The organism is Fervidobacterium sp., assembly GCA_026419195.1.
Taxonomy (GTDB): domain Bacteria; phylum Thermotogota; class Thermotogae; order Thermotogales; family Fervidobacteriaceae; genus Fervidobacterium.
Genome location: JANZZV010000005.1, coordinates 1 through 57,671 on the forward strand (window position 1 = coordinate 1; position 57,671 = coordinate 57,671).

The following is a 57,671-nucleotide window of genomic DNA, read 5'->3' on the forward strand; positions in this document are numbered from 1 at the left end:
CTGAAGTCTTCGTGAAGAGAGATATCGGCAAGGTTGTTGAGAGTAGAGAAAACACCAGCTTTTGTGTATTTGGTTATACCTGTGAGAAAAACAAAGCGAAGGTATTTGTCAAGACTTTTGATTTTTGTGTACACTTGTCTGAGGATATCTCTCATTTGTTTGGCTTTATCTTTGTCTGATATGTGATCAAGTATTGGCTTTTCGTATTCGTCTATCAATAATACCACTTGTTTATTGTATTTGTAATACAAATCTTCGATTAACTCTGAAAATCTTCCATCATATGTATTTCTTTTCAAGTTGATATTATATTGCTGTGCAAGGAAACAAATTTCATCATCAAGCGATTGTTTGAATAAATCAGTATCTTCTGTGTTCAGTCTGTTCATATCCAACCTAACCACAGGAAAGCTTTCCCAATCCCATTTGTCATATATCCATGTGTCTATAAATAATCCTTTTTCTCCTTTAAACAAATACTCAAGCACACTCACAAGTAAACTCTTCCCAAATCTTCTTGGGCGAGATAGGAATATGTATTCACTATCTCTTATCATTTCGTACACATACTTTGTTTTGTCTACGTATATATAACCTTCTTCTATCATTTTTCGAAAGTCACTTATTCCAATAGGTAAATTTTTCATCTTACCACCTCTTTTGTATTTTCAAGCATATTATATCACAAAAAAACCGACCTTTCGGTCGGTTTTAAATTCTTATGCAAGCTGTATTTGTAGTCATTTAAGTACCGAATTTACTTTCTCAATTGCTCGCTCGATTACTTGGTCCATATTGTAATATTTGTACTCAGCAAGTCTTCCCACAAATATATACTCTCTTGTTTTTTCAAGTTCTTCCACTTGTTTTATATACTTTTCTCTTCTTTCCATGTTCTCTTTCGTCATCACTATGTAATATGGTTCACCTTTCGATAATGGATATTCGTAACACACCACCGTTTTCTCACTTTTTTCTCCTAAAAAGTGTTTGTATTCCGTTATTCTCGTCCAATCATATTCATTTGGATAATTCACCACCGCTACCGGCTGGTAGTATTCTTTCTCCACTTGCTCGAGTTCCAATCTTAGTGATCTGTACTCCAATTCACCGTACATATAATCGAAAAATCTGTCTAATTCCCCTGTGTACACTGTTAATTTTGCTTTGAACAAGTCTCGCACTTCAAAATAATCCACTCCCAGCATTAAGGATATGTTTTTATGCTCGAGCATTTTTTCTACCATCTTCGTATAACCTTGTTTTGGTATACCTTGGTACTTATCCGAAAAATACCTATCATCTCTGTTTGTTCTTATAGGTATTCTCTTTGCTACATCTGGCGCAAGCTCTTCTGGATCTTTCTCCCATTGTTTGATTGTGTAATTCTTGAAAAATAACTCATATAACCTTTCCCCCACTTGTGATACAACAACATCTCTGAAGTTTTTAGCTGGAGTGTTGAACTTCGACTTTTTGACTTCCTTTTCAAGAAACTCTTCAACTTCATAAGTTGCGATATTAATACCAAAAACTTGAGCAAGTGTATCACGGTTGATAGGAAAAGGCACAAGCTTCCCTTCAACATAGCTTAATACTTTGTGCTGGTAGTAATGAAACCTCGTGAATCGATTGACAAAATCCCAGACTTGCTTGCTATTAGTATGAAATATATGGGGGCCATAGGTATGGATGGTAATACCATTTTCGTCTTTGAAATCATGACAATGTCCGGCAATGTGCTTATGTTTTTCAATAACTAAAACCTTGTAACCCGCTTCTGCCAAGATACGTGCCGAAGTTGCTCCAGATAAACCTGCTCCAACTACTATTACGTCAAACAAACACCTCACCTCTTTCTTCAAAAATTCACACTTTGAAATTTGCTATCAAAATTATACCTTCTCTTAGCAATTGGATTTTCGTAGTGAGCACTTTGTTTTGTTCATGAACAAAATTACCTGCAAAGCACATACTACTACCTTCAACCCCACCTTAGTTACCACTTTTATCAAAGTATACGGTGTAAATCAACACTTGTGATCACTATTTATCACTTCCATACCTCTCATGGCATATTCAAAATTAGAAATTCTGAATGCACTTGTTGTTGTGAGAATCATAATAATCACATATATTTTGAAATTTTACCTTAACTTGATTGATAAAAATTACAGGATTATCAACGTCTTCTATAGTTTCTGGAAGAACTACATAATCCCATTTAACCTCCGAAAACGCTTCCGGTAAGTCATCAACTAAAACGTCCAGAGAATAAACATTATCAATATTGTACTTAGTTTTAACAAACTCAATAGCATCACAGTTAGTATCTTTCCAAAACATCTTTTAGCAACATTTATCAATTGCTTGTGTAAATATTGATCATTCTTAACTTTACTTTCTATTCTCTACAAATGATCTGCAAAACCAATATGAACCTCATTCTTTCCTGTGCAAATTCTCTCAAGAAACTCTACACGAGTCATATAAGGTTGGTCTGGAAAGCTTATATTTTTATATTTAGACCTTTTGAAAACACTTTATCTTCTTGCTATTGCTTCTATAATATTGTATGGATGACCTTCATGAATACTAGTTGATAGGACGTAATTTCTATATCCGAGAAAATCGTTTACATTCTTTACAAAACCATAAAACTTGATACTTTCTAAAAGTTTATTTTATTCGCAAAATAATCTAAATAATTAATCCATCTGACTCCTTCTCCTGCCTCCAATACTCAACCTGATATGTGGAGTTTGTATCTCTTGTCAACTTTCCTATTCAGGTATTCAAAAACTTGCAACTAAGCAACTGGACATTTTTTGTAACTAATGTTCGCAATAATTGCTATATCATAACCATTTCCCCTGTTTTTAAATCTAAACTTGCTCAAGTCAACTTCGCTTTGTACGGTTTGTATATCTTAATTTTAGAATAGACACTTTGATGGAAGGCAGTTAAGACAGTTAAAATATTCTGAATGTGTTTGCTAACCAATCCGATTGATTTCTAAAACCTCTTCGAACATATTCTTTGCCGAATCAAGATTGCCTTTGTAAAAATATACAATTCCAAGAGCGTTATATTTTTGTAAAGTATCAGAAAAGTGTTCAGTTAATTGTTTGGCTTTTGAAAAGTTCTTTCTAATGATTTCCTCGTTTATCACGCTTTCTATGTTCATTTCCGTATCTCCATTCAACTTTTAATTTTTCGAGTCCTGTCTGAAAATAGCCATTCTCAAGACATTCCTCCACTTTCCATCTTTAAAAACTTCTTCAATAAGTGTGCCTTCAATTACAAAACCTAACTTTTGGAATAATTTAACTGCTTTAACATTTTCTTCCATGGTATACAAGTATATTTTCCTTATAGGGAGATTTCGAAAAACATAATCAATTATAATCGAACCAGCCTTATAAGCTAAACCCATACCTCTGAAATTTTTATGTATGTGGATTCCGAATTCACATTTTTGATTTCTGTAATCTATATTTGTTATCCTCACACGGCCAACTCGTTGTCCTTTATATTCTATTATCATGTCGATGTCCTTTTCTTTTTTCTTTAACCAATCTATATGTTCAAAGTCGTATAAAGGGTAATCACTGAAGTAACTTAATGAATCGTCAAGATCGTTTCTAAGTTCAAGCACGAAATTCGTGTCTTCCAAACTCAGTGGTCTTAAGCAGATATTTTCATTGCAAATCAACATTCTCCCTCCCATTACTTAATACCATAGTGTTATTTAAACTTTGTACTTCTCTAGCGTTCTTGCTATGTAGGCTATATCTTCATAATCTAATTTACTGTGCATGGGTAACGCAAGTCCTCTGTCCGCTGATACTATGGAATTTTGGTAATTATAATCTTGTAAGTCGTACTTTCTTTTGTAGTAAGGTTCTCGATGAACAGCATATGCTCCGTAGTTTGATTCGATTCCATTTGCTCTCAGGTATTCTATCAAAGAATTTCTATTAATTCTTTCGTCAAGTAAGACATGATACGTTTGCCATATGTGGGTTCCATAAAGTGGTTCATACGGTAATTTTATCCAAGGTATTTCCTTCAAAAAATTGGTGTAGATTTCAGCTAACAGTCTCCGTTTTTGTATTATCGACTCAAGTTTTTTCATTTGAACGATACCGATAGCTCCTTGAATATTTGTTAGCCTATAATTCAACCCGGCAATTTCGAAAGTAACTTTTCCATCCCTAATTTTAATACCGTGGTTTCTCAACAAACTTACTTTTTCAGCAACCTTTTCATCGTTTGTTGCAACAAGTCCTCCTTCGCCTGTAGTTATATTTTTTCTTGGGTGCAAACTAAAACATCCTACATGACCGATAGTACCAACCTTTTTACCGTTAAAATCACTACCGAGCGCGCAAGCAGCGTCTTCTATAACTTTTAAATTGTACTTGTCTGCAATATCCATGATTTTATCCATCCTAGCCGGGCATCCAAATTCATGAACAACAATAATAGCTTTTGTTTTTTCTGTTATTTTGTTCGTTATTTTTTCAGGATCAATGTTAAACGTTGAGATATCCACATCGACAAATTGACACTTAGCGCCAATCATTTCTACAACATTCGCAGTTGCTGGAAAGGTGAAATCCGGAACTATAACTTCATCTCCTTGAGATATACCAAGTGCCAAAAGGGCAAGGTGTAATGCAGCTGTGCCATTGCTTACAGCTAGCACATGCTTCACATTCAGATATCTTTTGACCATATTTTCAAACTCATATACTTTATCGCCTTGAATAAGCCAACCACTCTCTAAAACTTTTTTAATTTCCGCAAGTTCCTCTTCACCAACGTCTGGAGCGCTTAGTTTAATCATCCCAACATCTTCTCCCTATACCAATCTATTGTTTTCTTGAGCCCTTCTTCAAGATCGATTTTCGGTTCAAAACCAAGCAAATTTTTAGCTTTTTCAATGCTTGGTATTCGCAACTCTACATCAACATACGTTTTTGGAACATGTACAATATCTGATCTTGAGCCAGAGATTTCTTTTATTAATCTTGCAAGCATTCTCACAGTAACTGTACCCCTTGGATTCCCTATGTTAAAAGCTTGTCCAACCGCTTGCTCTTTTTCCAAACTTAGGAGAACTCCATCTACGAAATCATCAATATAACACCAAGATCTAATCTGGTCACCATCACCATGGATTTCTAAGGTTTCATTTCTAAGCGCTCGACAAACGAACTTATGAATTGCCCCTTCACCAACCTGACCAGGACCGTATACGTTGAATGGTCTAATTATGACCACAGGTATTTTGTATTCTTTATAATACGCATAACACAAATGCTCGCTGGCGAGTTTAGAAACAGAATAAGTCCATCTTGCTTCTCCAACAGTTGATAAACTGCTTTGTGCATCATCCCCTACCTTGTAAGCGTAAGAACCAAAGACTTCTGAAGTTGAGAAATTTAAAAATCTGTGCAGTTGAAGTTCTTTTACTGCTTCAAGTACGTTATATGTACCAACAATATTAATCTGCATCGTTTTGACTGGATATTTTATCACCGTATCTACACCTGCAATGGCAGCTAAGTGAATAATTACATTTGGTTTGAAATCGTCTATCACAGATTTTAAAAAACCAAAATTAACCACATCGCCTTGTACGAGTTTCACATTTGGAGAATCAGTAATAAACGAATCTTTCATAGAATTTCTCCACAAATTATCATACAAAACGATCTCGTTCTTTTCATACAATCTTTCCGCAATTTTGGTACCTATGAATCCAGCACCACCGGTTATGAAAATTTTCTTACCCTCTATCAAACTTTCCATCCTCCTTCATAATATTGTAGTACAAATGCACTAAATCATACTTTATTTTTTCAATGTCATGATACCTTTCAACGTAGAGTCTTGCTCTCTTACCAATTTCGGTAAACTCGTTTTTCCTTTTTATCAAATCTTCTAAAACCTCTAAAAGATTATCTGGATTTGCTCTTATTACAGGCAAGTCTGGAGGATACTTTTCAACAAAATAATCTGGTACAGAAACAACCACAGGCTTGCCTAATGCCATACACTCAATTGCAAGCAATCCATATCCTTCGGAATGTAATTGATCAATTACCAAATCGGCTTTCATATATATTTTTTTAGCTTCACTATGTGGTATTCCTTTAATCAAAATGAATTCTATAGGGTACTTTTCTTTCAATTTTTCAACAACAGAAGTTATTGTTTCCGTACCTTTTATCTCTGGACTTGTAGGTGCATGCGCAATGATTATTTTCTCCCCAGGTTCTTTCAAACTATAAGGATATATACTCAGATTAATAGCCTGAGGTAGAAAATGTGTGCGTTTAAAATAACCTTTTACATATTCTGAAAGTGTAAATTCAACAATGCAATGATCAATATACTTTGACACAAAGTCCAATCTTTTTAAAACTAACTCATCCCGTTCTTTTACCCTTGCGTAAGGATTGAATTCCAAAGCCTTAGACAAAGTTCTGACATCTGAACCCCAATACTGCATTAAAGAAGTTTTACCTATGGACTTAAGAAAAGGTAAATCAGCGTTTTGAGGGTGAAGGCTTGAACCAAAATGAAAATGAAAGATATCAAAAGAATTTATAAATTGATTTATGATGTCGTTATCAACCTTACCGATTTCAATATTATAATCACTCTTGTATCCTAAATAAGTTGGAAAATAGTTCAACGATCTTGCAAATATTCCCATACTTTTTAATCCAGAAACGTAAGTATACATCTGGTTGGCTATTTCTATTGTTCCATGCAAGATTCTAAGTTTGTGTGTTTTCAAATCCTCAATAAAACTTTTTGCTTTCAAAACTTCCGGATATTTTTTCGAAAACGCAGTAACAATTGCATCCCTTAAGGATAGTTTTTTAGATAAAAAGATGGTTCGCACGAAAGATTCATTTGCCTTTTCTTGTTCGCCACTTAAATCCTGTACAATGCCTTTTAATAACACATAAGGTAGAAAGTATTCATTTTCCTGCAATTTTTCAAACTTTTCTTTTGCTCTTTGAAAGCTACCCTTTCTCAAATCAATAGATATATCAAGAATATCATGCCTGTAATTGTTAAGATCAATATTATTGCAAATAAAGCTCTTTATATCTTCGTCTGAAGAAAGCTCGCAAACCTTCTGAAAGTTCGTCAGGAGTTGTGAATGATTACTCACTATATCTCACCTCATCCGATAAATGTGATGAACATGTTTTTGTTAAAACATATAAAATCATCTCCGAGAACAACTCATCTTCATCTATTTGCTCAATTAAATTTATAATACTTTCAATCTCTCTTTCAAGTGGATAATTTTCTTCGACGAATTCTCTCAAAATAACCGGATTCAAGTCTTTCAAAATTATTTTTGAAACAACTTCTTCAATCGAGCCAAAAACACATTCTTTCGGAAGGTTCTGACCTATAATCTCATTGGCTTCGTATACAAATGTTGGTAGTCCCATTGCCATAGACAAGAGGATAAAGTAACTAATTTCTTCCGAAAAGGTATAAAAAATCGCGACATCCTTGTCGATTAAAAAATCATAGAAACTTTCACTAACAGGTGATAAGAAAAACGTGTTGTCAAGATTGTATTTCTTCAGCCAAATTTTCATAGCTTTTATAACTTCAACGGGAGAGTTTTCCGGCACCTTTAGGTAGAACTCAAATTCACCTTTTTCAGAAAGTTTCTTAGCAATTTCAAGCAAACTAAGCAGCCCGAGGTAACTCATATCACATATAAGCGCGATCTTTTTATTTGACCTTTTCGAAAACACTATCTCAGATAAGTTAACGCATTTTTCTATAGTAACTCTCGGAATAGAAAGCACTTCCTCATATCTTTCTTCATAAAATTTTCTAACAACATTACTTGAAAAAATTATTCTATCAATAAAATACCAGTTAATATCATTGACCACAGATCCTCCAACAAGATCGTAAATTCTTACTATAACTTTACGTTCATTTTTTGGTAACTTTTTCGACACCTCGGCTAATATGTTGTTTACACCTTCAAACCAAATTATATCAGCTTGATTAAAAGATTTCAAAACTTCATCAGCGTTTTTTGGCAATACGACTTCTACATTGTAGACACCTGATAGCACATTCGATAACTGATAAGAAAAATATCGTTCGTTTGGACTTGCAAAAATTACCATACTCTGTTTTTTGCTTAGCTGGCTTAAAAGTTTGTTGTATTTTTCGAGAACATTTTCAGCTGCTCCGTATTTGATAGCTTTAGTGTAATAATATGTAGCCATATGTAAATTTCCTAAGGCCTTTGTTGCATCGGCGGCAAGTTCGTAAACACCGGCAAACTTGTGCTGTGCCCTTAAGGAGAATCTCCAAGCTGATCTGTAATCACCTCTTTGGTAGGCAAGCTTTGCGAAATTATAAGATGCTGCCGGATGGAAAGGATCCAATTCAAGCACCTTCAGAAAACTTTCGTAAGACTTCTCAAGATTGCCCGTGTAGTAAAAGATAATACCTAAAGCATTTAACTGGTCAGTTTGAGAGGGTAACGTTTGAGCAAGGTTAATTGCTTTTTCAAATTCTTGGTTGTTCAAGAGTTGCGAAATTTCGTCAAAGATGTTCATGTCCGCCTCACCTACCTTTTAATTAGATAAAAAGGCAATTTGTTAAACTATGAAAAGACATTTTAATTATTATATCACATGATCTGCACATTTTGTTGGAAGATAAATTTCTAAAGTTTGATATACAAGTTCCGATAATAAAAATGGTAGCAAAGCTACCAAGGGCGCCCTTGAAAAAGCTAAAAAATTTAAGGAAAAAACTCTCACATGGAGGTGAACAGTTATGAGGATTAACCACAACATCAACGCGCTCAACAGCTGGCGCAACATCACTATGGTTAACATGGATATGAGTAAGACTCTTGAGAGACTTTCTTCTGGTTTAAGAATCAACAGAGCAGGTGATGATGCAGCAGGTCTTGCAATCAGTGAAAAGATGCGTGGACAGATTCGCGGACTTGACATGGCAATCAAAAACTCACAAGATGCTATTTCACTGATTCAAACAGCTGAAGGTGCGTTAACTGAAGTACATTCAATATTGCAAAGGATGAGAGAACTTGCAGTCCAAGCGGCAACTGATACCAACACAAACGTCGATAGGGATCAAATCCAAGCTGAACTCAATCAGTTAAGAGAAGAAATCGATAGAATTGCAAGAACAACGGAATTCAACACTAAAAAGTTGCTCGATGGAAAGCTTGAAGGTTTCAGATTTAGAGCAGACGTAAAGGTTGTTACGGGAGGTAACATCGATCTCAAGGCACAAGAAATAAGCTATAACAATCAAAATGTAAAATCATTAGCAGGATGGACATCAGCTAATGTTACAGGTTCACTTGGTACTCTCTACTTGGATGTAGGTGATCAGAGCTTCAACATAGTTTACAGAAAGCTCACAACATCCAATGGAATCGATCTATGGATTGGATTTCAAAGTGTAGGCAACAATACTGTGAGAGTAACTGTTTATAAGGATAGCCCGAATGGTACACTTCTTGGTTCCAGAACTCTAACAGCAGATGGACATGTATATTTGAACAATATAGTTGAAAGCAACAGAATTACTTTCCTTGGTGCACTCAGTATTGATTTTGCAGCTACTCTTAACACAGTTTACAGTGTAACCTTAATCAACTCAAAGCAATTTGTATCCACAAACGGTTTCTTAGCAGAGAATATAACAACAAGCATGACAGGCACACCAACAGTACCAGTTCTTAACCTTGGAGGAGGTGCAGCATCCGCTCATGTAGGAATTTTGATTCATGGTGTAGCAGTTACATTGACACTTGTCAGTGTTGGATCATCGCAAAACAGTATTAGAGTGATAGTTAGAAGAAATAACACAATAGTTGGTTCACAAACATATACCAGACCTACTGCGGTAACAACATTGAACCTTAATTTTATAAGAGATATATCTTCAGGAAATACGTTGCTTAATTTAGGTACTCTTGCCCTCAGTTTATCAACAGGTGCTGAAAAATTACGCAGTTTCCAATTCAGTGGATCAGCATATTTCGACACTCGTCGATCACAGGTTGTTGCAAGCAGAAACAACGTCACAACAAACAATGCGAATTTGGCCTTTACAACACTCAACATAGGTGGAGGAGCAGCAATCGCTGTAGGATTCCAGTCGGTAGGTGCAAATCAGGTAAGGTATGTAGTAAGAAGTTACAGTGGAATGACGATAACAAGTGGTACGATAAAAGCACAAGATCTGAATGCGATAGGTTTGAAAACTGTAAGTCTTGGTGATGATTTAACGTTGAACATTCAATTCGAAGAGTTCCAAAGCGAAAACGTAAGACTTAACCAAGCAGATATTTACTTGACTTCTAAAAATTATCAAGCTAACGAAGGTTCGTATGTAGTTGAAGTTGGTCAGTTCATAGGTGGTGTTAGTTCGCAACTTGACTTCAGGGTAGTTAAGAGTGATGGTACTGGCGTAAACATCTCCAATCAAGGAGCTCTCAGAAAAGGATTTGCTGTCACAGATGGCACAATCTTTACCTGGAGACCGAATGAGCATACTATCGGAGAGTTCGGAGACGCGCTGCCAAATGAAGAAATAATTGATTCTGCTGTTGCAAGGATAGAAGGTAAATATACACAAGACACACAACTCATCTTCCAGATTGGTTCAAACGAAGGTCATAACATGTTTGTTGGTATAGATGATATGAGTGCTGGTGCACTTGGTATCACAACGTCTTCGTTAAAGGTGACGGATCAAAACAGCGCTGAAAGAGCAATCATGGTTGTCGATGCAGCTATACATAAAGTTAGCAGTGCTCGTGCGGCGCTCGGTGCTGTTCAGAACAGGCTCGAGCATACTATAGCAAACCTCGGTGTGGCAGCAGAAAACTTAACAGCAGCCGAAAGCCGTATAAGAGACGCAGATATGGCAAAGGAAATGATGGCGTTTACAAGACAGCAGATACTCTTGCAATCAAGTATGTCAATGCTTGCACAAGCCAATGCCCAACCACAAAATGTTTTGCAATTGTTAAGATAATAGCACTTTCAAAAAAACCAAGCAGCCATACAAGGCTGCTTGGTTTTTTTATATTTGCCTAACTTAGGAGTTGTTTTAAATTATGTTGAATTATAATTTGGTGATTTTGCATTCTGATTGTTACCGGAGGTGCAGTAATGAAAAACAACAAACCTTTTTTATCTGTCGCGATGATAGTCAAGGACGAAGAGAATAACTTGCCAAGGTGTTTGGAGAGTCTAAAAGACTTTGTCGACGAGATTGTTATAGTAGACACAGGTTCAGTAGATAGAACCGTGGAAATAGCAAAAAAATACACCGATAAGGTATATTTTTACCTATGGAACAACGATTTCTCAGCAGCGAGAAATTATTCTTTACAGTTTCCAACTGGTGAGTGGGTATTTATTGTGGATGCCGATGAAGAAGCTACTCCAGAAATGAAGGAAGGATTAAGAAATTATCTTGAAGGTTTACCAAGTGACGTGAATACGGTCTATTTACCAACTATCAGCTATCTTGATTGGAATTTTGAAATGAAAGAAGTTGCTTCTTCAGCACGTGTATTTAGGAACGGTACTGTTAAGTTTGAAAATATCGTACACAACCAAGCGATTTATAAACCGAAAGTTTCTTATGCCCCGTTTTCGTTGATACACTATGGATACATCTGGACAAGAAAATTGAAACAAAAAAAATACGCAAGAACTGCGAACTTGATAAGAGAACATTTGAAGCAAGCTGAAAATATCGGTGAGAAGATTTATTACCTCGTACAGTTGTACAAGACTGAAACTGTTAGTCCACATTTTTGGTCACATGTTAGGGTGGGGTGGGAAGTTGCTAATTTGCTTACAAAAACTCAAAACATACCTACAATTGCTCTTGAATTTATGTATATATTCGGTATGGAATTAATCTCCAATCAAATTAAAGAAGGCGAAAAGTTGCTTGATGCATGTTTAAGACTCTCACCAGAGTATCCTGATCCATACTGTGGGTTTGCAATAAAATATTTCAACGATAGAAATTATGAAAAGGCTTTTGAGTTCGCAAAAGATTATTTTAAAGTTCTCGATGCTGTTATGGCTGAAAAGGAGAAATTCACTTGGACAATTAATAGTTTGAAAGAGAGAGATAAGTTAGCTGGAATTATGGTTACCACCGCTCTTGAGATGGATGAAAAGGAATATGTTGACAAGTATCTCGACGAGTTTTTTGCGATAAAAGACCTGAATCTTAAGGCTACCTTTTTCGGCGCTATCATAAGTGTTTTTTCCAAAAAAACAAAAGAATTTTTTGCAAAGTATAACTATGTGTTTGAAAAGGTGCTGGAGGAAGCATTAAGTAACAGAATTATCTTCCCTATGGGTGAGCTACTTATGAATTTGCTTAAAAATACAGTTGAGCTTTCTGAAAGAGCGGTTTTGCTTTTGAAAGGTTTCCCAGTGGCCAATAAATTAGAATTTTGGCTGAGAGAAAAGATTGCGAAACCTGATAATGACTTTATTTACTCGTATTTTTTAAGCGATACGCCAGAAGATAAGTTTCTTGACGAGCATGGTATTCCAGGGCTTATTTTCTTGTATTATCTGAAGAAAGATTACTACGAACCAGAAAAAATTATTAAGTGGTTACATGATCTCACTAAGAAGACGGAAAATGCTTTATTTAAAGGCCTTATAGAAGCATTGATAGGTGATACTTACCTGAGACTGAAAAATGTAAAAAACGCTTTGAATTACTACAAAAAAGCTGCAACGAACAATCCGCTTATATCAAAGTTTATTAAACCTATCATCGAAGATTTAAAAACAAGTCTTTTGGATCTGGATATTGAAGGTGTGGCGGATGATTTGTGGAAGTATTACGTATCAAACAATGATTTCATAATCTCACTTAACAGTTATCCGAAAAGCGAACTTGAGAATGTTTATTTGCTTTCGAATCATGATTTTGCAAGGTATGTATCAGCGATAAATAGTAGTGATAACGATAAGAAGATAGATTTGTTGATGCAGGTAAGCAGACCAAATTTGTTTAAGAATTATTATTATCACCTTGCTAAGGCATTTGAGAAAAAAGATCTTGAGACTGCTTACGTTTATCACATAAAGGCAATAGAAGAAAATGAGGTTTTAGCGGATATTAAGGAGAAAAACTACAGGTATACCGAGTTGTATCCCGCGCACTTGCCAAGTTATTACAGAGCCGATGATTTAAAGGTATGGGTTGGGAATCTTTCGGAAAGGTTTTCGTGTAGAGGTATCATACAGCCAGTAAGAACATGGAAAATTTCAAAAGAAGGTTTTTATTACTCAATTCCTCTACCAACAGAGGATGCCATAAGTATTTTCTTGAAGCGCGAATTCGATGCTTTAGGAAAAAATAATATGCTTGTTAGTGGTGAGTTTCTGCAGTCAATGGTTTCAAAGTTAGAATTTGATGATGTTCGATTAATCTACGATGTTGATAAAGCGAATTTTGATCTTAGTGTGTTTTCAAGGTTAGGTATTAAGATAAGTGAAAAAAGTCAGAATTTTGTTATTCTGTCGGGATTTGAGCGAAGTTATGACGTAGGTAATTTGCTCTCTAACGCAAAATCCGCCTTAATATTTACTGCTTTACCAAATGTTGAAAACCGAGATGATGATGTGTGGTATTACCCAGGTTTCACCATATTGAGAGATTATAAACAAATCAGTAATTTAATGAATAAATTGAGGTTTAAGATTATATACAAAGAAATACAAAATAATTTCGTAGGAATCTTAGTGGAAAAGGTAGAAAAAACTAAATGAAATATTGAATTACGCTTCTGTTATCTTTTTATATACATTAGGAGGTGAGGTTATGCGGATTAATCATAACTTATCTGCACTTAACGCATGGAGGCAGATAACTCTTACTGATTCAGACATGAAGAAGTCCCTTGAAAGGCTTTCTTCCGGTTTGAGAATTAACAGAGCAAGTGATGATGCAGCGGGACTTGCGATAAGCGAAAAGATGAGAGGGCAGATCCGTGGGCTTGAAATGGCTATGAAGAATGCTCAGGATGGTATTTCTCTTATTCAAACAGCTGAAGGAGCGTTGAATGAAGTACATGCTATTTTGCAACGTATGAGAGAGTTGGCGGTTCAGGCAGCAACGGATACAAATACGAACGTCGATCGAGATCAGTTACAAGCAGAGTTAAACCAGTTAAGGGAAGAGATTGATAGGATTGCTCGTGCTACGGAGTTTAATACTAAGAAGCTCCTTGATGGAAAGCTCGAGGGCTTCAGATTCAGAGCGGATGTAAAGGTTGTTACAGGTGGTAATATAGACTTGAAAGCAGAAGAGATTAACATATCAAAACTCAATACAAAAGCTGTTGCTACGTGGACTTCCCAGGTTGTAAATGGTAGTATTAAGAACGTTTATTTGGACGTAGGAAATAGCACTTACGATTTTGTTTACAGAAAACTTTCAACTAACATTGGCACAGATTTGTGGGTTGGATTCAAAAGTGTTGGAAACAACCAAGTTAGAGTTGTCGTGTTTAGGGATGCACCTGGTACTATGACTATTGGTTCAAATACACTAAGTGGTGATGGTAAAGTCTATCTGCATGATTTTAGAATGGGTAATAATTTTGTTTTTATGGGTGCTTTGAGTGTCGATCTTGCAGATGGTGCAAATTCTAGTTTGAATACAGTTTATTCGGCAAAGCTTGTGGATTCAAAGATGTTCGTATCTGCGAATGGTTTTCTGACAGAATCCATCAGAACGAATATTGAAGGAACTAACTCAATCCCTGTTATCAATCTTGGAGGTGGCAATTATACCTCGTTTGTCCAAGTGTTTGTGCATGGTGTAGCAATTACATTGGCTTTTAAATCCGTTAGCAATAATTCTCTACTTGTCACCGCTATCAGGAATGGAACAGTTTTGGGTTCGTATAGATACGACCAACCAACTACTAGTACTACTGTCTCATTTAAATTAATTAAGGATGTACGCACAGCTAATACTTTGCTTAATATTTCGAATATTAGTATCCGTATAACTGCTGGTGGCGAGAGGATAGCTTTAATTCAGTTTAACGGTACTGCGTATTTTGATACGGTGAATCGTGATGTTGTTGCGAAGGTGAATAATGTTCTTACAAATGCTTCAAGTTTGACATTTACTTCCTTACTTATAGGTACAAATGCGAAGGTTTTTGTGGGATTCCAGTCTGTTGGTACTAATCAAGTCAGATATGTTGTTAAAAGTTTCAGTGGGATGACGATTACAACTGGGACAATAAAGGCTTCAGATCTAAATTCAATAGGTTTGAAAACTGTAAATCTCGGTGATGATTTGGTGTTGAATATCCAATTTGAAAATTTCCAAAGTGAGATGAACCGTTTGAATCAGGCAGATTTGTATGTAACTTCGCGAGTCTCCAAAGGAGAAGAGGGGTCTTATGTCTTAGAAATTGGTCAATTGAAAGGATATGTAAGTTCACCTATTGATTTTAGGCTTGTCAAGAGTTCGTCAACGGGGATTAGTATTTCAACTGTAGGTGAGTTGAGACGCGGATTTTTGGTTAAGAACGGTATAGTGATGTCCTGGATGCCAGATATTTGGAGAATAGATATGTATGGCTCTTTACCCAATGAAGAAGTTATAGATACAGCTGTGTTCAGAGTTGACGAACAGAGAATGGAGGATAATTCGTTGATATTCCAAATAGGTTCCAATGAGGGAGTTAATATGATGCTTGGTATCGATGATATGCGTTCTGAAGCCTTGGGACTCACAAAGGAATCGGTGGATGTAACAACACAAAATGCAGCGGAACGTACGATTATGATTGTTGATGCCGCAATTTTGAAGGTTGGTATGGTGAGGTCAAGGTTGGGTGCGGTACAGAATCGTCTTGAGCATACAATAGCAAACCTTGGTGTAGCAGCAGAAAATTTAACAGCTGCAGAAAGCCGTATAAGAGATGCGGATATGGCGAAAGAGATGATGGCCTTCACAAAGCAACAGATTTTGATGCAGTCAGGTATGGCTATGCTTGCACAAGCAAATGGTCTACCACAAAATGTACTCCAGTTGCTAAGAGGATAAGAATTTGCAAAATCCCCCGATTGTCGGGGGATTTTTTATTTCGCTATCTTCTTGATCTCGCTGTGTTTTATGTATTGTGATATGTTTTGCCATGGTATGAAAAACATTGGCATTCCTGATGAGTATGGAGCTATTTCATAATATGGGTATATGAAGGTTATGTATTTTGGTTCGATGATAAAGCTTCGAGTGAATAGGTTGTCTTTTAGTATATAATCTGTTGCTTCGGGGAAAAAGTTCTGTTGGTTTAATTTTATTTGGTTTACGATTTGCTGTTTGATTATTTTCTCTGCCTCTTTTTCGATAATATTGTTTAGATTCAGTAATTTTGAGCTTTTTAAATCGATGTTGTAGGTTTCAAATGTTGTTATTCCATGGGCTCCACCTGTATATTGATAATAATAGATTATAAAGCAAGCTAAATTTTCGTCTTGGTAATGGATGTTTGTACTGATATTTGCTTCATAAGGTTGAGTGGGGATACCTTCTTTTTTGTTTTGATCGGCAATTTCTTTTACTTGCTTGATGAATTGTTTAATTCTGCTTTCAATGATTGTGTTGAGTTCTTCTTGAAATCTGATATTATCCAAATTTTTCAATTTCGGCATTGAGATGGTTATTTGGATTGTATTATTTTTTGTTGAGCTTTGTATTAATTCTATTTTTTGTGATTTGATAGTGTACATGTAAGCAAAAATTGCTATGAGAAGTATTATGGCAAGTATATAAAATCTTTTTTGTGGATTGTTGTTGTTTGGCATATTCATCCTCCTTCTTTTTAATTTATTTTACCATTGTTGTGGTATAATTTTCAAGAAGTGTCTTAATTTTATGGGGTGATTTGATGGGATTGCTTGAAGTTGCAGGTCCAGTCATGATAGGTCCATCGAGCTCGCATACTCTTGGTGCGTTGAAAATTGCAAGGTTTGTCTACAAGCTTATGGGGACACCAGAACGTGTGGTTTTTGTGTTACATGGTTCTTTCGCGTTTACATACCGTGGACACGGTACTGATCGGGCGTTACTTGCAGGCGTGTTGGGATTAAAACCTGACGATAATAATGTGAAGAATGCTTACGATATTGCGAACGCTCATAATATAGACTATTCTTTTGAGATGGCAGATCTTGGTGATGTGCATCCGAACACGGTGCTTATTAAGGCTTGGAAAGGAAGTGTTTACAACGAAGTAGAAGGTTCATCGATTGGTGGTGGTGCGATTCGTATAACGAAGATCAACGGTGTTGAATGTTCTTTGACGGGCGACTATCCTACTTTGGTGATTGTTAATAAAGATAAGCCAGGGGCTTTGAAGGATATTTTGGATTGTATAAAGACAAATATAGCTAATGTTTATTTACGACGAGTTAATGCGTTGCAAGGTATAGCGTTGAGTATAATTGAACTTGATGAAAATATTGAAGATCCCATTTTAATGTGCCTTGAGAAACTTAGTTGTGTTGTTGAACTTTACAATGTAAAACTTGAAGAAGGTGAGCTTTTGTGAGATTTTCAGAACTTCTAAAAGTGTGGGAAGGTACAAAGCTTGAGTTTAGCGAGATAATTTTGGCACAGGAAATGATAGAGACAGGCAGAGATCCTGAAATTGTTAGAATGAATTTGAAAAGATTAATGTTAGTTATGCTTGAGGAAGCTGAAAAGAATTTCGGAAAGAAGTTTTCGACTTTAACAGGATTAACGGGTGAGAATGGTTATAAGTTTGCAAATTACAGACCTTTTATGATAGGTGAATTTAACCATGTGGCAACAGTTGCAGCTTTATCAATGAGTGAATCAAATGCCTCAATGGGTCGTATTGTGGCTTGTCCTACAGCTGGTTCGTGTGGTGTCGTACCTGGAGCTCTTTACGCTTTGAAAAAGCTCACAAACGCTTCAGAAGATAAATTACTGAGGTCCTTTATTGTTGGTTCTGGAATTGGAAATATTGTTGCCAAGAAGGCAACTTTGTCAGGTGCAGCCGCCGGGTGTCAAGCTGAGATTGGTACTGCTACAGCCATGGCGTCAGCTATGTTGACTTATTACTTTTCTGAAGATCCAAGATATGTTGGACATGCTGCTGCTTTGGCTTTTAAATCTTTGATGGGACTCGTATGCGACCCTATTGGCGGGTTTGTTGAGGTACCTTGTGTCAAACGTAACGGTTCAGCAGTTAATGTAGCAATTGTTTGTAGTGAAATGGCGTTAGCTGGTATAGAGAGTGTTATACCGTTCGATGAGGTTGTTGAGGCAATGTACAATGTTGGGAAAGCTTTGCCAGAAAGTTTAAGAGAGACAGGTTTAGGTGGAATTGCAGCAACTAAAACTGCTGAGTCTATAGTGGAAAATATCAAGAAAAGCTGGAAATGTTAAAAAAGGCTTCAGATCTTGTCTGAAGCCTTTTCGTTAGTTTATAATCCGAGGTACGCTTTCTTAACTTGTTCGTTTTTGAGTAATTCTTTTGATTCACCTTCTAATGTTATGTTACCAACCTCTAATACGTAACCATAGTGCGATATGTTAAGCGCACCAACTGCGTTTTGTTCAACTAACAATATTGTTATGCCTTCGGAATTGAGTTTTTTGATTATTTCAAAGACTTCTTCAACAAGAATCGGTGCAAGTCCAAGTGATGGTTCATCCATCATAAGCAATTTTGGTTTATTCATTAACGCTCGAGAAATGGCAAGCATTTGTTGCTCTCCACCAGAGAGTGTACCACCAAGTTGATTTTTTCTTTCCGCAAGTCTTGGAAAAAGTGAAAAAACCCATTCAAGATCCTGTTTAATTCCGTCTTTATCTTTTCTATTGTAAGCACCCATCATCAAGTTTTCCATTACGGTTAGATTCGGGAATATACGTCTTCCCTCTGGAACGAGTGAGATTCCAAGTCTATTTATGTTATGAGGTGCAAGGTTTTGGATTTCTTTACCTTGAAATATGATTCTACCTCTTTTTGCTTTTACTAGTCCTGCAATTGTGGAAAGTGTGGTTGTTTTCCCCGCACCATTTGCACCTATAAGTGTTATTACTTTTCCCTGGTCTACTTTGAAAGATATGCCTTTGATAGCGTGTATGGAGCCGTAGAATACATGTAGCCCTTCAACTTCAAGCACCGGCATGTTCCCACTCCTTACCAAGGTAAGCTTCTATAACTCTTGGATTTCGGCTTATTTCTTGTGGTGTTCCTTCAGCGATTATTTTCCCAGAATCCATTACTATTATTCTTTCACACACTCCCATGACAACTTTCATGTCGTGCTCAATTAGTATTACCGTTAGTTTGAACTCATCTCTTATGTATCGGATAAATTCCATGAGTTCCTCTGATTCTTTCGGATTCATACCAGCCGCAGGTTCGTCTAGCAAAAGTAGTTTCGGTTCTGTGGCAAGTGCCCTTGCTATTTCGAGTTTTCTTTGTTGACCATACGGTAATGACGATGCCAATTCGTATGCCAAATGTTCTAATCCAACTTTTCTGAGTAATTCCATAGCCTTGAATCTCATTTCTTTTTCCTTGTTCAAATAGCTTATTTTGAGTACAGCTCTCCAAAACCATAGTCTTCCGTGTATTTTCTTTGCCTTACCATGTCTTAAAAGTATATCATCTGCATCCTTAGTTGATAATAAGTGATGTTGTGCGACAAGTACGTTGTCAAGTACCGACAAGCTACCAAATAGTCTTATGTTTTGGAATGTTCTTGCTATACCAAGATGAGTTATTTGATGTGGTTTATACGGAGTTATATCTATATCATCGAATATGATTCTCCCTTTTGTGGGGTAATATATACCTGTGATAACGTTGAAAGCGGTGGTCTTACCAGCCCCGTTTGGACCTATAATTCCAAGTATTTCGCCTTCGTATGCGACGTTATCGAAGTCATCTACAGCAACAAGACCTCCGAACTGCATGGTAACATGTTCCATTTTTAAAATCGTTTTTCTTTCTTGGTTGTTCATTCTTTACCACCTCTCAGAGGTAGCCTTTTTAGAAATTTAATAATACCATCCCATGTCAATTCCGCTCTACCGAATATACCTCTTTTCCAAACGATCATAGTGATAACGAACAAAACAGATAATACCAACATTCTCATACCTTGAATAGCCGGAAATTGTTTACCAAACAATGTGAACGGTTGTTCAAACATTCTAAGCCATTCCATAAGAAATGCAAAAGTTATAGCACCGATAATGGAGCCGCTTATGCTGCCCAATCCACCCAGAACGACCATGATCAGTACATAATAGGTTAATATTGGACCAAATGTCGTGATTCGAGGATCTATTGTTGTTAACCAATGTGCGTACAATGCACCACTTACACCAGCGAAAAATGCACTGATAACAAATGACAAAAGTGTGTGTTTGAATACGTTTATTCCCATAGCCTCAGCTGCAATGGCGTTATCTCGTATTGCAAGTAAGGCTCTTCCGTAAGAGCTCTTTACGAGGCTAACTATGAACAGGACAGTTACAAATAACCAACCCCAACTCCACCAAATATTTGTGTAATTTGGTAAGCCTTTTAGTCCAAGAGAACCATTTGTTATCGACTGCAAATTTAATGCAAGTATTCTCAACACTTCCGAAAACCCAAGAGAAGCTATTGCAAGGTAATCACCGGAAAGTCTTAAAACGGGAAATCCAATTATGAATGCGCCCAGTGCAGCAACAAGTCCACCGATGATAGTGGCAGTGAAAAAGTCTGTATGTAAATTTGCGATGAATGGACTTGGTGGTTGTATTATAAATATCGTTGCTTTTTGATCAGGAGGTATAGTTAAAAGTGCAGAAGTATAGGCGCCAAGTAGAATAAATCCAGCGTGACCAAGTGAAAATACTCCGGTTATACCATTAACAAGATTCAAACTAACTGCCATGATACCGTATATCGCCATTAACGAAAGAATTTGTTTTTGGTAGGTATCGAATTTAATATAGGCTATCCAAAGGAAGATAATGACAAGTATTATAAATAGAGTTGTAAGGGTTATGTCTCTTTTTGTGTTGCTTCTCATCATCTTTCACCTCAAACTTTCTCTATGGCACGTTTTCCAAGTAATCCTGCAGGCCTAACAAGCAATATGAAGATGAGTATTATAAATGCGAATGCATCTTTGTATTGCATAAGCGTTGGAAAAAGCGTAATTATCATCATTTCGATTACACCAAGCAATATACCACCAAGTACAGCTCCACCGATTGAGCCTATGCCTCCAAAAACAGCGGCTATGAATGCCTTTAAACCTGGAACAAAACCAGTGTATGGATAAAAGCTTGGATATCTAAGTGCCCACATAACACCTGCAAGGGCTGCTAAGGCTGAACTAATTGCAAAGGTAAAACCAATGACGTTATCCACGTTTATACCCATCAAAGATGTTGTCGGTATATCGGCAGATATTGCACGCATTGCCATACCTATTTTTGTTTTGTAAACTATCAAAAATAAAACCAACAAAGCTATTGCGGTAATACTAAGGATTATGAATATGATTTTTGGGAGGTATACACCACCGACAATAAACGATTCAAAAGCTATAGTCTTATTTTCAAGAGCTTCCAAAAATGCTTTGTAATTTGGTCCAAAAAACACAACTGCAAAGCTTTCGATGAAAAACGAAACGCCTATTGCCGTAATCAGGGCAGAAATTCTTGGAGCGTTTCTCAAAGGTTTGTATGCCAGTTTATCAATGAGTAAACCCAAAACAGCCGTTGCTAATAAAGAAAAAATCACCGCAAATGGGAAGTTAAATCTTATTAGCGTAGCACCATAGAAAGCAAAGTATATGCCCATAACCATAACATCACCAAATGCAAAATTTATAAGTCTCAAAATACCATAAACCATTGTGTATCCCACAGCTATAAGCGCATACAAACCGCCCACCATAAGACCATTGAGTAAATTCTGGATCAAAATCACTGGATTAAGGCTCAATATCCATCCCTCCTTGAAAACATTTGGAATTCCGGACTCCGGAACTACAGAGTCCGGAATTCAAATCCTATTTTAAGTCCTTAGGTTCTATCTTTGTTACATAGGTAAATTTTGCGTTCTTTACCTGAACGATTATTACGTCTTTAATAGCATTGCCATTTTCATCAATATCTATCGTACCACTGACTCCTTGAAAACCTTTTGTCGCTCTAATTGCAGCGTTTATCTTAACGGGATCCTTTGAATTCGCACGTTCAATTGCATTAATTATAAGCATATACGCATCGTAACCAAGAGCAGCATTCATCGCAGGTAACGTGTTGTATTTCTTTTTGAATGATTCAACAAAATCTTTTGCTAATTTCGTGTTCGCTGCTTCAGGAACGTAATGTGTTGTGAAATACAATCCCTCAACAGCTTGACCACCTATCTTTATTAACTCAGGCGCATCAGCACCATCACCAGCGATAAAATAACCTTTATAACCCATGGCTCTTGCTTGTTGAGCTGCAAGAGCAATTTCGTTATAGTATCCTGTGAACATTATTACGTCACTACCGAACGATAATGCTTGTGATATCTGGGCACTGAACTCTTGGTCACCTGATTTATACTGCACTTTCAGTATTTTACCATTGTACTTTTTCTCAAACCTCTCCGTGAAGTAATTTGTTAATCCCACGCTGTAATCTTGTTCAATGTCAAGGAATATTGTTACTTTCTTTGCTTTAAGATTTTTTGCTGCAAATTCAGCAAGTGCTGTACCTTGAAGTGGATCGATAAAACAGACTCTTGAGACAAATTTCTTGCCCTGAGTTACAAGCGGATTTGTTGAAGTTACTGCCACTTGAGGAACTTTTTTCGCTTCGGCGATTTCAGCTGCCGCTATTGAATTACTACTTGCAATTTCTCCAATTACTGCAACAACTTTTTCTTTGTCAATCAATCTTGCCATCGCATTTGCCGCTTCGGTTTTCTCGCTTCTCGTATCTGCGTAAACAAGTTTAATTTTTTCACCTAAAACTGTACCTTTTTGACCGAAGGCAAGTTCAATACCTTTTTTTGTCCATTCTCCAAAAGCCGAAATACCACCAGTGAGTGGCAAAAGCACACCGATCTTAATCTCTGCGAAGATACCGAGGGTAAGTAGAAGCAAAATAAATACTGTAAACTTCTTCACGACGTACCACCTCCCAACGTTTTTTTAGATGAGTATAAAAGTGAGTGGCTTTCGCCACTCACTTTTTAATATTCTATTTCAACTGATTTGCGGAAATTTTCGCTGCAAAGGAAAACTGTTGATTTTTAACGGTTAATATTACAACATCTTTTGTTGCGTTACCATTTTGATCTATAGTTATTATTCCAGTTACCCCCTCAAAGTTTTTGATTGCTCTGATAGCAGTTGCGATCAATTCAGGTTTCTTAGTTCCTGCGCGCTCAATTGCTTCGACAACAAGCATGTAAGCATCGTAGCCAAGTGCTGAAAGTGTAGATGGTTTTACACCATATTTTTTCGTAAATGCTTCAACAAATTTCTTCGATTTGTTGGTAACTGGTGCATCTGGATGGAAATGGTCGGAAAAGTATATTCCTTCAACTGCCTGTCCTCCAATCTTTATCAGTTCTGGTGCGTCTGCACCGTCACCCGCAAGAATGTGTCCTTTGTATCCAAGTGCCCTCGCCTGCTGGGCAACAAGTGCAATTTCGTTATAATAACCAGTTACGACTATGGCTTCGCTACCGAATGATAGAGCCTGAGAAAGTTGAGCACTGAACTCTTGGTCTCCCGATTTGTATTGCACTTGTAATACTTGTCCACCGAGCTTTTTGAACCTTTCCATAAAATAATTTGAAAGTCCCACACTATAATCTTGTTCAACGTCTGTGAAAACTGTTGCCTTTTTGACTTTCAATGTTTTAAATGCAAATTCAGCAAGTGCTGTACCTTGCAATGGATCGATGAAACATACTCGTGAAACAAACTTCTTTCCTTGTGTCACAAGTGGATTGGTTGATGACGGACTTACCATAGGCACTTTTTTCTTCTCAGCTATTTCTCCAGCAGCCATAGAGTTACCACTGATCACTTCACCCACGACAGCTATAACGCCTTCTTTGTCGATAAGTCTTGCTATACCGTTTGCTGCTTCTGTTTTTTCACTTCTTGTGTCCATGTAAACAACTTCTATCTTCTCTCCTAAAACAGTGTTCTTCTCTTCCCAAGCCAGTTCAATACCTTTTTTCACTAAATCACCGAACGCAGAAACCCCTCCTGTAAGTGGTAAGAGTGCACCTATCTTGATAGCCGCAAATAGACTAAAGCTAAGTAATAAAAACAATCCCAAAAAGGCTTTTCTCATACAACTCTCCCTCCCTGTAGAAAGATGTTGATGATTTGTAAAATTAACATATGCAAAAATTTGTTATGTATTTTAACATATTCATATAGAAGAAGTCAATAGAAAAACAAAGAAAAATGAAAAAACAATTCAAAATTAAGCCATATAAGCGATTTCCACAACTTAATGCATATTTTCAAATTGTTAGCATAACTAACATAAATTTAACCGTTTTGTCTCTATACTTAAAATCTTGGGGTGTATAATATTATTAAATTGGAATGTTAAATTCATTCATTTAAATTATCACGAAAAGGAGGAATTTATTTATGGAAGTTGTTCAAAAATTCCCAGAGTTGGAAAGGTTCAGAGAATATTTTGTTTCAAAAAGGATATCACCAGCGACGATGGCAAACTACATCGAAACTCTAAAATCGTTTCTCAAATTTACTAACGGGGAAATTACACAAGAAAATGTCGAAAAATGGATAGAATATGTGAAGAACAACTACAAAATGACAGCGTGGAGACAATATTTTGTACCTCTAAGGGCTGTACTGCAAAGATTTTATCCAAGTATATATGCTCACTTAATCGAGGAATTGAAAGTTCCTTACAAAAAAACTGAACAGGAAATTGTTACTTACCTCGATTTTTGGAAAGTTTTTAGGGAGGCAGAAAAGATTGCACAAAAAGGAAATGATAAGTACGTCATATTGGTAGGACTTGCCGCGCTCTCTGGTCTTAAGTCCGGAGATATTGTCCTGCTAAAGGGAACTAACATAAAGGATGGAAAGATCTTCCTTGAAAATTATCCGCTACCTTTTGAAATCCCTCAGATGTTGAGAAAATATCTTGAAAAGTACGAAGGAAGGGATGAATACATTATTTCAACAGAAGATGGAAGTCCAGTAAAACCATCTTATCTTGCCATAATGTTGAGAACACTTCAAAGAAGAGTAGATATAAACCTTAAAAGACCGCTTTCCGTCGAAATGTTGAGAAATATTGGTATCTCAAGGTATCTCTTGTCTCAACCATCCATCCCCTTGGTGATGAACAGGTTTAGTTACAGCTCAGTAAAGTCAATCGAAGATATTGCTAGATACCTTGAAGAAAGTGGCGATATCAGGGCTATATTCTCTGTTAAAGTTGTTAGTTCACTCAAAGAAATTGTAGAGTTTTTTGAAAAATTGGCATTACCAGTAAGAATGTTGGAAGATTTTATCGTTGTCAGTAGAACTGTATACGTAGAGAAAAAATCACCACTTTCAAAAGTTGATGTTGTGTTTGTGGTAAGACAATTGAATGATTGGTACACTTATTTGAGAACGCTTGAACTTTCTCCAAAGTGGGCAAAGGAAAGAGAAGATATGTTTTTGGTGAACATTGATTCGGTAAAAATAGGTTTTGTAGAGTATGATTATTGAAAAGTTTAAAAGCATGGTATAATTAATTTAGCTTTGTGCAATGGGGGCTTACTACTTCTGCTTTCATAGGGGGAATTAATATGAATGTTCTCCTAGCGGTATCATCTGGAATAGCAATATATAAGGCCGTTGATTTGGCAAGCAAAATCAGAAAGCAAGGTTGGAATTTGCAAATTATAATGACTGAAAATGCAGCAAAATTGATTAATCCCATTGTCTTTTCCTCTGTTGGGAATTGCAAAGTTTACACAGATACCTATGAAATTGAATCAGGATGGATTATTCATACGGAACTCTCTAAGTGGGCAGATGTGTTCATCGTTGCCCCAGCGACTGCTAACACGATTGCAAAATTATCTAACGGAATAGCTGATAATCTTTTAACAACAACTGCCTTAGCATTTGATAAAAAGCTAAAGATATTGGTTCCTACTATGAACACAAGAATGTATGAAAATGAGATAACTCAGGAGAATATTAAAAAGCTTTCGGAATTTGGATGGTATGTGTTAAGTCCCGAAAGTGGACATTTAGCATGTGGCGAGGTGGGCAAAGGTCGTTATCCGGAAAATGAAAAAATAATAGAGTTCATTAAAATTTTGAAGGAAGAAAAATTGTTGAAGAACAAATGTGTTCTTGTGACAGCCGGACCCACTGTTGAAGCTATTGATCCTGTAAGGTACATATCGAATCATTCAAGTGGGAAGATGGGATATGCCATCGCAACCGTTGCTAAACGCCTTGGCGCAAAAGTTGTGCTAATAACCGGACCTACTTGTCTAGATTATCCGTTTTTTGTCGATGAAATAGTGCCTGTTAAGTCTGCAGAGCAAATGTACAAAGCTGTTTTGGACAAAAAGGACGATTGTGATATACTAATAATGTGTGCCGCTGTTGCAGACTATAAACCAAAGCAAATAGCTGAACAAAAGATTAAAAAAAGTTCTGACAAACTTGTTTTGGAACTTGAAAAAACTCCAGATATACTCGAAAGTGTTGGCTTTTCAAGAAGGAAGGACCAAATCGTTGTAGGTTTTGCCGCGGAAACGGAAAATATCGTCGAAAATGCTTACAACAAGCTGTCACGAAAAAACGCAGACGTTATCGTTGCAAACGATGCAAAGAGCGCTATGGGAAGTGACAGAAACCACGTGTTTTTAGTTTTCAGGAATAAGGCTATAGTGGAATTGGAAGGAACGAAAGAAGAGATTGCAAAGGAGTTGCTGGTGGAACTATGCAAAAACTTCTAAAAGTATTGGTTTTTATATTTCTGATCCTTGGTACTGTTTTTTTTGCACTTAATATCGAGAAGGTTTTCATAGGTGTTAAGTATTCTTTCAGGAGTTTTCAATCGAATGGCAATGTGATTTTTTTAGATCCATTCAACAAAAAAATGGTGATATACGATCTTGTAGAAAAGTCAGTAGTTTATTCCCATGATCATGTTGGTGATTTTGTTATAAACGTTTATCAATACGACGACTGTTACTTTGTCGTAGATAGAGTTGGACGATACGTCGCAAAGGTTTCAGATGAATTTTTGCAGATGAAAAGGTTAAGCTTTCAAAGAAGAATACAAGGTTCTCTGATGCAAGGTGATAAAATTTACGTCCTTTTAGAGGGCGGAGAATTACACATCGTTGATAAAGAGCTAAATCGTGTCTCAACTTACAAATTTTCTGGTGCACCTTCTTACATTTTTTCTTGGAATAAAAAGGTTTTCGCAACCTATTTGTGGAACGATAACTACGATATTGAGTTCATAAACGAAACACCAAAAGATTTGGGATTAACAACACCATCTATGTTGGTTGGTGATCTATTGATTGATACAAGGGGCGGACAAGTTTACAATCTAAGAACTGGAAAAAGCTTAAAGTTGGCGTCTTATTTATCAAGTGCATTTTATGATGGGACAAATTATTATATTGCGTGTATGTCAAGTTCAGCAATTTATATTGTAAAAAACGATACTGTTCAGAGCTCTTTCAAAGTGCCATATACGCCTACCGCCGTTAAAAAAGTAGGAGAATTTATCGTTGTGCTTAGTGCTCCACACAATAAAGTCATGGTAACAACGGATGGAAAAAACGTAGAAGTTTATGAAACAGGTGATTATCCCTTGGAAATTTTTGGTATAAAGAATTTACAAAATGCATTTTCCATTTACTGTTCGGATAACGGATACATGTATTATTATTACTTCTGAAATGCTTTACGAGATCTCACGACTTAGGAGGAGGTAAATAACATGAAAGCAGTCAGATGGGTCAATACATTTTATCCAAAAGTAAAAAATTCTCAAACGATCTCTGAAGCTCTTCATGAAATGAGAAAACATTCTTGCGATTATTGTTTGGTCGTAGACGAAGATGGTAAATTCGATGGTTTGCTTCATAAATCGGTTGTTAAGGAAGTAGAAATGGAAGAAAAGGTTGGAAGTTATGTAATATTCCCAGACTTTTATATCGTAGAAGATTCAACCATAGAAGAAGCAGCTATGATGCTTATTGAAAACAAAGAAACTGTGCTTCCTGTAGTCAATTCGAACAGTGAGGTTATAGGGGTCTTAACAATCCAAGAGGTACTTGAGGCTATGACTGAAATATCTGCAATGGATGAACATGGAATAAGAATAAATCTCACGTTGGAAGATAAGCCGGGGGAATTGAAAAAAGTTATTGACGTGCTTGCAAACAATCGCATAAACATATTATCTATATTAACGTTAAAAGATAATGGTAATCGATTAGTTTCGATAAAAGTTGATAGCAAAGATGCTGAAAGCGTTGCAGGAATTCTCGAAGTGTATGAGATTCCTTACGAATCTATAGTGGAAGAAGAGGGATTCTTCTAATCTAAATAATGGAATTACGTTTTAAGCTTGAGGTGTTTGAAGGTCCATTGGATCTGTTGTTATACCTAATTCAGAAAAGGCAAATCGATATCCGTCAGTTGTCTATTTCCCAACTGGCGGATGAGTTTTTATATTATGTAAACCAAATGAAAGAATTTAACATAAATGTGACATCAGAATTTATAGCAACTGCCGCCTATTTACTTGAGTTAAAATCAAAAAGTTTGTTACCTTCGTTGAACGAAAAGGAAAGGAAAGAATATGAGTACAAAAGAGAACTGCTTCTTAGGAGAATAGAAGAGTACGCACGTCTGAAAGAACTCACAGAACATGTATTGAAGCACAACGACGCCGATCAATATCCTGTAAAAGTTCCCTATGTGTTTCCAAAAATAGATGAAAGAAAGCTTCTTAGAATAGTAAAAGCTGCTCTTCAGGAAGTTGATGTCAAAAGAAAGGTTTATATAATTAAAAAAGAAGCTTTTTCCATTGAAAAGATAATGCAGCATATAGAAGAGAAATATGAAATAGTAAGTTTGTATGACCTTCTAAGGGAGAGCAAATCGAAGTACGAAATTATTGTTAAATTCTTAGCTATTTTAGAATTAATAAGGTTTGAGAAGTACACAATAGATGATGATTTTGTCTTAAGAAGAGTGGTGAAAACAAATGTCGCTGCACAATGATAATCAGAATAAAGAGATTTTAGAAGAAAAGAAGGCACTTATAGAAGCTTTGATATTCGCATCGAGAGGAATAGACAAGCAAACGATTAAAAATTTAACAAACTTTCAGGAAGATGAAATCGATAATATAATATCCCAAATCGTGGATGAATATTCTTCTTCCTCGCATGGAATAGAGTTAAAGGAAATCGAAGGATACTTAAGATTTTACACTAAATCAAAATTTTCAAACTTTGTTTCCAAGGTTGCGAAAAGACGAAACCTTGGGAGTCTTTCGCCTGCTCAGCTTGAGGTTGCTATTTTTTTAGCTGTGCGAAAGCAAGCCACAAAACTTGAGATAGACAGTATGCGTGCAAAAGATTCAACTAACTTGATTAAACAACTTTTGGTTTCAGGAGTTATAAAAAGACGTAAATCTGGGAGGACATTTGTGTACAGCCTGACTGATACGTTTAAGGATGAAAGTATGATAGAAGAACTTGTGAGACAAGCAGGTGGTGCTTCGTTTGAAAGCATAGCAAAGAATCTGTTCGAACCAGAGGTAGAAAATACACAGTCAACAGAATCGATTTGAACAAAGCATCCGAGTTTTGCTCTTGGTCCGATTTTTGAATCGGAAACTTTAGACTACCACAAGGGGTGTGAATTTTTTGACAGTAAGCGAAGTTAAGTTTTTGTCGCAAAAAATAATGGAAGCTGGCGAGATACCGCTTTTGATAGGACACTTTGGTGTTGGAAAAACGGATGTTGCAAGACAGATAGCTACGGAAACTGGGAGAAGGCTCATTATCCTTGTACTATCACAAATGGAGCCCGGTGATTTAATCGGTTTACCAGCGAAGGATGAAAATAGAACGAAATTTTTGGCACCTGATTGGTGGCCAGATGATGGGAATGTTATAATCTTTCTTGATGAAATAAACAGGGCTCATAGAAGTATAAGAAATGCAATAATGCAGCTACTTATCGATAAAAGAATACATAATCATATTTTACCTAAGGGTACATGGATAATGGCGTCTATGAACCCACCAGACGAAGATTACGATCAAGTAGAATTGATAACAGATCCAGCGTTCTTGTCAAGATTTTTCGTGCTCGAGATTCATCCAGAACCAAGAGAGTGGATAAAATGGGCAAATGAAAATAATCTTTCAGCTGAAGTAATAGAATTCATAGAAAAATATCCTGAATTTTTATCTGTACAAAGTAGCGTTTCTTTAAAAGCCTCAGTAAAACCAAGTCCAAGAAGTTGGTATAAGTTAAGTCGCGTGCTATCTGTACTTAATGAAGAAGAAAAGCGAGAATATTCCTATGTTCTCGCAAGTGGGATAGTTGGTCCAGAAGCAGCAAAGGTATTCGTTGATAGAACAATTTCATCCAAAATACCAAGTCCATATGAAATATTGATAAATGGTGATATACCTACTCAGTTAGACATCCATCAAGCAAACGGATTATTGATAAGACTAATAGATTTTATTTCAACGGTTGATGATAAAACACTCGAAAAAATGAAGAACAATGCAGAGTTAATTTCTAAAAATCTCATAAAGTTGTCAAAAGTTGTTCCAAAAGATTCTTTTGAGGCATTTATGAGAATGCTTGTTAATTTATCCAATACCCCCGGACTAAAGGGTGAATTTTGCGATGAGCTTATAAGAAAAGTTATCGCAACACAGCAAAGTTAAAATATTTTTCACAAATGGCCAACAACCTCGAATAAACAATTTCGAGGTTGTTTTTTTATTGATGACCTCACTAGTTGTTTTTTAATCTTCTTTTTGCTGTATAATAGCCACACTTTTTGAGAGTGTAAACACTACGCCTGAATGTTATAATTAAAATTAAGTATACTAGACTTAAGGAGGTGCGTGTATGACAGAGGTTATAAAGGCTCCACGTGGTACGCAGATAACATGTAAGTCGTGGCAAACAGAAGCAGCAATGCGTATGCTTATGAACAATCTTGATCCAGAAGTTGCAAGAGATCCCGCAAATTTAATAGTTTATGGAGGAAAAGGTAAGGCAGCAAGAAATTGGGAAAGCTTTCATAAGATAGTTGAAACACTCAAAAATCTTGAAAATGATGAAACATTACTTGTTCAAAGCGGAAAACCGGTAGCTGTATGGAAAACTCATGAATGGGCACCAAGGGTTTTGATTGCAAATTCAAACCTCGTTCCCAAATGGGCAACTTGGGAATATTTTAATGAACTTGAGTCACGCGGATTAATAATGTACGGACAGATGACCGCTGGTAGTTGGATATACATAGGTACGCAGGGGATATTGCAGGGTACTTATGAAACATTTTATGCGGTTGCAAGAAAGTATTTTGGAGGTACGCTAAGAGGTAAGCTTATTCTAACAGCTGGGCTTGGAGAGATGGGAGGAGCTCAACCACTCGCTGTTACCATGAACGATGGTGTTGTAATCGCTGTTGAAGTTGATAAACGGATGATAGATAGAAGATTGAAGACGGGATATCTCGACACTTGGACAGATAATCTCGAAGAGGCTATAAAGATGGCAAAAGAGGCTGTAAGAGAGGGTAGGCCACTATCCATTGGACTGCTTGCAAACGCGGCTGATGTACATCCAGAACTTGTAAGAAGGGGAATTATACCGGATGTTGTCACCGATCAAACAGCTGCTCACGACCCATTAAATGGATACATACCTGCTGGTATATCATTTGATGAAGCCGTCAAGTTAAGAAAAGAAAACCCGCAAAAATATCTTGAAATGGTTTATGCCAGTGTAGTAAAACATGTAGAAGCTATACTGGAAATGCAAAGACAAGGTGCGAAGGTGTTTGAATATGGTAACAACATTAGAAGGTTAGCTCAAGATCATGGGGTAAAAGATGCATTCAATATACCTGGATATGTACCAGAATATATAAGGGATCTTTTCTGTGAAGGAAAAGGACCATTCAGATGGGTAGCGTTATCAGGTAACCCAGAAGATATTTATAAAACTGACGAAAAAGTTCTCGAGTTGTTCGGTGAAGACGAGCATTTGAGAAAATGGATACAAATGGCTCGGGAAAAAGTGAAGTGGCAAGGATTGCCTGCAAGAATCTGTTGGCTTGGACAAGGTCAAAGGGCGCAAATGGGACTTGCTATGAATGAAATGGTCAAAAAAGGACAACTCGAAGCACCAATTGTTATTGGTAGAGATCACCATGACACAGGATCGGTTGCAAGTCCGTATCGCGAAACTGAAGCAATGAAAGATGGAAGCGACGCAATTGCTGATTGGCCACTTTTGAATGCTATGCTGAATGTTGCAAGCGGAGCCACTTGGGTATCTATACACCACGGTGGAGGAGTTGGTATAGGTTATTCTATACACGCTGGTGTCGTAATTGTTGCGGACGGAACGGATCTTACAAAACAAAAGCTCGAAAGAGTACTAACAAATGATGTAGGTATGGGAGTAGTTAGACATGCAGATGCTGGATATGAAATAGCTATTCAGACTGCAAAAAAACACGGAATTAAGATGCCCATGCTTGACAATAACTAACTATGACAAACGCAAGATCATTTACATGTAACTAGCTGTTTTTGATTAGTGGAGGTTGAGCATGTACATAGGTCCTTTAGAACTTAAAAGTATCGAATCTGTTGATTTTGACAGCACAGAACTATTAAATTTTCTTGAAAGCAAAAAAGAAAGTCTCGATGTTTACCACCGCCACGTGGCGGTGGTAAGTTGTTATCGAAAAGAACATGACAAGAATACGACGGTAAATATTTACCAGAGAAAATTCCCATTCTTTATGAACTTTATAGTAACCACCTCAAACGAGAAGTTAATTGGTATCTCTTTATCCCAGCCAATGGCTTTATCACCAGCTATTTATAAAACACAAGAGCTAAGGAGCTTTGAATACTTTAAAAGGACTTTTGAGATGATTACAAACGAGCAATGTAACTTACAGTGTGGTATAATTAAACTACCTTTTAAAACGAAGTTTATTGGAGTATCAGGACCTGAGGAATTTTTAAAAAAGGAGATTTATAGTGAAAAAATACTTGGTTATGAATCATTCTCATTTGCTTCGAAAGTTGATAGCGAATTATTCCAAAGGATTGAAAAATACAAAGACGGTGTTTATAAAATCTGCAAGACAGTAATAAACGATGACGGAATAAATTTCTTTATAATAGATAAAACTGTTATGGATGAATTTAGACCTCTTTTATCTGAAATAGTATCTCTTTTAAGAAAAAAGCACAATCTGATGCCTGCAAAGTATTTTTCAATATCGGAGAAAATTGTTGGTTCCTTCGTTTTAGAACTCAACAACTTATTTTCAGCACAACCTTTTACACAAGTCGATAAATTCCTCGAAGAATACGAAAAAATAAAGCTTGATATAATGAAACACTTCACTTATAAGGAGTGAGCATTTTGAGAAAAACGGCTTTATTTTTAATATTTATATCGTTTTGGGTAAGATTCTTAGGAATTGATTTTCCAAGTCCAACGCCGTACAAATATATTAATGACTACGTTGGAATAATAGATAAGGCAATTGCTGAGAAGATAATTTCCTTGGGAAAAGAATTAGAGGATAAGTCTGGAGCACAACTAACTACAGTGATAATAGATACTGTTGGAAATATGACAATAGAAGAATATGCGGTTGAATTGTTCAGAAAATGGGGCATCGGACAGAAGGGAAAAGATAATGGAGTATTGTTATTAGTTGCCATTAAAGACAGACAAATGAGGATAGAGATTGGATATGGACTTGAAGGGGCTATTCCGGATGGGAAGGCAGGAAGAATAAGAGATGAATATATAATTCCATATTTTAAAGAAGGTGACTATTCAAAGGGGGTCTATTATGGCTATTTAGCTCTTGCAAAGGAAATAGCAAAAGAATACAATATAGATTTGGCATTTGATATAAACTCGCAATTACCGGCAACGACGCAGAATAGAAGGCCAGCCATCGAAGAATTTATAATTTTTGTTGTAACCTTAATAATAGTACTGTTAATTCTTTCTGCTGGAGTTCAGTACAGAGGTCCTATGGGGCCAAGTGGACCATTTGGTCCAGGTGGATTTGGCAGTAGCAGAGGTTTTAAAGGATCTTCCGGAGGTGGTTTTGGTAGATTTGGTGGCGGACGCAGTGGCGGTGGTGGTGCAAGTGGAAAATGGTAGACACCGTTAACCCCAGACGCGGAGGCGATTTTATGGGGAAAAGATTAAATTATTTGTATTAGTTTTCATAAGCCTTTCGATTTTAATTATTGGTGTGAATTTTCCACAACCAACTTCCCTGAAATATATAAACGATTATGTAGGGTTAATAAACAAAGACGTTGTGGAAAAGATAATCAGCATAGGTAAAGAACTTGAAGAAAAAACTACGTCAGAACTCACAGTTGTGATAATAAACACAACAGAACAGTTAAGTGTAGAAGAATACGCTAATGAATTGTTTAGAAACTGGGGAATAGGTCAAAAAGGCAAAGATAACGGTGTACTTTTGCTTGTTGCAATAAAAGATCGAGTTATGAGAATAGAAGTAGGCTATGGGCTTGAAGGAGCAATTACCGACGGAGAAACTGGTAGAATAAGAGATGAATGCATCCTACCTTACCTCAAGAAAAAAGATTATTCAAAAGGTGTATACTATGGCTATATTGCTTTGGCCAAGGAAATAGAAAAAGAATACAATACGAAATTGAAACCAGTTTCAGATGAAGAGTTTGAACAAGAGAAAAGATTGGAGCTACCTGAGAAAATTCAGCTAATTGTAGGATCAATTATAATCTTGGTGTTTTTAGTTTTTTTCATTTGGGCTATGATAATTGCTTTCGACAGAGTACATTCAAAATGCTTGACAAGAGAAAACTAGGTGTAGTGCTTAAGAAAATGTATATTTATTCAACTACAGCCAAGAACATCATCAGTGGTGCGGTAATGAACTTTTCACAGAAGACGACAGCGATTCAAATGGCTCGTTTGGTGGCAGCGATAGCGGTGGAGGAGGCGCAAGTAGTAGGTGGTAGTGTTAGTCTGGAACATAACAGACTTATAGAACCTTGATAGCAAGAAATTCAAATTTGTTCTTTATATTGTTAAATTCTTGGGGGAAGAGTGTATGAAAAGAAATTTTAATCCTCTGGTCGTAGAAGGTTTAATACTTTTGATTGTTATCATGCTTCATACCTTTGCTCCAAAATTACTTGTTACATTTTTCAGTTACGGAATACCGGTTTTGTTTTTTGTGAGAGGATACCAATGGCACGATAGACCGTTTAGGAACTTAATATTTTCAAGACTGCAACTGATTTTAACATACTATTTTGTTGGAATTCTGGGAACTATCCTTTTTGTACTCTTTTCACCGGAAGAAATTCTAATTTACCAAAGACAAGAATACTTTAAAAACCTTCTTTTAGCAAGAGTGATCAAAGGTGACGAAATTGCTATTATAATAGCTCCCTTATGGTTTCTGTTAGCTTTGTTCGTTTCAGATGTATTCTATCACTTCTCAAGAAAAAATACTACAATATTGATAACTGTAATACTCTTTGGAATAGCTCTAAGGTTCCTAGGCTTAAAGCCTTTGCTGTTTAGAATTGGTACTGCACTGATAAGCATCCCTTTCACAGAGATTGGTAGATGGGCAAAAGAGAAGAGAGTAAATATCAAATGGTACGCACTACTAATTTCTTTAGCTGTCTTTATTGTAATTGTTTTAGTTAACGGTGAAGTATCGTGGTACACCCACAATTTTCACAATGTTCTTTTAACTTTTATTGGAGAGTTTTCTTTATTACCGATCGCTTTATTCGTCGGCAGTACTATAACAAATACGTTTGTTAAAAATTTCCTACAGAAACTGGCAATGAATGCTCTTTTTGTCTTCTCATACCATGGAATAATTTCCGCACTTGTAGCAATCATGTACTTTCCAATAATAAAAGCTATTGGATTTACCGACATTTTCAATTTTCTATACAAGTTCTGGTATGTACATTTTTCCTTGACAGTATTTGCTCTTATAATCTCTATTAATTATATACCGAATAACATAAAAAGGATTCTGATTGGCGATGTACGATTTTTGATAGCAAGGCATCTGAAAAATTCGGGAGGTAATGGATGAAAAAATCGCCTAAGATTTCTATTATTATTCCAGCATTTAACGTGGAAAAATATATAAGCAACACTTTGAATAGCTTATTTAACCAAACCTACAAAAATTTTGAAATCATAGTAGTTAACGACGGTTCACAAGATCGCACTTTAGAAGTAGCAAGAGATTCTTTAATTGGTAGCAAAATAAAATATAAAATTCTCAATCAGGAGAACAAAGGAGTAAGTGTTGCAAGAAACGAAGGAATGAAAGTAACTTGCGGTGATTATATAAAATTCTTAGACGGAGACGATATGTTGACTGAAGAAAGCATTGAAAATCTGGTTCTGGCAATAGAAGGAAAAGGTGAATTTGATCTTTCATTTGGTAAACAAGACGTTGTAACCGTAAGTGGAAAAATATTAATGAAATATGATGATATGTACTTAAAGCCCTGGATAGAAGCTGATGCTAAGGTTGCCTTAAAGGATTTTTTGACAGGTATTGTACATATTTCAACTAACTCGGCACTATTCAAAAAAGAAGTAATAGAAAAACATAGATTATCTTTTACTCCAGGAGCTTTATACGGGGAAGATAATGAGTTCATAGCAAAATATTTGTTTTTTTCTAGAAAAGTTGTATTTTGTGAAAAAGCAACCTCGTTGGCAGTTTATAGAAAAGATTCAAGCACTAAAGTTGCATCAATGAAAGTTTTTCATAATGTAGCGAGTATGAAAAGATTGAGGAAATTTTTGGCACTGAATAACTGCGAGCTCAATCTTTTGGAGATTTTTGATTCTCAAATAATTCCGTCGTCCTACGCATGGGTGATTGGAAATTTAGCATTCAACGGTTATCCTTATAAAGAATGGACAAAGATTATAAAAAACAAAAAAATTAGGGATCAAGTACGTAAATTTAAGGTTTTAACCAAGGAAACACCATATTACCGACAAGTAAAATTAGCCAAGAATCTGTTTTTTCTATCACCTTTTTTCTTTTACATAATAATGAGAATTATTAAAAAGCAATACGATAAAAAGTCGGAGGAGTGATCTAATTTGAAAAGTTATTTAATAGCAACTGCATGCAATAAAAAGTACGAAAATTTCTTGTATAATCACTGGTTAAAATCTTTGAAAGAAAATGTAGAATTATCAAACATTGATTTACTTATAATTGACCATGGATTGAGTGAAGAGATCCGGAAGAAGATCATAGAAGAAGGGTTTTTAATATACGAGGCATCTAACAGAAAAGGATTAATAAATAATAATAGATTTATCGAATTAAGGGACTTTTTACTGGGCAAAAAATACGACCAAGTTTTGATCTGTGATTCTGGAGATATAATCTTTCAAAGTGATATAAGTCACCTATTCGAACTTTGTAACTCAAGTATACGAGGTTGTTTTGAAGAGATATCACCACACATGGATATATTAATCTCCGAAGCTGATATAAACTACGATATTACGGAAATTAAAGATTTTATGAAAAAAAATAAGAATATGCTTATAAATGTCGGATTTCTTATATTTCCTTACAATCTTTATGTAGAAATAGTCAACAATATGGAAAAAATGATCAAAAATCCGGATAAATGGGGGCTTGAAACAATACTTTTGAATTATTTGATCAAGAAAGAACAATTCTGCGAGATCAGCACAATTTACAATTTCATTCCAACAACATCAACTAAAAAATACTTTGTAAAAGACGGAAAATTTTATTTTGAAGACGGAACTTTAATTCCAGTAGTTCATAACGCCGGCGGAAATAAGTTTTTGAGACCCATAAGAAATTTCGGATACGGTAAGGAATATAACAAAGAAAAGAAATTTATAATTTTTTTACTTAGAAACTTCTATAAGCTTTTGAGTTTCTTTAGAAAGAATTTATTGATTAATCAGCGATAACTTGTTTTATAATATTCTCTAAATTCTTTCCCTGGGAGATTTTGTAAGCAAGATTTACCGTATTTTTCTTCCATTTTTCATACTCGCTTTCCGATAACTTCGACAGTACTTCATCTATTTCCTTAAGTGAGTTGACACCAAAACCTATGTCATATTCTTTAACAATTCTATAAACAGCCGCTTGCTTCCATACAATTATTGGTAAGCCACTCACCATATAAAGTGAAGTTTTGTGAGGAAAGTTGTATCTAAGATATTCTCCCGTTGTTCCAGAAATATTTTCAACAGACTCGCCATCCCAAACAAGTCCAAAGTGTGCTTTTATTTTCCGAGGTAGTTCTTCTGGAGGGTATGCACCTTTGTATTCCATAATTTCGTCCTTTAACGGACCTTCAAAACCCTTTCCATACAAATGGATAACGTAATTTTTCGGAGACAGTTCGGATAACACATAATTTAAGAAACCTGATTTCCATTTACTCAGATTGCCAGCAAATGCAATGATAAACTTACTATTTACAGGAAAAATACTATCTGTATCGCTTTCTAAATGTGAGATATCATTTGTTAAATAATCACAGATATCATATATATATGTTTTACCACTAAATCCAAGTTCCATTTTTAGGAAGTCTGAAATTTCTTGCGTCCAGCAAATAGCATGTGTGAAATTTGGAAATATCGCCTTTTCCCTCAGATAATCAATTTTCCTTTTCCTTCTTAAACTTTCAACGTCGTGTACGAATATTATCCTTTTTCCATCCTTAAACGCCCTCTTCAGAATTGGCGCGATAAGTATATCTATTCCTGTACCGTTTTGGAAGATAACGTTGGAATTCTTATACCGTTTTTGATTAGTCAAAAGTAACTCTACTAATTTTTTGAAGGATATTCTTCTAAACTTTTTATTTATCGTGTCCTTGAAAAGGTTTAACTCCTTTAGTCCTATTTTTTTGAATATTTCTTCAACATCAATTTTTGCCTTTGAAGCGGCGTTGTAATTTTTCCAAAAAAATGAAGTTACAAAGTAGGTATTTCTAATATCCATCAGCCTAACCTCCGATTATTGACATCTCTCTTGTTAGATGATAAAATATACATCGCACTGGGAGGTCGTCTAATGGCAGGACCGCGGACTCTGGATCCGCCAGTGGAGGTTCGAATCCTCCCCTCCCAGCCAATCCCCACACTTTTGTGTGGGGAATTTTATTTATCAACTTTCTGCAATCATGTCTTTAATACCACTTACTACAAAACTTTTTTCAAATTCAACTTGTTGACCATTTTCCATATTCTTTACAACGACAACGTCTCTTTCTAATTCGTTTTCACCAATTATTAGTGTAAATCTTGCTCCGATTCTTGCTGCGTGTTTCAACTGTGCACCCAAATTTCTTTCGGTAAGCTCTAGTCCAGTTGGTATCCCTTCTCTTCTTAGTAGTTCTGCTAATCTTAGTGCTTCAGCTTTAACTTGATCTCCACCCAAATGAGCTATATACACTAAGTTTGTTATTATCTCGTTAACTTGTACATTTTCCACTTTGAGTGCAAGTATAAGTCTCTCTATGCCAGCAGCAAACCCGAGAGCAGGTACTTCTTTTCCTCCGAGTTCTTTTATTAATCCATCGTACCTTCCACCACCAGCGATAGCACTCATGGCTCCCAGTTTATTGTGGTGCACTTCAAATACGGTGCGATTATAATAGTCAAGTCCACGTACTAATCTCGGCTGTTCGACATAATTTACTCCCAAAAAGTCAAGCATGGTTTTTAGTTCCTCATAGTGTTTTTTTGAATCTTCTCCAAGGTAATCTACTATTTTTGGCGCGTCTTTTGCATACTCAACATCAACTTTGCAATCAAGTAACCTGAGAATGTTTCTTTCGTACCTTACTTTACAGTCATCACATAAGTTATCTAAGTTTTTTGAGTAGTATTTTCTTAAAGCCTCTTTGTAATTTGCTCTGTCTTGCATATCACCAAGTGAATTTATGTATATTTCGTAATCCACAAGTCCAAGTTCTTTAAGGAGATGGTCAACAAAGATTATTAATTCCGCATCAGCTATTGCTGATGAGGTACCAAAAATTTCAGCACCAAATTGATGAAATTGCCTTTGTCTTCCAGATTGAGGTCTTTCGTACCTAAACATAGGACCTATGTAAAAGTATTTTTGAGGTAACCCCTGTGCAATCATTCCATTCTCAAGAAACGCTCTTACAACAGGCGCTGTCCCTTCCGGGCGAAGTGTTATACTTCTTCCGCCTTTATCTTCAAAGGTGTACATTTCTTTTTGAACGATATCGGTATCTTGCCCTACACTTCGAATGAAAAGTTTCGTTTCCTCAAAAATGGGAGTTCTAATTTCTCCGTAACCATACATTCTTGCAAGATTTCTTGATTTTTCCTCAATCCAGTACCAGTATTTCATCTGCTCGCCGTACAAATCTTCTGTTCCTTTTATTTTTTGGTACACTCTTTCTCCACCTCCGAAAGTCTTTGCTTTGCCTCTTTCTTAGCATCTTCATCTACGATCTTCCATTCAGGTCTAATGGGTAATTCAAGAGCTTTTTTGTACATTTCAGCAGCTTGACAGAAACTTTTCTTTTTCTCATATAACCTTCCGTAAACAACGTAGGCAAATATATGATTAGGTTCTAATTCGATGGCCCTTTTTAAAAGTTCTTCTCCTTTATTTAAGTCAGGAAATAACGGTACTTCTATATATCTAATCGCTGCTAAAAAATGTGGCAACCATTGATCTTTTCCATATTTAAGTGCCATGTTCAGATTATAGTCTATTCTTGATGTAAGTGTTAAAGCAAGTAAGTTGTTTTTTTGAACACGATGCGATAATACAACTGCCATCGAATAATAACCCTTCCAAAAATTCGGATATTTTTTTATAAGTTCCTCTGCTAACTGATACGCTTTTTCGGAGTAATTATACCCCATCCCTCCCCAACTGTACAGTTCTGTATATGCAATAACAACATCCCCCAATTCGTCGGGGGACAATTTTTCATACTCTAATTTTCTTAATAGTCCATCGAGTTCTTTAACTTGTCGATTTCCTATCATATATTGAATTTTGTAAGATAGTTCGCTTACAGCAAATGCCACGTTGACTATCAGTAAAACAGCAACGCTAACAAGAATCTTCAACGAATCAACGCCCACTTTCTAACAGCATATGCAACACCTGCTTCGTTGTTAGACTTTGTTATGTACTTTGCATAAGCCTTTACTTCCGAGTGTGCATTATCCATTGCAACAGGGTAACCAACTATCTTAAGCATTCCAATATCATTGAAACTATCACCTAGATACATGGTTTCCTCAGGCTTGACTTTGAAGTATTTTAAAAGATGTTCAAAAGAAAGTTCTTTGGAAGAATTGGGTCCAAAGATCTCGTAAAAAGTTTCAGAATTAATTGTATTGTTTTTTATAACGCTTGTTGAATTTTCGCTGCCTTTTAACGCTCTTTTTATCACCATTTTTATCTTGTCTTCATCACCAACAAGTGCAATTTCTGCTATCTTTCTTTTATTTGAAACATGTTTTACGACATCTTCTACAAAATTGATCCTCCATAAATTCTGTTCAAGATATTTTGAAAATTCACCGTTGTATTTAACGTCTATATACATATCCTTTTCTTCCAAAAAATCTATGTACACAATGTAAAACAAGTCTTCTTTTCTAGCTAATTTTATAACTTTCTCTGCAATATCTGACTCAAGTTCCGTTTTGTAAATTATCTTTTCTTCCATCCACTGATAAATAAATGCTCCATTTTGAAAAATGACAGGTACATCAATTCCAAGTTCTTCTATGTACCTTTTTGCTGAATAGAAATTCCTACCTGTTGCAACACTTACATGAATCCCTTTCTCCATTGCCTCTTTAAGAGCTAAAATATTCTCTTCTGGCACATGTTTATCATCGTCAAGCAACGTGCCATCAAGATCGGTGATTATCAATCTTATCAAGTTCTTTCCCCCTTACCTTGAAACAACTACTTTTCCAAGATCTCCAACAATTATTTGAACTCCTTTTGGCTTTCCATCAGCTTCAATTATTTCCACTTTTTTCCCTATCAAGGATGAATCAATTCGAGGCGAAAAATTAGATATTCTCACTTCATCCATTACTATGGAATTTTCTATCTCACAGTTTTCTATTAACGAACCATCTCCAATAGAAGTATATGGTCCTATGTAAGCGTTAGAAATTGTACAATTTTTGCCTATTATAACAGGACCTCTTATAACACTATTCACTACTTCCGTGCCTTCACCAATACTTACCCTACCTTGTATCAATGAAGAAGCTTCAACAGTACCCTCGATTTTAAACTCTTCTATTATATCATCAAGTATCTTATGATTTGCTTCTATCAAGTCTTCTGGTTTACCTGTGTCTTTCCACCAGCCATAAATAATATGACCTTCTACGGTTCCTCTATTTTGTATAAGCCAGTCTATAGCATCTGTAATCTCCAACTCACCACGCCAAGATGGTTTGATATTTGCTATACCATCGAATACATCTTTTCTAAACAAATATAAACCTATTATTGCAAGATTTGATGGTGGTTCTTTTGGTTTCTCAACAGTTTTTGTAATTCTACTACCTTCCATAACAGCTATACCAAACCTTGTAGGATCATTAACAGGTGAAAGCATTATAAGTGCACTAAGCTCTTTCTTCTCTTCAAATTCTTTAACAAAAGGTTTTATATCGTCCATAATTAAGTTGTCGCCTAAGTACATCATAAAGTCATCATCACCAAGAAAATCCTTTGCCATAAGTACAGCGTGTGCAAGACCTTTCGGTTCCGGTTGCAAGATATAAACAATATTCACACCGTACTTATTTCCATTCCCAAGACTTGTCTCAAAATCGATCTTGTTTTCCGGACTGACTATAATACCTATTTCATTGATACCAACACTTTTTATCTTTTCAATTGTGTAGAGAATAACAGGCTTATTTGCAACTGGAATAAGGTGTTTAGCCGTTGTGTAAGTTAATGGTCTTAACCTTGTTCCCTTACCAGCGCATAATATAATAGCTTTCATAACTTTTCCTCCCTTGTCATGTTAATATTTTAGTAGCAAGCAACTTTTAAGAAGATTTTAAAGATTAGATTAATTATATTATACCCGAAAAATGCTTTCAACAAACAGGAACATATCCATAAAAGAACTCAAGAAAGCAACTTTAAGTATATCATAGTATGCATTCAAAAATGTGAGCTAACAAAAATATTTTGCATATCAAAAAATTCAGTACCCGATAAGAACACTTCAAATCGTTTGTATCCATTTTCTCAAAATGTTATGATAGAATTCGAAGAATAAAAACAACTTTTGGGAGGTAAGTGAAATGGACAAAAGTCATGTTTTAAAACTTATTGAACAAGAAGGAATAAATTTTATAGATCTCAAAGTTGTCGATCTTTGGGGACGATGGAGACATGTTACGCTTGCTAAAACAAATTTTTCAGAAAAAACATTTGTTGAAGGTGTGGGTTTCGATGCATCAAATCTTGGATACGCTGAGGTCTTCAGCAGCGATATGATCATAATTCCAGATCCAAACACGGTGTTTATAGAAGAATACAACGGAGAAAAGGTTCTCTCAATGATATGTGACGTATACGAAGTCGAGAATATGACTCCTTGCTCTCATGATCCAAGAACAATTCTCAAAAATACACTTGAATCTATAAAAGAAATTGCGGATGAAGTCTATTTGGGTCCAGAATATGAGTTTCACATATTTGAAGATGTAAGGTACGAAGTAAAAACAAATAAAATATCTCTTGAGATAGACAGTTCAGAAGCTTTTTGGAAATCGGGGGAAACAGGTGAATACTTTATAGGAAGAAAAAAAGGCTATCACAGAATACCACCGTTCGACAAATTGATGGAAGTAAGAAACGCTATAGTTAAGAAGCTTTTAGATTACGGTGTACCTGTGAAATATCATCATCATGAAGTTGGAACTTGTCAGGTAGAAATCGAACTTCCACTTATTGACGCTCTTAAAGCGGCTGATTACACTATGCTAGTAAAACACGTAGCAAGGCTCGTGGCAAAAGAATTTGGGTACATTGTCACCTTTATGCCAAAACCGTTATATGATGAAGCTGGTAACGGAATGCATGTTCACCAATTTCTGAAGAAAAATGGAAAAAATATATTTGATGGTGATAAAATATACAACTTGTCACAAGAAGCCCTTTATTACATAGGAGGTATACTAAAAAATGCCCCAGCTCTAATGGCGTTCACAAACCCGTCAACAAACTCGTATAGAAGATTAGTACCGGGATTCGAAGCACCAACAAACGCCGTTTTTGCCCTTGCGAACAGAACATCGGCAATAAGAATCCCCGCGTATGTAAAAGACCCTGAAAAAAGAAGAATAGAATTTAGAACAATAGATGCGACATGTAATCCGTATCTTGGGTACGCCGCAATGATACTTGCAGGCATAGATGGGATTAAAAAGAAGATCGATCCAATCATCGAAGGATTCGGGCCATTCGAAGGAGACATGTACGAAAAAGAATTAAAACCACTTCCAAAGTCACTTGAGGAAAGCTGTTATGCACTTTTAAATAACAACGACTTCTTATCAACTTTCCCAAAAGAGTTGATAGAACATTGGGTAAAGACAAAATTATCGGAAGAAAAACAAGTTAACTCTATTCCACATCCTAAGGAATTTGATCTTTACTTTGACGTATAAAATATCAAATCCTCCTTCCTTGTACCCCTTTCCCCCTCGAAAAACTGAGGGGGGTAATTGTTTTAGAATAGGAAACAAACTATCCAGAAAAAGTAGTTATGAACTGTTGTTCAAAAAATATAAATTTATAAAAACACCTCTTGACAGGAATTCTATTGCATAGTAAAATGTCAATCGCTGGTTGATGTGGGTGCGTAGCTCAGTGGGAGAGCGCTTCCTTGACGCGGAAGAGGTCGTAGGTTCAATCCCTGCCGCACCCACCAGTTCTCTGTAAGGGTCCAGTAATTGGCGATACAGCATTTTGCTGGGGCGTCGTCTAATTGGCAGGACCCTGGACTTTGGCTCCAGTCGTGTAGGTTCGAGTCCTACCGCCCCAGCCAATTTGCAAAATCCATTGCAGTTTTTAAAAAGCACAAAGGCGCTGTAGCGCCTTGTATTTTTGTTACTGTGCCTGAGAATAGTTAAATTCCTTAAAATTCTACAAAACGCCCGACACAGTGTACGAAACAAAAAATTCACACGGGCTTTATTGCTTTTTTGAAAAATAGTAGTTATAATATCACACGAATGTAGAACGTGAAGGGAGGGTTAAGATGCCAACTATAAATCAGTTAGTTAGACACGGGAGAGAGAAAATTAAGGAAAAATCAAAATCACCAGCGTTGCAGGGGCATCCACAAAAGAGAGGAGTTTGTGTTAGGGTTTCAACAATGACACCAAAAAAACCAAACTCTGCTCTCCGTAAGATTGCTAAGGTAAGGCTTAGTAACGGTATTGAAGTGACAGCTTACATTCCTGGTATTGGTCATAACCTTCAAGAGCACTCTATTGTTCTTGTAAGAGGTGGTAGGGTTAAAGACTTACCAGGTGTTAGATACAAGATTATACGAGGGACGCTTGATGCTGCAGGTGTTGAGAACAGACGCCAAAGCAGAAGTAAATACGGTGCAAAAAGACCAAAAGCAGGGGCAGCAGCAGGTGCTAAAGGTAAAGGTAAGAAATAAGGAGGGAATTAGATGAGGCGTAGAAGAGCCGAACCTAGAATAGTTCCACCAGATCCAGTATACGGCGAAGTTCTTGTAACAAAAATGATTAACAAGGTTATGTGGGATGGAAAAAAATCGATTGCTCAAAAGATTGTCTATGGTGCAATCGAAATTCTCGAACAAAAAACAGGAAAAAATGGAATTGAGATCTTTAAGCAAGCTATTGAAAACGTGAAGCCAGTTGTCGAGGTAAGACCAAGAAGAATAGGTGGTGCTACATATCAAGTTCCAGTTGAGGTGCAAGAACCAAGAAAAACAACTCTGGCAATCAGATGGATAGTTGATATTGCAAGGTCTAAAAAAGGCAAACCAATGAAAGAAAAACTTGCTGAAGAACTTCTAAACGCTTACAATAACACCGGTGCCGCAATTAAGAAGAGAGAAGATGTACACAAGATGGCTGAAGCTAACAGAGCCTTTGCACACTTCAGATGGTAATTTATCAAGTGGATGAAACTACTGTCGTTATTGTTTATATTTATTGTACTTCGAGGAGGAAAGTATGGAAGAGATAAAAGCTCTTTACGTCGACTTGAATAAGTTAAGGAATATAGGAATAATGGCTCATATTGATGCTGGTAAGACTACTACTACCGAGCGTATATTATTTTTCACCGGTAGAAAACATCAGATCGGTAGTGTTGATGATGGTACAGCAACGATGGATTGGATGATTCAAGAAAAGGAAAGAGGAATCACCATCACGTCTGCTGCAACTACATGTTTTTGGAAGGAACACCGAATCAACATAATTGATACACCGGGTCACGTTGATTTTACAATCGAAGTTGAGCGGTCTTTGAGAGTGCTTGATGGAGCTATTGCAATCTTTGATGCTACAGCAGGTGTTGAACCTCAGTCAGAAACTGTTTGGAGACAGGCTGATAAGTACAAGGTTCCAAGGCTTGCATTTATGAACAAGATGGATAAAACAGGTGCAGATTTTGAAATGGCAGTCCAAAGTATGGTTGAAAGATTGGGTGCTCACCCAATCCCCGTGCAAATTCCTATAGGCGCAGAAAGTGACTTCAAAGGTGTAATTGATTTGATTCAAATGAAAGCTATAAGATGGCTCAATCCGGAAGGTACAGAGATGGTTTACGAAGATATTCCTGTTGAATGGCTTGATAAAGCTGAAGAAGCAAGGGAAGATATGATTGAAAAAATAGCCGAAGTTGATGACGAGATAATGGAATTGTACCTTGAAGGGCAAGAGCCAACTGAAGAACAAATTCATGCAGCACTCAGAAGAATCACTATAGCAGGTTTAGGTACACCGGTTTTCTGTGGTTCAGCCAAGATGAACGTTGGCATTCAGCCATTGCTTGATGGTGTGGTTAGGTACTTACCATCACCACTTGATTTACCACCGGTTCGGGGTTTTGACAAGAACGGAAATGAAATACAAGTTGTTCCAACGGAAAATGGTCCATTCGTAGCTTATGCATTTAAAATTCAAACTGATCCATATGTTGGCAAACTTACTTTCTTAAGAGTTTACAGTGGACGACTAGAGAAAGGTAGCTATGTTATCAATACTACCAAAGGTATAAAGGAAAGGGTTTCAAGACTTATATTTTTACATGCTGATAAGAGAGAGGATGTAGATTATATAAGAGCCGGAGATATAGTTGGAGTTATTGGTATGAAAAGCACCATAACAGGCGATACTATTTGTGAAGAAGGAACTAATGTTATTCTTGAAAAAATGGAATTCCCCGAACCCGTTATTTCTATCGCTATCGAACCAGCAACAAAAGATGATGAAACAAAACTTTCGAAGGCGTTGCAGGCATTGCTCGATGAAGATCCATCACTCAGAGCGTATGTTGACCAAGAAACAGGTGAGACTATACTTTCGGGAATGGGAGAACTACACCTTGAAATCATTGTTGATAGGTTGAAAAGAGAGTTCAATGTCAATGTAAGGGTTGGTAAACCGCAAGTTGCTTATAGAGAGACAATGACCAAAGAAGTTAAAACCGAAGGTAAATATATCAGGCAAAGTGGTGGTAGAGGACAATACGGGCATGTTATTGTCCAGTTTGAGCCTTTAAGCTTAGATAAGACCTTCGAATTTGTTGATAAGACTGTTGGCGGTGTGATACCGAAACAGTACATACCCGCTATCGAAGAAGGAATAAGAGAAGCAATGCAAGTTGGTGTTCTAGCAGGCTATCCTGTCGTTGGTGTTAAGGCAACTTTGCTTGATGGTTCTTACCACGAAGTGGACTCATCAGAAATGGCATTTAAGATAGCTGCAAGCTTGGCATTTAAGGAAGCTATGGAAAAGGGTAATCCTGTGCTTCTTGAACCTATCATGCGTGTAGAAGTTACAACACCAGAAGAGTATATGGGTAACATTATAGCAGACTTGAATTCCAGAAGAGCACATATTGAAGCACTTGAAAACAGAGCACATCTAAGGGTAATAAAAGCACTTGTTCCGCTTAGTGAAATGTTTGGTTATGCTACAACACTTAGGTCGCTTTCACAAGGTAGAGCAAACTACGTGATGACATTGTCACATTACGATAGAGTACCTGAAAAGGTAGCAGAAAAGATTTTGAAAAATGCTTAGTTCAATTTATATCTACCTGACAAGCACTAAAAATCTAAATCTCCACCACAGGTGAAGAAGGAGGGTCAAAGGTATGGCAAAAGAAAAGTTTATAAGAACAAAACCTCACATGAACGTTGGTACGATTGGACATATTGACCATGGAAAAACAACACTTACCGCAGCTATAACAAAGTATTGTTCACTCTTAGGATTGGCAGATTATACACCATATGAAATGATCGATAAGGCACCAGAGGAAAGGGCAAGGGGTATTACCATCAACATTACACACGTTGAATACCAAACAGAAAAAAGACACTATGCACACATTGACTGTCCAGGACACGCAGACTACATTAAAAACATGATTACCGGTGCAGCACAGATGGATGGTGCTATTCTTGTTGTTGCAGCAACTGATGGTCCTATGCCGCAAACAAGAGAACACGTCCTTCTTGCAAGGCAAGTTAATGTTCCAGCAATGATTGTTTACATCAACAAAGTAGACATGGTTGATGATCCCGAGCTTGTTGATCTTGTTGAAATGGAAGTTAGAGATCTCCTTAGCAAGTATGAATTCCCTGGTGATGAAGTGCCAGTAATCAGAGGTTCTGCACTTAAAGCTGTTGAAGCACCAAATGATCCAAATCATCCAGATCTTAAATCAATCAAAGAACTTCTTGACGCAATGGATAACTACTTCCCAGAACCAGTTCGTGAAGTGGATAAACCATTCCTTATGCCTGTTGAAGATGTTTTCTCTATCACAGGTAGAGGTACAGTTGTTACAGGAAGAATCGAACGTGGTGTAATTAAACCAGGTGTTGAAGCAGAGATCATTGGTATGAGCTATGAAACAAGAAAGACAGTTATCACAAGCGTTGAAATGTTCAGAAAAGAACTTGATGAAGCAATGGCTGGAGATAACGTTGGATGTCTGCTCAGAGGTATTGATAAAGATGAAGTAGAAAGAGGACAAGTCCTTGCAAAACCAGGTTCCATCACTCCTCACAAGAAATTCAAAGCAAACATCTACGTTTTGAAGAAAGAAGAAGGTGGACGCCACACACCATTTACAAAAGGTTACAAGCCACAATTTTACATAAGAACAGCTGACGTTACGGGAGAAATAGTTGATCTCCCAGCAGGTGCAGAAATGGTTATGCCTGGTGATAATCTCGAAATGACAATCGAACTCATTTATCCAGTTGCTATTGAAAAAGGTATGAGATTTGCAGTTCGTGAAGGTGGAAGAACAGTCGGAGCAGGTGTTGTTTCAGAAATTATTGAATAACATTTTGCAAAAAACGTATCTAAAATTTCCAAGACTTGATTAAGCTAAACCTTGTATGCGTAATCGGGGGGATTCCCCCCCTTTTCTAAGAAGGAGGGTAAGACATGCCAGGGCAAAAAATTAGAATCAGGTTGAGAGCATATGATCATAGATTGCTCGATGAATCGGCTAAGAAGATAGTTGAAGTGGCAAAGCAAACAAATGCAAAAGTTTCAGGACCGATCCCACTTCCAACGGAAAGAACACTTTATGTTGTGCTGAGATCGCCACTAAAACACAAAGATTCGCGTGAACAATTCGAAAAGAAAGTACACAAGAGACTTATAGACATAATAGAACCGAACTCAAAGACGATTGACGCACTGATGAAGATTAATCTTCCAGCAGGTGTCGATGTTGAAATCAATCTGTGAGTCCTCGGAGGTGTTTGGGATGAAATTTATTATTGCAAGAAAGGTTGGAATGACCAGATTATGGAAAGATGATAAGGTTGTTCCTGTTACAGTCCTTAAAGCAGGACCATGTATCGTTGTCCATAAAAAGACATTAGAAAAAGATGGTTACAACGCTGTGCAACTCGGGTTTGAAGAAGTTAGTGAGAAGAAATTAACCAAGCCAATGCTTGGTGTATTTAAAAAGGCAAATGTTAAGCCAATGAGAGTGCTTAAAGAGTTTAGAGTTGATAACGTAGATCAATATTCTGTTGGTCAGGAAATAACAGTTGCAATTTTCCAAGAAGGAGATAAGATAGATATTACTGGCTGGTCAAAAGGTAGAGGTTTTTCGGGCGCAATGAAAAGGTGGAATTTTCAAGGTGGTCCAAGAGCACACGGCGCAAAGTTCCACAGAGAACTTGGTTCTGTTGGTCAGCACACAGAACCAGCAAGAATTTTCAAAGGTAAAAGAATGCCTGGAAGATATGGCAATGAAAGAGTAACAATACTTAATTCTGAAGTTGTTAAGATCGACGTTGAGAATAATCTATTAGCGGTTAAAGGTGGAGTGCCAGGAGCGAGGGGCAGCCTTGTTTTGATAAGAAGTGCTGTTAAAGTTTAATTTTTACAGCACTTGACAAGGACGTGCTCCGAAAATGGAGTAAAGGAGGACAAAGAGTATGGCACAAACAACACTTTATAATATCAAGGGTGAAAAGATAGGAACCGTTGAACTCAGCGATGAGATTTTTAATATTGAGCCAAATCTTGATGTGATGTGGCGCTATATTGACATGCAACTTACAAATGCAAGAGCAGGTACCGCTTCTACTAAGACAAGAGGAGAAGTATCAGGTGGCGGAAGAAAGCCTTGGCCACAAAAGCATACAGGTAGGGCAAGAGCTGGTTCTATAAGAGCAATTAACTGGAGACACGGTGGAGTTGCGCACGGTCCCAAGCCAAGAAATTATTTGAAAAGATTAAACAAAAAAATGAAAAAACTTGCGCTCAAATCAGCTTTGTCTGCTCGTTTTAAGGAAGGTAATCTTATTGTTGTAAGCGACATACGATTTGAAAAAGCACAAACAAAACAAATGCGTGAAGTACTTAAAAATCTCAGAATCGTTGACGAGAAAGTCTTGTTCGTTCTTCCGAGAAAGGAAAATGTATACGAAAATGTGAAATTATCGGGAAGAAATATTCCTGGTGTGAAGGTTATAATTGCTGATAATCCAAATAACGGCAATCCTGTTAATATCGACGGTTTAAATGTTTACGACATAATAAACGCTACAAAGGTTGTCCTTACAGAGGGCACCGTTCGTAAAATTGAGGAGGTGCTCAGCAAATGAGAAAAGAATACTCCGATATCATTATTAGACCTGTTATAAGTGAAAAGTCAATGTCTTTACGTGCAAATCGTGAATATGTTTTTGAAGTTGACAAAAACGCGAACAAATCGGAAATAAAAGAAGCAGTTGAAAAGCTTTTTAACGTCAAAGTGGAAAGAGTAAACACAATGATTGTAAAGCCAAAACCCAAAAGAGACCTCAGAAGGGGTTATATGGCGAGGGAAGGATACACAAAAGAATGGAAAAAAGCCATAGTCAAGTTAGCAGAAGGCTATGTGATTAAAGAACTCCAAGCATGAGGGGTGAAGAACAATGGGTCTTAAAAGATTCAAGCCAACAACTCCAGGTAGAAGATTCATGGTTATTCCTGACTTTTCGGAAATTACCAAAACAGAGCCCGAAAAGTCACTTGTTGTGCCTCTTAAGAAAACGGGTGGTAGAAACCACCACGGAAGAATAACGGTAAGATTCAGAGGTGGCGGACATAAGAGATTATACAGAATTATAGATTTTAGAAGATGGGAAAAAGAAAACATTCCAGCAAAAGTTGCTTCAATAGAATATGATCCAAATAGAACAGCAAGAATAGCATTACTTGTTTATGCTGATGGCGAGAAGAGATATATCCTTGCACCCAATGGTTTAAATGTTGGAGATACAGTTATGTCTGGACCAGAGGCAGAAATTAAACCCGGTAATGCATTGCCTTTAGAAAATATTCCAGTAGGTACAATATTACACAACGTTGAGTTCTTACCGCGTGGCGGTGCAAAAATAGCAAGAAGTGCTGGAATGTCTTGTCAACTTATGGCAAAAGAAGGCGAATATGCACTCTTGAAAATGCCATCAGGTGAACTTAGAAAGGTTCACGTAAAGTGTTATGCAACGGTTGGTATAGTAGGTAACGAAGATCACAAAAACGAAATTTCTGGTAAAGCTGGTAGAGAAAGATGGAAAGGTAGAAAACCACATGTACGTGGTGTCGTAATGAACCCAGTAGATCACCCACACGGTGGTGGAGAAGGTAGAGGTAAAGGACATCACCCACAAAGCCCATGGGGTGTACCAGCTAAAGGTTATAAAACAAGAAGGGGTAAGAGAGCAAGCGATAAATTCATAGTTAGAAGAAGAAACGGTTAATCAGGAGGTGTAATAAATGGGTCGTTCAAGTAAAAAAGGACCATTCGTGGATCCCAAACTTCTGAAAAAAATCAGACTATTAAACGAAACGGGTGAAAAGAAGATCATAAAAACATGGAGTAGAGCAAGCACAATCGTTCCAGAGATGGTCGGACACACAATAGCAGTGTACAATGGTATGAAACATATACCAGTTTATATAACAGAGAATATGGTAGGACATAAACTTGGTGAATTTTCTTTCACAAGAAGATTTGGTGGACATACGAACAAATCAGCCAAAAAAGGTGAGGTCAAGAAATAAGGAGGGAATTGATAATGCAAACCATCATTAAAAGAGAGGGACTCAAAAGGTCCAAGTTTCATGCGAAAAGAAAAGAAACTCTTGCAACGTTACCAAAATATGAAGCACGAGCTGTTGCAAGATTTGTTCGCATATCTCCAAGAAAAGCGAGAGCTGTAATCAATTCTATCAGGGGTAAAAATGTTTCAGAAGCTTTTAATCTTCTTGAATTTTCGCCTAAGAAGGCTGCACGAATCGTTTATAATGTGTTAAAATCTGCTGTGGCAAATGCAACGAACAATTTTGGACTGTCTGAAGATAATCTCTATGTTTCAGCTTGTTATGTAAACGATGGTCCTAGAATGAAAAGGGTATGGCCACGTGGTAGAGGAAGGGCGGATATTATTCAAAAGAGAATGTCCCATATAACAATTATTGTCAGGGACAGAGAAAAAGAAAATAGCGCAAAACAATAAAATATACGTTGCGAGGTGATATTGGTGGGTCAAAAAGTACATCCAAGAGGTTTCAGACTCGGTTTAACGTCAGAATGGGATGCACAGTGGTTCAACGAAAAGAAATATAGTGAATATCTCCTTGAAGATGAAGCAATAAGAAATTTCCTGAGGAAAAATTACAACCAAGCTGGTATATCAAGAGTTTTCATTCAGAGACCAGATGCCGAAAGAGTGTTGATTTCAATTTATGCGGCAAGACCAGGAATATTGATAGGTAAAAAAGGTTCTGGAATAACAGAACTTAGGCAAGCGCTTGAAAGTAACTTCAACAGAAAATTTGGTGTTGATATAATTGAAGTCAAAACGCCTGAAACAGAGGCAATACTGGTAGCAGAATCCATTGCGCAAAAAATAGAAAAACGTGCTTCTTATAAAATAGTCATGAAAAGAGCAATAACTGCAGCACTTAGAAGGGGAGCAAAAGGAATAAAAATAATGGTTTCCGGAAGATTGGCAGGTGCAGAAATTGCAAGAACAGAATGGTATTTGAAAGGTAGACTACCACTTCAAACGTTAAGATCTGTAATAGACTACTCAACAGCTAGAGCCGAAACGAAATATGGAACCATAGGGATAAAGGTATGGATATACAAAGGTGATCAGCAAATTTGAAATTAACAAAACATATGCTTCAAACCTTAGAATTTGAAGACTTTACTTGAATCGTTCAACGAATAGGACGAGGGAGGTTAAATAACTATGCTAATGCCAAAAAGAGTTAAATACAGAAAACAACAACGAGGTAGAACTAAAGGAGAAACAAAAGGTGGAGCTCTTGTAATGTTTGGTGAATATGGTCTTAAAGCACTCGAACCGGCTTGGATAACATCACAACAAATAGAAGCTTGCAGACTTGCAATTACAAGAACTCTAAAGAAGGAAGGAAAACTTTGGATTAAGATATTCCCGGACAAGTCTTATACCAAGCATCCGCCTGAAACAAAACTTGGTAAAGGTAAAGGTAACGTTGAAGGTTGGGTTGCCGTTGTAAAACCAGGAAAGGTGATGTTTGAAATCGGTGGTGTTGAAGAAGAACTTGCCATAAAAGCCCTTGAATATGCAGCAACAAAATTGCCAATCAAAACAAAAATTGTGACAAGACATCACATAGGTGGTGAAGCAGTATGACACCAGTGGAAATAAGAAACATGAATAATGAGGAATTAGTAAAACTTTTAGAAGAAAAGAAAAGAACATTAATGAACTTGAGATTCCAAAATGCTTTAGGAGAATTGAAAGACTTTAGTCTCATCCAGAAAACTAAAAGGGACATAGCAAGAATCAAAACTATATTACGTGAACGTGAACTTGGTATAAGGAGGTAATACAAATGCCTAAGAAAAGATTTATTGGTGTTGTTGTAAGTGACAAGATGGATAAAACCGTAACAGTCAAAGTTGAAAGACTTGTGAAACACCCAAAGTTTGGAAAGTATATTAAGAAATCAAAGAAATTTTATGCTCATGATGAGAATAACGCATGCAAAATTGGAGATGTTGTAGAAATAGAAGAATCAAGACCTTTAAGCAAACTGAAAAGATGGGTAGTTGTTCAAATACTCGAGCGTTCTAAACTTGGTCTACAAACGCCTGAGACTGAGGAATTATTCGAGAACGAAGGGGGTAGTGTACAATGATTCAAAATGAAAGCTACCTCGTAGCAGCTGATAATTCTGGGGCAAAGGTTCTTAGAGTAATTAGAGTACTAGGTGGATCACATAAACAATTCGGTACAATAGGTGATATAGTTGTTTGCAGTGTCAGGGAAGCGGTACCTAATACTGATATTAAGAAAGGTGACGTTGTAAAAGCGGTTGTAGTAAGAACCAGAAAAGAGATAAGAAGACCTGATGGAAGTTATATAAGATTTGATGACAACGCGGCAGTTGTACTCGATAAATTTAATCAACCAAAAGGTACGCGTGTCTTCGGACCTGTTGCAAGAGAACTGAGAGAAAAAGGATTTATGAAAATAGTATCTCTCGCACCAGAAGTATGGTAAGGGGTGGTAATCGATGGCACAGAAAATCAAAAAGGGTGACACGGTACAAGTTATTTCCGGTAGTGATAAAGGAAAAAGAGGCGAAGTTATTCAAGTAATGCCAAAAGATGAAAAGATAATTGTCAGAGGTGTGAATGTTGTAAAGAAACACCAAAGACCAACTGGACAACTTAGACAGGGCGGAATAATAGAAAAGGAAGCACCGTTGTACTGGTCAAAAGTTATGTTAGTATGCCCAAGTTGTGATAAAGCCACAAGAGTTGGATTTAAGATTCTTGAAGATGGCAAAAAAGTGAGATTTTGCAAAAAATGCGGCGAAATAATAGATAAGAAGTAAGGAGGAATAAAAAATGGCCTACGAATTTGTTCCATTAAAAGAAAAGTATCAGAAAGAAGTGGTGCCAGCTTTAATGAAAGAGTTTGGATATAAAAACATCCACGAAGTTCCAAGGTTGGTGAAGGTAGTTATAAATATGGGCGTTGGTGAAGGTGCACGAAATAAAGATATCATAGAATCACATGCACGCGAACTTACGATGATAGCAGGTCAAAAAGCACTCATCACAAAAGCGAAGAAGAGTATTTCAAATTTCAAAATAAGAAAAGGTATGACCATAGGTGTAAAGGTAACGTTAAGAGGACCAAGAATGTACAATTTTGTGTACAAGCTCGTCAATCTTGTACTTCCAAAGGTTAGAGACTTCAGGGGATTAAATCCAAACTCATTTGATGGAAAAGGTAACTACAGCTTTGGTTTAACAGAACAACTTGTTTTTCCAGAGATATCACCAGATCAAATCAAGCGAATCCAAGGAATGGACATTGTTGTAGTAACAACAGCAAAAAAGGATGAAGAGGCCAAGAGATTACTTGAGTTACTTGGATTTCCATTCAAAAAGCAATAATTGAGGAGGGAATTTTTAATGGCAAAAAAATCAATGGTAGAAAAATGGAAAAAACCTAAGAAGTTCAAGACAAGAGAATATACAAGATGTAATATCTGTGGTAGACCACACTCAGTCTATAGAGAATTCGGAATTTGCAGAGTTTGTTTCAGAAGAATGGCTAACGAGGGAAAACTCCCGGGCGTTAGGAAAGCAAGTTGGTAATTATGGAGGTGTTAACCGTGTGGAGCGATCCAATAGCTGACATGCTTACTAGAATAAGAAATGCGAACCTTGTTTTTAAAGATCAAGTAGATATACCGGCTTCAAACTTAAAAAGAGCAATAGCAGACATTCTTGTTAGAGAAGGTTTCATAAAAGGATACACATACATTGAAGACGGAAAACAAGGAGTTCTTAGACTTCAAATGAAATACAAAGGTACAAGGAAAAATAAAGAAAGAGTAATTCACGGAATTGTACGCGTTTCGAAACCAGGTAGAAGAATTTATGTTGGTAAGAACAATATACCAAGAGTCAAGAATGGACTTGGAATTGCAATAATATCTACATCAAAGGGCGTACTCACCGACAAAGAAGCTGTAGAGTATGGAGTCGGTGGAGAAGTTATTGCCTACATCTGGTAAGGAGGTGTACCTCATGTCTCGTATAGCAAAGAAACCTGTTGTTTTACCGTCAAATGTCCAAGTTACACTCACCGACTCTCAAATTAAAGTTAAAGGTCCCAAAGGCGAGCTCAAATTAAATTCGCATCCATATGTCAATATAAAGGTTGAAGGTAACGAAGTATGGTTTACACCAAATCTTGAAGCAGCAAAGAGAAAAGCAGATGAAAGAAAATTTAAAGCAATGGTTGGTACTTATTGGCGACTTGTTAGAAATATGGTTATCGGTGTCACAGAAGGTTTCAA

The 57,671-nt window shown here is 36.6% G+C and carries 62 protein-coding genes, 3 tRNA genes and 3 pseudogenes (1 of these 68 running past the window's edge); 47 read left to right on the top strand and 21 right to left on the bottom strand.

The genetic code is table 11. The features are described from left to right. From N2Z58_04745 to N2Z58_04785, 9 genes are all read right to left on the bottom strand, one after another. A partial coding sequence (locus tag N2Z58_04745) for an AAA family ATPase (protein MCX7653967.1) occupies positions 1-647 on the bottom strand: 647 nt, incomplete at its 3' end. A 93-nt stretch (positions 648-740) separates the two neighbouring features. Further along, the gene (gene glf / locus N2Z58_04750) at positions 741-1,844 is read right to left on the bottom strand and encodes a UDP-galactopyranose mutase (protein MCX7653968.1); all 1,104 of its coding nucleotides are present in this window, start codon (positions 1,842-1,844) and stop codon (positions 741-743) included. 241 nt (positions 1,845-2,085) lie between these two features. Further along, positions 2,086-2,346, bottom strand: coding sequence for a hypothetical protein (locus N2Z58_04755; protein ID MCX7653969.1), 261 nt, complete (start codon positions 2,344-2,346; stop codon positions 2,086-2,088). A gap of 649 nt (positions 2,347-2,995) precedes the next feature. Then, positions 2,996-3,187 (bottom strand): tetratricopeptide repeat protein, encoded by a 192-nt coding sequence (locus N2Z58_04760; GenBank protein ID MCX7653970.1) that lies wholly within the window; start codon positions 3,185-3,187, stop codon positions 2,996-2,998. 21 nt (positions 3,188-3,208) lie between these two features. Continuing rightward, a complete protein-coding gene (locus N2Z58_04765) occupies positions 3,209-3,715 on the bottom strand; it encodes a GNAT family N-acetyltransferase (GenBank protein MCX7653971.1) in 507 nt (168 codons plus the stop codon). A 36-nt stretch (positions 3,716-3,751) separates the two neighbouring features. Further along, positions 3,752-4,852 (bottom strand): DegT/DnrJ/EryC1/StrS family aminotransferase, encoded by a 1,101-nt coding sequence (locus N2Z58_04770; GenBank protein ID MCX7653972.1) that lies wholly within the window; start codon positions 4,850-4,852, stop codon positions 3,752-3,754. Then, entirely contained in the window at positions 4,849-5,811 is a 963-nt protein-coding gene (locus tag N2Z58_04775; GenBank protein ID MCX7653973.1) for a GDP-mannose 4,6-dehydratase, read from the bottom strand. The genes N2Z58_04770 and N2Z58_04775 overlap by 4 nt, the downstream gene beginning before the upstream one ends. Continuing rightward, positions 5,798-7,198 carry a glycosyltransferase gene (locus N2Z58_04780; protein MCX7653974.1) on the bottom strand — a complete coding sequence of 467 codons (1,401 nt, stop codon included), beginning with the start codon at positions 7,196-7,198 and terminating at the stop codon, positions 5,798-5,800. The genes N2Z58_04775 and N2Z58_04780 overlap by 14 nt, the downstream gene beginning before the upstream one ends. Continuing rightward, the gene (locus N2Z58_04785) at positions 7,191-8,627 is read right to left on the bottom strand and encodes a hypothetical protein (protein ID MCX7653975.1); all 1,437 of its coding nucleotides are present in this window, start codon (positions 8,625-8,627) and stop codon (positions 7,191-7,193) included. The genes N2Z58_04780 and N2Z58_04785 overlap by 8 nt, the downstream gene beginning before the upstream one ends. A 223-nt stretch (positions 8,628-8,850) precedes the next feature. Here N2Z58_04785 and N2Z58_04790 point away from each other — a divergent pair. The 5 genes and pseudogenes from N2Z58_04790 (at position 8,851) to N2Z58_04810 (ending at position 16,170) form a co-directional block, all read left to right on the top strand. Next, a pseudogene (locus tag N2Z58_04790) lies at positions 8,851-9,264 on the top strand (flagellin). A 1,434-nt stretch (positions 9,265-10,698) separates the two neighbouring features. Further along, positions 10,699-11,091 (top strand): annotated as a pseudogene (locus N2Z58_04795) (flagellin). 137 nt (positions 11,092-11,228) lie between these two features. After that, positions 11,229-13,871, top strand: coding sequence for a glycosyltransferase family 2 protein (locus N2Z58_04800; protein ID MCX7653976.1), 2,643 nt, complete (start codon positions 11,229-11,231; stop codon positions 13,869-13,871). A gap of 52 nt (positions 13,872-13,923) precedes the next feature. Further along, a pseudogene (locus tag N2Z58_04805) lies at positions 13,924-14,400 on the top strand (flagellin). 1,506 nt (positions 14,401-15,906) lie between these two features. Next, positions 15,907-16,170 (top strand): flagellin, encoded by a 264-nt coding sequence (locus N2Z58_04810; GenBank protein ID MCX7653977.1) that lies wholly within the window; start codon positions 15,907-15,909, stop codon positions 16,168-16,170. Between the two features lie 35 nt (positions 16,171-16,205). On the opposite strand, the gene N2Z58_04815 is transcribed toward N2Z58_04810, so the two are convergent. Then, entirely contained in the window at positions 16,206-16,931 is a 726-nt protein-coding gene (locus N2Z58_04815; protein MCX7653978.1) for a DUF3298 and DUF4163 domain-containing protein, read from the bottom strand. 83 nt (positions 16,932-17,014) lie between these two features. Here N2Z58_04815 and sdaAB point away from each other — a divergent pair, with 83 nt between their 5' ends. Beyond that, positions 17,015-17,677 carry an L-serine ammonia-lyase, iron-sulfur-dependent subunit beta gene (sdaAB, locus tag N2Z58_04820; GenBank protein MCX7653979.1) on the top strand — a complete coding sequence of 221 codons (663 nt, stop codon included), beginning with the start codon at positions 17,015-17,017 and terminating at the stop codon, positions 17,675-17,677. Further along, the gene (sdaAA, locus tag N2Z58_04825; protein ID MCX7653980.1) at positions 17,674-18,540 is read left to right on the top strand and encodes an L-serine ammonia-lyase, iron-sulfur-dependent, subunit alpha; all 867 of its coding nucleotides are present in this window, start codon (positions 17,674-17,676) and stop codon (positions 18,538-18,540) included. The genes sdaAB and sdaAA overlap by 4 nt, the downstream gene beginning before the upstream one ends. Positions 18,541-18,578: 38 nt before the next feature. Here sdaAA and N2Z58_04830 read toward each other — a convergent pair whose 3' ends face one another. The 6 genes from N2Z58_04830 to N2Z58_04855 all read right to left on the bottom strand — a co-directional run bounded on the left by N2Z58_04830 (position 18,579) and on the right by N2Z58_04855 (position 24,477). Next, positions 18,579-19,289, bottom strand: a complete 711-nt coding sequence (locus N2Z58_04830) for an ABC transporter ATP-binding protein (protein MCX7653981.1) — start codon at positions 19,287-19,289, stop codon at positions 18,579-18,581. Continuing rightward, complete coding sequence (locus N2Z58_04835) at positions 19,276-20,130, bottom strand: ABC transporter ATP-binding protein (GenBank protein MCX7653982.1); 855 nt, start codon at positions 20,128-20,130, stop codon at positions 19,276-19,278. Before N2Z58_04835 ends, N2Z58_04830 begins: the two co-directional genes overlap by 14 nt. Beyond that, positions 20,127-21,191 (bottom strand): branched-chain amino acid ABC transporter permease, encoded by a 1,065-nt coding sequence (locus N2Z58_04840; protein ID MCX7653983.1) that lies wholly within the window; start codon positions 21,189-21,191, stop codon positions 20,127-20,129. The genes N2Z58_04835 and N2Z58_04840 overlap by 4 nt, the downstream gene beginning before the upstream one ends. 11 nt (positions 21,192-21,202) lie before the next feature. Further along, positions 21,203-22,114, bottom strand: coding sequence for a branched-chain amino acid ABC transporter permease (locus N2Z58_04845; GenBank protein ID MCX7653984.1), 912 nt, complete (start codon positions 22,112-22,114; stop codon positions 21,203-21,205). Positions 22,115-22,181: 67 nt separating this feature from the next. After that, positions 22,182-23,294 carry an ABC transporter substrate-binding protein gene (locus N2Z58_04850; GenBank protein ID MCX7653985.1) on the bottom strand — a complete coding sequence of 371 codons (1,113 nt, stop codon included), beginning with the start codon at positions 23,292-23,294 and terminating at the stop codon, positions 22,182-22,184. A gap of 73 nt (positions 23,295-23,367) precedes the next feature. Next, complete coding sequence (locus N2Z58_04855) at positions 23,368-24,477, bottom strand: ABC transporter substrate-binding protein (protein MCX7653986.1); 1,110 nt, start codon at positions 24,475-24,477, stop codon at positions 23,368-23,370. A gap of 308 nt (positions 24,478-24,785) precedes the next feature. On the opposite strand from N2Z58_04855, the gene N2Z58_04860 reads away from it, so the two are divergent. The 15 genes from N2Z58_04860 to N2Z58_04930 all read left to right on the top strand — a co-directional run bounded on the left by N2Z58_04860 (position 24,786) and on the right by N2Z58_04930 (position 38,462). Then, positions 24,786-25,886, top strand: coding sequence for a hypothetical protein (locus N2Z58_04860; GenBank protein ID MCX7653987.1), 1,101 nt, complete (start codon positions 24,786-24,788; stop codon positions 25,884-25,886). Between the two features lie 80 nt (positions 25,887-25,966). Then, complete coding sequence (coaBC, locus tag N2Z58_04865) at positions 25,967-27,136, top strand: bifunctional phosphopantothenoylcysteine decarboxylase/phosphopantothenate--cysteine ligase CoaBC (protein MCX7653988.1); 1,170 nt, start codon at positions 25,967-25,969, stop codon at positions 27,134-27,136. Then, complete coding sequence (locus N2Z58_04870; GenBank protein ID MCX7653989.1) at positions 27,121-28,095, top strand: hypothetical protein; 975 nt, start codon at positions 27,121-27,123, stop codon at positions 28,093-28,095. The genes coaBC and N2Z58_04870 overlap by 16 nt, the downstream gene beginning before the upstream one ends. A 42-nt stretch (positions 28,096-28,137) precedes the next feature. Continuing rightward, entirely contained in the window at positions 28,138-28,743 is a 606-nt protein-coding gene (locus N2Z58_04875; GenBank protein MCX7653990.1) for a CBS domain-containing protein, read from the top strand. Positions 28,744-28,790: 47 nt separating this feature from the next. Beyond that, entirely contained in the window at positions 28,791-29,429 is a 639-nt protein-coding gene (locus N2Z58_04880) for a segregation/condensation protein A (GenBank protein MCX7653991.1), read from the top strand. After that, entirely contained in the window at positions 29,413-30,003 is a 591-nt protein-coding gene (locus tag N2Z58_04885; GenBank protein ID MCX7653992.1) for an SMC-Scp complex subunit ScpB, read from the top strand. The genes N2Z58_04880 and N2Z58_04885 overlap by 17 nt, the downstream gene beginning before the upstream one ends. A gap of 76 nt (positions 30,004-30,079) precedes the next feature. Continuing rightward, entirely contained in the window at positions 30,080-31,120 is a 1,041-nt protein-coding gene (locus tag N2Z58_04890; GenBank protein ID MCX7653993.1) for a MoxR family ATPase, read from the top strand. A 187-nt stretch (positions 31,121-31,307) separates the two neighbouring features. Next, positions 31,308-32,963: a urocanate hydratase gene (hutU, locus tag N2Z58_04895; protein ID MCX7653994.1), complete on the top strand. Its 1,656-nt coding sequence runs from the start codon at positions 31,308-31,310 to the stop codon at positions 32,961-32,963. A gap of 61 nt (positions 32,964-33,024) precedes the next feature. Beyond that, positions 33,025-33,849: a DUF4895 domain-containing protein gene (locus tag N2Z58_04900; protein MCX7653995.1), complete on the top strand. Its 825-nt coding sequence runs from the start codon at positions 33,025-33,027 to the stop codon at positions 33,847-33,849. Continuing rightward, positions 33,846-34,613 carry a TPM domain-containing protein gene (locus N2Z58_04905; protein MCX7653996.1) on the top strand — a complete coding sequence of 256 codons (768 nt, stop codon included), beginning with the start codon at positions 33,846-33,848 and terminating at the stop codon, positions 34,611-34,613. Before N2Z58_04900 ends, N2Z58_04905 begins: the two co-directional genes overlap by 4 nt. A gap of 94 nt (positions 34,614-34,707) precedes the next feature. Next, positions 34,708-35,313, top strand: a complete 606-nt coding sequence (locus N2Z58_04910; protein ID MCX7653997.1) for a TPM domain-containing protein — start codon at positions 34,708-34,710, stop codon at positions 35,311-35,313. Further along, a complete protein-coding gene (locus N2Z58_04915; protein ID MCX7653998.1) occupies positions 35,292-35,504 on the top strand; it encodes a hypothetical protein in 213 nt (70 codons plus the stop codon). The genes N2Z58_04910 and N2Z58_04915 overlap by 22 nt, the downstream gene beginning before the upstream one ends. Before the next feature lie 55 nt (positions 35,505-35,559). Next, positions 35,560-36,570 carry a hypothetical protein gene (locus N2Z58_04920; protein MCX7653999.1) on the top strand — a complete coding sequence of 337 codons (1,011 nt, stop codon included), beginning with the start codon at positions 35,560-35,562 and terminating at the stop codon, positions 36,568-36,570. Further along, positions 36,567-37,598 (top strand): glycosyltransferase family 2 protein, encoded by a 1,032-nt coding sequence (locus tag N2Z58_04925; protein ID MCX7654000.1) that lies wholly within the window; start codon positions 36,567-36,569, stop codon positions 37,596-37,598. Before N2Z58_04920 ends, N2Z58_04925 begins: the two co-directional genes overlap by 4 nt. Positions 37,599-37,604: 6 nt before the next feature. Further along, entirely contained in the window at positions 37,605-38,462 is an 858-nt protein-coding gene (locus tag N2Z58_04930) for a hypothetical protein (protein ID MCX7654001.1), read from the top strand. Here N2Z58_04930 and N2Z58_04935 read toward each other — a convergent pair. Then, a complete protein-coding gene (locus N2Z58_04935; protein MCX7654002.1) occupies positions 38,449-39,510 on the bottom strand; it encodes a hypothetical protein in 1,062 nt (353 codons plus the stop codon). The two genes, N2Z58_04930 and N2Z58_04935, sit on opposite strands and share 14 nt — an antisense overlap. A 58-nt stretch (positions 39,511-39,568) precedes the next feature. Between N2Z58_04935 and N2Z58_04940 the strand changes: the two genes are divergently transcribed. Beyond that, positions 39,569-39,642 (top strand) — tRNA-Gln (locus N2Z58_04940). A gap of 33 nt (positions 39,643-39,675) precedes the next feature. Here N2Z58_04940 and hisS read toward each other — a convergent pair. The 4 genes from hisS to N2Z58_04960 are packed head-to-tail and all read right to left on the bottom strand — an operon-like array spanning position 39,676 to position 43,546. After that, a complete protein-coding gene (hisS, locus tag N2Z58_04945) occupies positions 39,676-40,938 on the bottom strand; it encodes a histidine--tRNA ligase (GenBank protein MCX7654003.1) in 1,263 nt (420 codons plus the stop codon). After that, positions 40,923-41,627, bottom strand: a complete 705-nt coding sequence (locus N2Z58_04950; protein ID MCX7654004.1) for a hypothetical protein — start codon at positions 41,625-41,627, stop codon at positions 40,923-40,925. The genes hisS and N2Z58_04950 overlap by 16 nt, the downstream gene beginning before the upstream one ends. Beyond that, positions 41,624-42,454 (bottom strand): HAD family hydrolase, encoded by an 831-nt coding sequence (locus N2Z58_04955; GenBank protein ID MCX7654005.1) that lies wholly within the window; start codon positions 42,452-42,454, stop codon positions 41,624-41,626. The genes N2Z58_04950 and N2Z58_04955 overlap by 4 nt, the downstream gene beginning before the upstream one ends. A gap of 12 nt (positions 42,455-42,466) precedes the next feature. After that, on the bottom strand, positions 42,467-43,546 hold the full coding sequence (locus N2Z58_04960) for a glucose-1-phosphate thymidylyltransferase (protein MCX7654006.1): 1,080 nt from the start codon (positions 43,544-43,546) through the stop codon (positions 42,467-42,469). Between the two features lie 307 nt (positions 43,547-43,853). Here N2Z58_04960 and glnA point away from each other — a divergent pair, with 307 nt between their 5' ends. The 24 genes from glnA to rplF all read left to right on the top strand — a co-directional run. Beyond that, on the top strand, positions 43,854-45,224 hold the full coding sequence (gene glnA, locus N2Z58_04965; GenBank protein MCX7654007.1) for a type I glutamate--ammonia ligase: 1,371 nt from the start codon (positions 43,854-43,856) through the stop codon (positions 45,222-45,224). A 188-nt stretch (positions 45,225-45,412) separates the two neighbouring features. Further along, a tRNA-Val gene (locus N2Z58_04970) sits at positions 45,413-45,487 on the top strand. 42 nt (positions 45,488-45,529) lie between these two features. Beyond that, a tRNA-Gln gene (locus N2Z58_04975) sits at positions 45,530-45,604 on the top strand. A gap of 213 nt (positions 45,605-45,817) precedes the next feature. After that, a complete protein-coding gene (gene rpsL / locus N2Z58_04980) occupies positions 45,818-46,228 on the top strand; it encodes a 30S ribosomal protein S12 (protein MCX7654008.1) in 411 nt (136 codons plus the stop codon). 12 nt (positions 46,229-46,240) lie between these two features. Beyond that, positions 46,241-46,708, top strand: coding sequence for a 30S ribosomal protein S7 (gene rpsG / locus N2Z58_04985; GenBank protein MCX7654009.1), 468 nt, complete (start codon positions 46,241-46,243; stop codon positions 46,706-46,708). A 64-nt stretch (positions 46,709-46,772) separates the two neighbouring features. Then, positions 46,773-48,851: an elongation factor G gene (fusA, locus tag N2Z58_04990; protein MCX7654010.1), complete on the top strand. Its 2,079-nt coding sequence runs from the start codon at positions 46,773-46,775 to the stop codon at positions 48,849-48,851. Between the two features lie 73 nt (positions 48,852-48,924). After that, positions 48,925-50,127 (top strand): elongation factor Tu, encoded by a 1,203-nt coding sequence (tuf, locus tag N2Z58_04995; GenBank protein MCX7654011.1) that lies wholly within the window; start codon positions 48,925-48,927, stop codon positions 50,125-50,127. A 104-nt stretch (positions 50,128-50,231) separates the two neighbouring features. Beyond that, positions 50,232-50,540 (top strand): 30S ribosomal protein S10, encoded by a 309-nt coding sequence (gene rpsJ, locus N2Z58_05000; GenBank protein MCX7654012.1) that lies wholly within the window; start codon positions 50,232-50,234, stop codon positions 50,538-50,540. A gap of 19 nt (positions 50,541-50,559) precedes the next feature. Next, positions 50,560-51,183, top strand: coding sequence for a 50S ribosomal protein L3 (gene rplC / locus N2Z58_05005; protein ID MCX7654013.1), 624 nt, complete (start codon positions 50,560-50,562; stop codon positions 51,181-51,183). 58 nt (positions 51,184-51,241) lie between these two features. Then, positions 51,242-51,913 carry a 50S ribosomal protein L4 gene (rplD, locus tag N2Z58_05010; protein MCX7654014.1) on the top strand — a complete coding sequence of 224 codons (672 nt, stop codon included), beginning with the start codon at positions 51,242-51,244 and terminating at the stop codon, positions 51,911-51,913. Then, complete coding sequence (gene rplW / locus N2Z58_05015) at positions 51,910-52,212, top strand: 50S ribosomal protein L23 (GenBank protein MCX7654015.1); 303 nt, start codon at positions 51,910-51,912, stop codon at positions 52,210-52,212. Before rplD ends, rplW begins: the two co-directional genes overlap by 4 nt. Positions 52,213-52,225: 13 nt before the next feature. After that, positions 52,226-53,053, top strand: coding sequence for a 50S ribosomal protein L2 (gene rplB / locus N2Z58_05020; protein MCX7654016.1), 828 nt, complete (start codon positions 52,226-52,228; stop codon positions 53,051-53,053). Positions 53,054-53,069: 16 nt separating this feature from the next. Then, positions 53,070-53,357: a 30S ribosomal protein S19 gene (gene rpsS, locus N2Z58_05025; protein MCX7654017.1), complete on the top strand. Its 288-nt coding sequence runs from the start codon at positions 53,070-53,072 to the stop codon at positions 53,355-53,357. 14 nt (positions 53,358-53,371) lie between these two features. Then, positions 53,372-53,812 carry a 50S ribosomal protein L22 gene (rplV, locus tag N2Z58_05030; protein MCX7654018.1) on the top strand — a complete coding sequence of 147 codons (441 nt, stop codon included), beginning with the start codon at positions 53,372-53,374 and terminating at the stop codon, positions 53,810-53,812. Positions 53,813-53,836: 24 nt separating this feature from the next. Beyond that, the gene (rpsC, locus tag N2Z58_05035) at positions 53,837-54,466 is read left to right on the top strand and encodes a 30S ribosomal protein S3 (protein ID MCX7654019.1); all 630 of its coding nucleotides are present in this window, start codon (positions 53,837-53,839) and stop codon (positions 54,464-54,466) included. An 87-nt stretch (positions 54,467-54,553) separates the two neighbouring features. Continuing rightward, entirely contained in the window at positions 54,554-54,982 is a 429-nt protein-coding gene (rplP, locus tag N2Z58_05040; GenBank protein MCX7654020.1) for a 50S ribosomal protein L16, read from the top strand. Then, positions 54,979-55,179 (top strand): 50S ribosomal protein L29, encoded by a 201-nt coding sequence (rpmC, locus tag N2Z58_05045; GenBank protein ID MCX7654021.1) that lies wholly within the window; start codon positions 54,979-54,981, stop codon positions 55,177-55,179. Before rplP ends, rpmC begins: the two co-directional genes overlap by 4 nt. Before the next feature lie 5 nt (positions 55,180-55,184). Beyond that, positions 55,185-55,490: a 30S ribosomal protein S17 gene (gene rpsQ, locus N2Z58_05050; GenBank protein MCX7654022.1), complete on the top strand. Its 306-nt coding sequence runs from the start codon at positions 55,185-55,187 to the stop codon at positions 55,488-55,490. Beyond that, a complete protein-coding gene (gene rplN, locus N2Z58_05055) occupies positions 55,487-55,855 on the top strand; it encodes a 50S ribosomal protein L14 (protein ID MCX7654023.1) in 369 nt (122 codons plus the stop codon). Before rpsQ ends, rplN begins: the two co-directional genes overlap by 4 nt. A 13-nt stretch (positions 55,856-55,868) precedes the next feature. Then, the gene (gene rplX / locus N2Z58_05060; GenBank protein MCX7654024.1) at positions 55,869-56,192 is read left to right on the top strand and encodes a 50S ribosomal protein L24; all 324 of its coding nucleotides are present in this window, start codon (positions 55,869-55,871) and stop codon (positions 56,190-56,192) included. Between the two features lie 13 nt (positions 56,193-56,205). Next, positions 56,206-56,760 carry a 50S ribosomal protein L5 gene (gene rplE / locus N2Z58_05065; protein MCX7654025.1) on the top strand — a complete coding sequence of 185 codons (555 nt, stop codon included), beginning with the start codon at positions 56,206-56,208 and terminating at the stop codon, positions 56,758-56,760. An 18-nt stretch (positions 56,761-56,778) separates the two neighbouring features. After that, positions 56,779-56,964: a type Z 30S ribosomal protein S14 gene (locus N2Z58_05070; protein ID MCX7654026.1), complete on the top strand. Its 186-nt coding sequence runs from the start codon at positions 56,779-56,781 to the stop codon at positions 56,962-56,964. Between the two features lie 2 nt (positions 56,965-56,966). Next, positions 56,967-57,386, top strand: a complete 420-nt coding sequence (rpsH, locus tag N2Z58_05075) for a 30S ribosomal protein S8 (GenBank protein MCX7654027.1) — start codon at positions 56,967-56,969, stop codon at positions 57,384-57,386. A gap of 13 nt (positions 57,387-57,399) precedes the next feature. Then, positions 57,400-57,671, top strand: partial view of a 50S ribosomal protein L6 gene (gene rplF / locus N2Z58_05080; protein MCX7654028.1) — the start only. It continues 283 nt past the right edge of the window; 272 of the gene's 555 nt are visible here — the first part of the coding sequence; the start codon lies at positions 57,400-57,402; its stop codon lies beyond the right edge, outside the window.

Coding starts and splice junctions, on each gene's coding strand:
- N2Z58_05070 (MCX7654026.1), top strand. CDS start 56,779: ATGGCAAAAAAATCAATGGTAGAAAAATGGAAAAAACCTAAGAAGTTC.
- N2Z58_04770 (MCX7653972.1), bottom strand. CDS start 4,852: ATGATTAAACTAAGCGCTCCAGACGTTGGTGAAGAGGAACTTGCGGAA.
- N2Z58_04840 (MCX7653983.1), bottom strand. CDS start 21,191: ATGAGAAGCAACACAAAAAGAGACATAACCCTTACAACTCTATTTATA.
- rpsH (MCX7654027.1), top strand. CDS start 56,967: ATGGAGGTGTTAACCGTGTGGAGCGATCCAATAGCTGACATGCTTACT.
- rpsG (MCX7654009.1), top strand. CDS start 46,241: ATGAGGCGTAGAAGAGCCGAACCTAGAATAGTTCCACCAGATCCAGTA.
- N2Z58_04925 (MCX7654000.1), top strand. CDS start 36,567: ATGAAAAAATCGCCTAAGATTTCTATTATTATTCCAGCATTTAACGTG.
- tuf (MCX7654011.1), top strand. CDS start 48,925: ATGGCAAAAGAAAAGTTTATAAGAACAAAACCTCACATGAACGTTGGT.
- N2Z58_04875 (MCX7653990.1), top strand. CDS start 28,138: ATGAAAGCAGTCAGATGGGTCAATACATTTTATCCAAAAGTAAAAAAT.
- sdaAB (MCX7653979.1), top strand. CDS start 17,015: ATGGGATTGCTTGAAGTTGCAGGTCCAGTCATGATAGGTCCATCGAGC.
- N2Z58_04800 (MCX7653976.1), top strand. CDS start 11,229: ATGAAAAACAACAAACCTTTTTTATCTGTCGCGATGATAGTCAAGGAC.
- N2Z58_04835 (MCX7653982.1), bottom strand. CDS start 20,130: ATGAACAACCAAGAAAGAAAAACGATTTTAAAAATGGAACATGTTACC.
- N2Z58_04785 (MCX7653975.1), bottom strand. CDS start 8,627: ATGAACATCTTTGACGAAATTTCGCAACTCTTGAACAACCAAGAATTT.
- N2Z58_04755 (MCX7653969.1), bottom strand. CDS start 2,346: ATGTTTTGGAAAGATACTAACTGTGATGCTATTGAGTTTGTTAAAACT.
- rplE (MCX7654025.1), top strand. CDS start 56,206: ATGGCCTACGAATTTGTTCCATTAAAAGAAAAGTATCAGAAAGAAGTG.
- rpmC (MCX7654021.1), top strand. CDS start 54,979: ATGACACCAGTGGAAATAAGAAACATGAATAATGAGGAATTAGTAAAA.
- rpsL (MCX7654008.1), top strand. CDS start 45,818: ATGCCAACTATAAATCAGTTAGTTAGACACGGGAGAGAGAAAATTAAG.
- rpsQ (MCX7654022.1), top strand. CDS start 55,185: ATGCCTAAGAAAAGATTTATTGGTGTTGTTGTAAGTGACAAGATGGAT.
- rplW (MCX7654015.1), top strand. CDS start 51,910: ATGAGAAAAGAATACTCCGATATCATTATTAGACCTGTTATAAGTGAA.
- rplB (MCX7654016.1), top strand. CDS start 52,226: ATGGGTCTTAAAAGATTCAAGCCAACAACTCCAGGTAGAAGATTCATG.
- coaBC (MCX7653988.1), top strand. CDS start 25,967: ATGAATGTTCTCCTAGCGGTATCATCTGGAATAGCAATATATAAGGCC.
- N2Z58_04830 (MCX7653981.1), bottom strand. CDS start 19,289: ATGCCGGTGCTTGAAGTTGAAGGGCTACATGTATTCTACGGCTCCATA.
- N2Z58_04960 (MCX7654006.1), bottom strand. CDS start 43,546: ATGAAAGCTATTATATTATGCGCTGGTAAGGGAACAAGGTTAAGACCA.
- rpsS (MCX7654017.1), top strand. CDS start 53,070: ATGGGTCGTTCAAGTAAAAAAGGACCATTCGTGGATCCCAAACTTCTG.
- rplD (MCX7654014.1), top strand. CDS start 51,242: ATGGCACAAACAACACTTTATAATATCAAGGGTGAAAAGATAGGAACC.
- rplN (MCX7654023.1), top strand. CDS start 55,487: ATGATTCAAAATGAAAGCTACCTCGTAGCAGCTGATAATTCTGGGGCA.
- fusA (MCX7654010.1), top strand. CDS start 46,773: ATGGAAGAGATAAAAGCTCTTTACGTCGACTTGAATAAGTTAAGGAAT.
- N2Z58_04810 (MCX7653977.1), top strand. CDS start 15,907: ATGATTGTTGATGCCGCAATTTTGAAGGTTGGTATGGTGAGGTCAAGG.
- N2Z58_04935 (MCX7654002.1), bottom strand. CDS start 39,510: ATGGATATTAGAAATACCTACTTTGTAACTTCATTTTTTTGGAAAAAT.
- hutU (MCX7653994.1), top strand. CDS start 31,308: ATGACAGAGGTTATAAAGGCTCCACGTGGTACGCAGATAACATGTAAG.
- N2Z58_04870 (MCX7653989.1), top strand. CDS start 27,121: ATGCAAAAACTTCTAAAAGTATTGGTTTTTATATTTCTGATCCTTGGT.
- N2Z58_04885 (MCX7653992.1), top strand. CDS start 29,413: ATGTCGCTGCACAATGATAATCAGAATAAAGAGATTTTAGAAGAAAAG.
- rplX (MCX7654024.1), top strand. CDS start 55,869: ATGGCACAGAAAATCAAAAAGGGTGACACGGTACAAGTTATTTCCGGT.
- rplC (MCX7654013.1), top strand. CDS start 50,560: ATGAAATTTATTATTGCAAGAAAGGTTGGAATGACCAGATTATGGAAA.
- N2Z58_04915 (MCX7653998.1), top strand. CDS start 35,292: ATGCTTGACAAGAGAAAACTAGGTGTAGTGCTTAAGAAAATGTATATT.
- rpsJ (MCX7654012.1), top strand. CDS start 50,232: ATGCCAGGGCAAAAAATTAGAATCAGGTTGAGAGCATATGATCATAGA.
- rplV (MCX7654018.1), top strand. CDS start 53,372: ATGCAAACCATCATTAAAAGAGAGGGACTCAAAAGGTCCAAGTTTCAT.
- glnA (MCX7654007.1), top strand. CDS start 43,854: ATGGACAAAAGTCATGTTTTAAAACTTATTGAACAAGAAGGAATAAAT.
- N2Z58_04760 (MCX7653970.1), bottom strand. CDS start 3,187: ATGAACATAGAAAGCGTGATAAACGAGGAAATCATTAGAAAGAACTTT.
- rplP (MCX7654020.1), top strand. CDS start 54,554: ATGCTAATGCCAAAAAGAGTTAAATACAGAAAACAACAACGAGGTAGA.
- N2Z58_04900 (MCX7653995.1), top strand. CDS start 33,025: ATGTACATAGGTCCTTTAGAACTTAAAAGTATCGAATCTGTTGATTTT.
- N2Z58_04920 (MCX7653999.1), top strand. CDS start 35,560: ATGAAAAGAAATTTTAATCCTCTGGTCGTAGAAGGTTTAATACTTTTG.
- N2Z58_04815 (MCX7653978.1), bottom strand. CDS start 16,931: ATGCCAAACAACAACAATCCACAAAAAAGATTTTATATACTTGCCATA.
- N2Z58_04855 (MCX7653986.1), bottom strand. CDS start 24,477: ATGAGAAAAGCCTTTTTGGGATTGTTTTTATTACTTAGCTTTAGTCTA.
- N2Z58_04860 (MCX7653987.1), top strand. CDS start 24,786: ATGGAAGTTGTTCAAAAATTCCCAGAGTTGGAAAGGTTCAGAGAATAT.